The organism is Paenibacillus sp. BJ-4 (assembly GCF_020404765.1).
In the GTDB taxonomy this organism is placed as follows: domain Bacteria; phylum Bacillota; class Bacilli; order Paenibacillales; family Paenibacillaceae; genus Paenibacillus.
Map to the genome: position 1 here is coordinate 57,672 of NZ_JAIVEM010000005.1, position 57,671 is coordinate 115,342.

The window sequence follows — 57,671 nt, forward strand, 5'->3', positions numbered from 1 at the left end:
ATATTAGTTCCTTTTTACTATTGTATATGGATTAGATAAATGCAATACTTGAATGGTAGCTGGCCAGCTTAAATATTATGCCCATAGGAGGCTCGGTTGTTGTGAAAAAAAGAATCGCAGTAATTTTATTGTTTATGTTTGCAATGTTCTCCACATTCAGCTCTGTAAGTGCAGCCGATGGAACCGTTCCGCTGTATAGATACTATAACGGTACAGATCACTTTTATACCACTAATTTTGATGAGCTTGGCAACGGTAGAAGTGGTTATGGTCTTGAAGGCATCCAAGGTTACATTTTCCCACAACAGCAACCAGACACATTACCGCTATATAGATACTATAACGGTACAGATCACTTCTATACCACTAATTTTGACGAGCTTGGCAACGGTAGAAGTGGTTATAGCCTTGAAGGCATTCAAGGTTACATTTTCCAGCAACAGCAACCAGACACATTACCGCTATATAGATACTATAACGGTACAGATCACTTCTATACCACTGATTTTAATGAGCTTGGTAATGGAGGGTCCGGTTATTCTTCTGAAGGTATAGCAGGGTATATTCCAAATTGAAACGCTACCTTAGGAATCGAAAGTTCAACGAGTGGTGGCAGATAAACTGCAGATTGAGAGTAAGGTGAAGCATAACATTTCAGCCAATACCGCTGATTTATTGGGTTATCCATGACCAATAAATCAGCGGTATTTTTTTGAACGATTTTTAAATTTCAACTGGATAATTTCATGCTTTACTGTTCGCCTAGGAATTTTGCACGTAAACTTTAGCCAGCTACGAACAGAACTTAAAGTTGTTCGATAAGTATTTACAAGAACAGCATCAGATTGAAGACTGAAGAAAGATCAGTCTGGACACATTCAACAGTACATTAAATATTTGTAGGAATGTGGGGAATATACAGTAGTCAATAAGGTGGAGACTAAGGAGAAGAACTACCTGGAGAATCAATTCAAACTTTAAGAAGAATGTTTCCACAACCACAATTGCAAACTATATTCGGAATATAAAGTGTGTTCTACGAATGTTAATGCTATGCTCTGGTTGCTCGTAGGGCGCTCCATGGCGAGATCTACCAGGGCATAGTTGAGTTAGTTTCATTAATCCAAAAAAACAAATAAGATAAAAAAAATTTTTGTAAATGTAAGTAATTTTGTGACTTTTCATGATTGGCACCTTTAAAAAAGAACGCCAATTGACAGACCGTCTACATAGTAAGTAGAAAAGGATTACTAGCCAACATTGCAAAGTAAACTAAAAAACCAGTCAAAACACAAAAGTGTTGGGACTGGTTTTTCGTTATTATGAAAAATCTCTTTAGTTTGATATAAACAATGCGTCGATCCTTGTCGATATAATATCTACTATAGAGATTAAGGAGCGAATGTATGAAATTTAACATCCGTGCAAAATTGTTATTGGGTTTTCTTGCGGTTATTGCTTTATTGATCATCATTAGTTTAGTATCTATCTCAAAAATGAAGAACTTGGGTGACACTTCGATGGAGATCGATAGCCATTGGATGCCAAGTGTGACTATCCTGGGGACGCTAAATGGCGATATATCTGATGTAGAACGGCTTTCCTTAAATATTATTGTAGAACGCGACCCGGCGGAAGTGGAGAAGGTTCAGGCGGAGTACGATAAGGTTTTGAGTAAGATTGATAGCGAACGGAAAACATATGAAAAATTAATTTCCTCCCCTAAAGAACGTGAAATGTACGAGGACTTCTCCAAAAAATATACAGATTATCTGAATAAGTTGCCTGGGGTGATTGCCGCAGGGAAAGCGAACGATTATGTTCAATCCAGCATTTTACACAAAGAGTCCTATGTGCTATGGTACAGTGCAAACGATATGATTAGTCAGCTTATTAAGCTGAATGCAGATGGCTCAAAACAGACCACGAAAGAAGCCGTTGACAACTTTATCTCAGGCAGACAATTGGTCATTATTTTGAGTATTGCGGCTATTGTATTGGCACTGATTATGGCGATTATTATTGCCCAAATTATTTCTAAACCCATTTTGCGAATCAGTCGTGCTGCTGAAAGCATTGCATCTGGTGATCTTACAGGTGAGACGATCATCGTGAAGGGTAAAGATGAGATTAGCACGTTGGCACATTCCTTTAATACAATGGCTGAAAACCTTCGCCAACTGATTCAATCTGTTAGTAAGACGACTGAAATGGTTACCACATCTTCAGAGGAATTGACGGCCAGTGCAGAGCAAAATAGCCAAGCTTCTGCACAAATAACCGAAACGGTACAAGAAGTAGCTACAGGAACGGGCCAACAGGTGGATATGGTGACCAAATCGTCCCAGGCGATTGAGGAAATGTCCATCGGGGTAGAACAAATTGCCATCCGCGCGCAAAATGTATTTGCATCAGCTCAGGATGCGGCTCACAAATCAGCTGAAGGTAATCAGATGATTCAGCAGGCTGTTACACAGATGAATGCTGTGAATGACTCCATGGATAGCTTGGCTGGTCTTATGGCTGGGTTGGGAGAACGCTCAGATGAAATCGGCAAGATTATTGATGTAATTACCAATATTTCGAGTCAGACCAACCTGCTTGCTTTGAACGCCGCCATTGAAGCGGCTCGTGCAGGAGAGCATGGGCGAGGATTTGCTGTAGTTGCAGGTGAAGTACGCAAGCTGGCTGAACAATCGGCTTATTCTGCTCAACAAATTACGGAGCTTGTGGGCTTGATTCAAAAGGATACTGCACATGCGATTGAGGCGGTAGCTGCCAATGGGCAGGATGTGATGACAGGTCGGGAAGTCGTACAAAATGCAGGTGCATCCTTTGAAATGATTCAAGAAACCGTTAATAAAGTGGCAAGCGAAATTGAAGAGGTATCTGCTGGCTCGGAGCAAATGTCGGCAAGTACCGATGAGATTGTTGGTTTTGTCAAGCAAATTTCGGCCATTGCCGAGGAAGCCGCAGCTGGTACACAGCATGTGTCGGCTGCAACTCAGGAGCAGCTGGCCTCGATGGAGGAAATTGCTTCCTCTGCAAGAAACCTGTCTACAATGGCAGAGGATCTGCAAGGGCAAATTGGCAAATTCAAAGTATAATTCGATTGCTATTATATACAATTGTTTATTTTAGGACCGCTCTATTGTAGAGCGGTTTTTTTCTGCACCCATCCCTCTTTCCTTTATATGGTGATTGTGTTCACTCGATGTTATAATGATAAACGAAGGAATTTATATTTTAATTAATTTTGGAGCAACAAAATACGGTGCTTCAAAAGTTTATATAGCTGTAATCGGTTGACGGAAAAATTCATTGATTTTTATGATCAAGTAAATTAGTGTTTTTTTCTTTATTTTAAAGTAAAGGCGGGGTGAAAACATGTGGAATAGCCTAACTTGGGTGGTCATCGGCGTATTGGTGGTGGCGTTGGGATGGATTGTTATGGCATGGCGTGGTCGTAGCCGCAAAAAACAAGTGAATGAACAGCGTGACAGCAATGTTGTTGAATTTCGCCCTCGTAAGCATGCCCGACAGCCCCGCGTTGGGAACGTATCCAAGTTTAAGGTATTCTCTTCCTCTGGCTCCAACACGACGACAGATGCAACGGGTATACAGGCCCAACCGGGGTTTGGACTGTCTGATCCTATACAGCACAGGGGTAAGCAAAAATGTTCCTTTTGTAGAAAAGAAGACAAATTAACCTTTTATGCCGATGATAATGGCTCCCTCTACGGAGCATGCAAGGAGTGTAGGATTAAGGCAGAAAGACAGGATATGTTGCCACTTTAGTCTATACAGGCGTGGAGAACGAGGACATAGGTAAAATCCCCGACCGTAGTTAACGGTGGGGATTTTTTGGATTGCGTCTGCCTCTTAGCGAAGCTGTCTGTCGATTAATTCCTCCAGCGCATCCGCAATATGATCTGGTCCATAGGATAGCTCTTCCCGGCTTAAGCTCAACCAGGCGTGACGCTCGTCCATATCAAAGGCAGTCTCCAGCCAGCCGGATAATCCTCTGCCTCTACGGTCTACTTCGACAAGCACATGTACGCCTTCGGGTTCCAGCTGCATAATCAGCTCCAGCTCTTCGATATCGCGTGCATATTCCGATCCAGGTGCAAATTCAAATTCCTGCACGTAAGGAACAGCACGTCCCAGCTTGGGATGACGTTCGCAGGTGGAGGAACGGAATCGGAAGCCCAACAGGTGAACCGCCTCAAATACCGTACTCATATAGGGATGCGGCTCGATTTTGAGTGAGTCACGATCAGTCGGGTCCAAAGCCATGTCGATATCTAATGCCGTTTCCAGCCACACACGCTGATTGGCATGAGTGACAGGGGTTTCCAGTGGAAGCTGGAAGGAAAAAGGAATTTCAAGCTCCTGCCCTTGGCTTAAATGAAATCCGTCAGACACCTCGGTCCGTGCGATACAGCAAGTGGTAATCGTTTTTTTATCATCGTGCTCTACGATATATTCGGTTTTGAGCTCGATGTCGATTTTGCCGATTTCCTGATCAATTTTACCGCCTTTGATACGTATGATGCCACTGAGCTCTTCCCCTGGCATGTATACGGTTTGATCTACCAATGTATCGACCTTGGCTGATCCGATTCCTGCACTTGCTAAGATTTTGTTGAAAAAACTCATAAATATGCCTCCCCGATAATCCATAGTCATGTTACAAACGACAAACTATAAGCTTGTGCAGCTTTACCGGATATACGGGCCAATGACTCCATTCGTTCCAAAAAAATGCAAGGAAAAAGTCACTGGTGATCACGTGGCTGGTTGTTGCTTGCCGAGCCTTTTTTCTTGCTAATCGCAGTTCACTTTATGAGGCGGTATAAAGCATTTGCGACAACGCGGCTCATAAGCCTCAGAGTCACCAATCATGACGATGGGCCCTACTGTAGAAGGCTTTCCATTTACCATCCGTTGGGTAAATACCGCCTCTGAGCTGCCGCATACGGCACAAAAAGAAGTCAGCTTTTCGATGTCATCCGCCATGGCAAGCAGGCCCCCAACATAGCCGAACTCCTTGCCCCGGTAATCCAGATTCAAACCATCCGCAATGACGTGTTTGCCACAATAAGCTAACTCCTGTATGAGAGCCATAATATGACGGCTGAAAAACTGGACTTCATCAAAGGCAACCACGTCGGCATCCTTCGTTTCTTCCAATATACGCTGAACGAGCTCGTCTGTGAGTTTTCTTGGAATAGAGATAGCGGGCAGTCGGTATCCGATGCGGCTCACAATTTCGTCCGTGGCATAGCGATTATCTTCAGCGGGTTTGTAAGCGACCACCTTACGGTGCCCGTATTGGATTAGTTTTTGACAGCGGCGAATTAATTCGCCGGATTTTTCACTAAACATGGGGCCTGTAATAATCGTAATTCGTCCTGTAGGCAACGCGAATTCCCCTCTCTGTAACATGCGCATAAACGCTGTGAATCATCATTTTCCGAAAGAAAAGGCCATTATAGATTACCATAATGAGTAGCATACAGACCAGAGAAAATATATTGTTTTTCGACATGTTTGTGGATATTTGTTTGTGAATGTAAATGTGGTCGTCATTGCTCTGCTGCCACGGGCATGATATGGTGAAGTGTAGTGGAAAGAAGGAAGAGGGGACAGGCATGAACCAAAAAGATGCGGATTATAGTGCCAGAAAAAGAACATTACTGGAGCAAGGGCTGATAAGCCCGCAAGCACAGGAGTTGATCTCTGAGCTGGAGACAGAGCTGGAGCTACTACGCAAGCAAAATGAATCATTTCGCAATGCGTTGCGAGCCAAATCAGTTCAAAACCCAAGGATGTCTACCAAATTACGGGATGCGCTGTACGAATAGGCTGTTGAATATTATATGAGAGACTGCTTGGATGAGCTGGCCGGATGGTCTGTAGTGTATGCATACACGCTATATTTTGTGCAAAGAAATAAAGAGAGTACAATAAGATATATAATCAATGTTTAATGGAGGAGAAGCATGACTATACATTGTGATGTGGCTATTTTAGGCGGGGGAACCGGGGGATATGTGGCGGCTATTCGCGCAGCCCAGCTAGGCAAGGAAGTCGTTATTATCGAAAAGGACAAGCTTGGCGGAACCTGTCTGCACCGTGGTTGTATTCCGAGCAAGGCCTTGCTGCGCAGCGCGGAAGTATATGCAACGATTAAGGAAAGCGCGCAATATGGTATCGAGACGTCAGGTGCACAGCTCGTGTTTCCTAAAGTACAAGAGCGTAAGGAAGCCGTTGTAGAGCAACTGCATCAGGGCGTTCAATTTTTGATGCGCAAAAATAAAATCACGGTACTGAGCGGCAAGGGACGCGTGATTGGACCGTCTATATTCTCTCCCAAAAGCGGGGCAGTTGCTGTGGAGCTGGAGGATGGTGAAATGGAAACCATCGTGCCTGCTCAGCTCATTATTGCAACGGGATCACGCCCGCGCGTGCTGCCTGGATTAGAGCCGGATGGCGAATTTATTCTGAGTAGTGACGAAGCGTTAACGATGGAAGCATTGCCGGCATCCTTAATCATCGTAGGTGGAGGTGTCATTGGGGTGGAATGGGCTTCCATGCTGAACGATTTTGGCGTGGAGGTTACAGTAGTTGAGGCAGCCAATCGGCTTATTCCAACCGAGGATGAGGATATTTCGCGTGAAATGCAGCGCCTGTTAATCAAGCGTGGGGTGAAGGTGCTGACGGGCTCGCAGGTACTAGCTGAAACGTATGACAAGGATGAGGAAGGCATACAGATTGACGTGAAAAAAGGGGAAGAAACCGAAACCCTCAGCGCCTCCAAGCTGCTCATTTCGGTGGGACGTCAGGCGAATGTGGAAAATATCGGTCTGGAAAATACGGATATCCGGGTAGAGCGTGGCTTCATCTCGGTTAATGAGCATTTGCAGACTAATGAACCGCATATCTATGCAATCGGGGATTGCATCGGGGGCTTGCAATTGGCGCACGCAGCGAGCCATGAAGGTTTGCAGGCGGTTCATCACCTGGCAGGGGAAGAGTTTCACAGTGTACCGAGCCATCTGATTCCGCGTTGTATCTATACACGTCCTGAGGCAGCGAGTGTCGGCTTGACGGAGCAAGAAGCACGTGAGCGTGGACATCAGGTGAAAACAGGAAAGTTCCCTTTTCAAGCCATCGGGAAGTCGCTCGTGTACGGTAGTCGGGACGGTTTCGTCAAAGTAGTCGCCGACAAGGAAACGAATGATATTCTCGGCGTACATATGATCGGTACGCATGTGACGGATCTTATTAGCGAGGCGGCCCTTGCACAGTTGCTGGATGCTACGCCTTGGGAAGTCGGACAGCTTATTCACCCACATCCGACGTTGTCAGAGATTTTAGGAGAAGCGATGCTGGCGGTGGATGGACAGGCAATCGGCATATAACCATTCAAATAAATCGTGCTTTTCTTTTTGGGGAGAAAAGGATTATAATGAGGTTAGCCAAAGTTTAGTACCAGGTTTTAAGACAAGATGGTACTAGGTGCTGGAAGTAGGATGTTTTGATACTTAAGGAGGTGCCTCAATGAGTTCAAAAGGCGCTGTAGACGCTGGCTTCAGACATGAACAGCTGGGACTTACCAACGGACAAGTTATTGACATGTACAGATATATGCTGCTTGCAAGAAGATTTGATGAGCGCAACATGCTGCTGCAACGAGCAGGTAAAATTAATTTTCACGTTTCCGGTATTGGTCAGGAGGCGGCACAAGTAGGGGCAGCTTTCGGACTGGATCGGGAGAAGGATTATTTTCTTCCGTATTACCGGGATTATGGATTCGTGCTTGCTGTGGGGATGACACCGCGCGAGTTGATGCTGTCGGCATTTGCCAAGGCAGATGATCCGAATAGTGGCGGACGTCAGATGCCGGGTCACTTTGGCAGTAAACGGCTGCGGATTGTGACAGGGTCCAGTCCGGTGACGACGCAGGTTCCGCATGCAGTGGGTGTAGCGCTGGCTGCCAAAATGCAGAAGAAGGATTTTGTATCGTTTGTTACGTTCGGGGAAGGCTCCAGCAATCAGGGGGATTTTCACGAAGGTTGTAACTTTGCAGGTGTACAAAAGCTGCCGGTCATCATTATGTGTGAGAACAATCAATATGCGATATCGGTTCCGATTCATAAGCAGCTGGCGGGCAAGGTGAGCGATCGTGCTTTGGGCTACGGATTCCCTGGAATTCGGGTCGATGGTAATGATGCGTTGGCCGTATATGCAGCTGTGAAGGAAGCGCGCGAACGCGCTGTTCGCGGTGATGGCCCTACGTTGATTGAAGCGATGATGTACCGTCTGTCTCCTCACTCTACCTCGGATAATGATCTGGCTTACCGGACCAAGGAAGAAGTGGATGAGAACTGGACCAAGGACGGCGTAGCTCGGATGAAAAATTACTTGATCGAATGCGGTATTTGGGATGAGGCCAAGGACGCTGATTTGTCCGCTGAGCTGCTGCTCGAAGTCAAGGAAGCGATTGAATATGCAGATCATGCTCCTTTTCCGAAGCCTGAAGATACGCTGCTGCATGTGTATGCCGACAGCGATGGGGAGGGCCGGTAACTATGGCGATTATGGAATATATTGATGCGATTCGCCTGGCTATGAAAGAAGAAATGGAGCAGGATGAAACGGTTTTTGTACTAGGTGAGGATGTCGGTGTGAAGGGTGGCGTCTTCACGACCACCAAGGGCCTTATGGAACAATTCGGTGAGCAGCGTGTCATGGATACGCCACTGGCAGAGTCGGCCATTGCCGGAGTTGCGATTGGTGCAGCCATGTACGGAATGAAGCCGATTGCCGAAATGCAATACTCAGACTTCATGCTTCCGGCGACGAACCAGATTATTAGTGAAGCGGCTAAAATCCGCTATCGCTCTAACAACGATTGGAACTGTCCTGTTGTAATCCGCGCGCCAATCGGCGGGGGTATCTTTGGAGGCTTGTATCACTCGCAGTGTCCGGAATCTATCTTTTTTGGTACACCGGGTCTGAAAATTGTAGCGCCTTATACACCTTATGATGCTAAAGGATTGCTGAAGGCCGCCATTCGTGACCCTGATCCAGTGCTGTTTTTTGAAAACAAAAAATCTTACAAGCTGATTAAGGGTGAAGTGCCTGAGGATGATTATATCGTCCCGATTGGCAAGGCCAATCTATTGCGTGAGGGTGACGATATTACGGTCATCGGGTACAGCCAGCCGCTGCATTTTGTTATGCAGGCCGCTGAGGAACTGGAGAAAGAAGAGGGCATTACTGCACACGTTGTGGATTTGCGCACACTCCAGCCGCTGGACCGCCAGGCTATTATTGATGCTGCACGTCATACCGGTAAGGTACTTATCGTGCATGAGGACAACAAAACGGGCGGCATCGGGGCTGAGGTATCGGCCATTATTAATGAGGAATGTTTATTTGAGCTGGATGCCCCGATTGAGCGTCTGTGCGCTCCGGATGTGCCTGCTATGCCGATCAGTCCACCAATGGAGAAATTTTATATGTTGAACAAGGACAAAGTGAAGGAAGCCATGCGTCGTCTTGCATTGTTTTAAAATGGAGCAGATTGGACGAAAGCATTCCAAAAGTGTAGCGAGGGCAGCGGTAAAACGCGCCCTCCTATGATGTTAAGGAGTTGAAAAAATGCCAGATCAAACACAATGGAACGACGTGACCATGCCTCAATTGGCAGAATCGTTGGTATCGGCGACCATCGCCAAATGGCTGAAAAAACCTGGTGATACGGTGGAGCAGTTTGAACCGATTTGCGAGGTCATTACAGATAAAGTAAACGCGGAAATCCCATCCACATTGGACGGAATTATGGGTGATCTGCTAGCAGAAGAAGGTCAGACGGTAGCGGTAGGTGAGTTGATTTGCCGTATCCAGACCCAATCGTCTGCACCTGCTACATCAGCGACTTCGACTGCACCAGCAGCCCCGAGCAATGCGTATGCACAATCTCAGCAGGGAGCCGCTTCGGATCAATCCATGCGGGGACGGTTTTCCCCAGCGGTACAAACGCTGGCTGCTAAACACAATGTGGACTTAAGTCGAGTACCAGGCACCGGCATGGGGGGACGAATTACTCGCAAGGATGTCCTGAATTATGTGCAGCAGGGCGGTTCCGCACGGGCTGGAGTATCGGAACAGCCTACCGGAACAGCGCAGGGGCAAGGCTCGCCTTTTACTGGTATCCAGCCTTCTGCCGCTCAGCATAGTACACCCATTCAAAATATGGACCCAGCTATTCCGGTGCGCAACAGCGGCATTCATTTAACGGAAGCTCCAAAGGTTCCTATGATCGAGGTTGAGGGTAACAGCAATAACAGATCAGAATATTTTATAGATGTGACGCCTATTCGGAGTGCGATTGCCCGCAATATGCGGCAAAGTGTTTCAGAAATTCCACATGCCTGGACGACGATTGAGGTGGATGTGACCAATCTGGTGATGCTCCGCAACAAGATCAAAAACGAGTTCAAACAAAAAGAAGGGATCAACATTACGTACCTCGCTTTCCTCATGAAAGCAGTCGTGAATGCCATCAAGGAATATCCGATCATGAACTCGGTGTGGGCAGTGGATAAAATTATCATCAAAAGAGATATCAATATTTCGCTGGCTGTCGGTACGGAGGATTCAGTCCTCACCCCTGTCATAAAAAAGGCGGATCAGAAAAACATTGCCGGACTGGCTCGTGAAATTGACGAGTTGGCTCGTAAAACACGGGAAGGAACGCTCAAACTGGACGATATGCAGGGCGGAACGTTCACGGTGAACAACACAGGCTCCTTTGGCTCAATTTTGTCTTATCCGGTGATCAACTATCCGCAGGCTGCGATTCTCACCTTTGAATCCATTGTCAAAAGACCGGTGGTCATTGATGATATGATTGCGGTTCGTTCGATGGCTAATCTGTGCTTATCGCTGGATCATCGCATCTTGGACGGTGTGATTTGCGGACGATTCCTGCAACGAGTCAAAGAAAACCTGGAAGGCTACACCTTGGATACGAAGCTGTACTAATTTCCAGAACAGTTGGGGCATCCGATCAGTTGGGTAAATGGACGGAGAGGAAGTGACAGGCCGTGGACAGACGACCGCTTGAAGTAACCTATATTGATAGGATGGAATATGCTCATGCATGGGATGTTCAGAAGGAAATTGTAGGCAAGCTGGATGCTGGGGAAGCAAGGGAGACACTTATGCTTCTCCAACACCCGCCAACCTACACGATTGGCTCTCAGCGGCATCCTGAGCATTTGCTGCTTACACCCGAGCAGCTGGAGGCTCAGGGAATTAGCGTCTTTCAGATTGACCGCGGAGGAGACATTACATATCATGGGCCGGGGCAGCTTGTCGGATACCCTTTGCTTATGCTCGGTAATCAGGAAGCGCTGAATCTGCACGGTTACCTTCGGAGTTTGGAAGAAGTAATCATTCGATTGCTGGCAGCTCATGGGATAGAGGGGAATCGTAAGCCTGAATACACAGGGGTATGGGTCGGGAATCTTAAAATTGCGGCCATTGGTGTGAAATTTAACAAGTGCAAGCACCGGCGGGGCTTTGTAACCAGTCATGGCTTTGCCTTTAACATCAAATCAGGGATTCAGCATGAGGGGTTTAAAGGTATTGTCCCGTGTGGCATACAGGAATACGGCGTGACTTCATTGGAGGACTGTACACAGCAGACTTTTTCGGTGGAGCAGATTGCGAAGGAAATTGTACCGCACTTCGAACAGCAATTTTCGTTTGCTGCGGAATGGCAAGCGCATCCCTAACTTATAAAGGTAAGGCGGGCTATAACGTGATTTACACGAAAGCCCGCCTGTTTGCTTTCACAGCAGCTTGTCCACTCACAGCCTTTACGGAGCCGTGAAACGGCTGTATAGGTTGAATGTAGTTGGCCATTATAACGGCATAATAAATGGTTCAATGACCATAAATAGTGTAGAGCCAATCATAGCGGCAAGCATAACGTAGACGAAAAAACGAACCCATTTTTTGTTCGACATGTGTAACTCCTTTAGTAAAGGTTTAAGTCATAAATAAGACCATCTATTCGTATTGTAGCGTAATCGGGAAAGAGAGGAAAGTTTAATGAAAGCTAAAGCAGTGAGAGACCGAATCGTACAGGAATTTATGGAACTCGTACAGGTGGATAGCGAAACGAAGTATGAGCAGGAAATAGCACGTGTTTTGAAAGGAAAATTCAATGCGCTTGGGCTGGAGGTAACGGAAGACGATTCCCGTGAAAGAACAGGACATGGCTCAGGCAACCTGATTGTCACCTGGAAAGCAGAAGGTGTGGAGAAAGCGCCTAAATTGTTTTTTACCTGCCACATGGATACCGTTACCCCGGGCAAAGGCATTAAGCCACAGCTGGGTGAAGATGGCTGGATTCGTAGTGACGGTTCAACGATTCTGGGATCGGACGACAAGGCGGGAATTGCTGCATTGTTTGAGGCAATTCGCGTCGTGCGCGAGCAGAATATTCCCCATGGTCAAATTCAGTTCGTCATTACCGCTGGAGAGGAATCCGGTTTGATGGGTGCGCGAGCGATGAAGCCGGAAGTGCTGGATTCGGACTTTGGGTATGCATTGGATTCCAATGGGGAAGTAGGTTCCATTTGTATAGCTGCACCTACGCAGGCACGTATTGAAATGAAGATTACAGGGAAATCCGCTCATGCAGGTGTGAATCCTGAAGATGGCATTAGTGCCATTCAAGTCGCATCCAAGGCGATTTCCAATATGAAACTGGGCCGAATTGATAAAGAAACCACTGCAAACATCGGGAGCTTCGAGGGCGGTGGGGCAACGAATGTTGTATGCGATTTTGTACTTATTCGTGCAGAGGCGCGCAGTATTGTGCAGGAGAAGGTTAATCATCAAATCCAGCATATGCGTGAAGCATTGGAAACTACAGCGCGTGATTTTGGCGCACAGGGTGAGTTCCGCAGCGAGGTCATCTATCCGGCATTCAGCTTTACGGAGCATGATGAGGTTGTACAGGTGGCGCAGCGTGCAATTCAAGGACTGGGATTGGCAACGTCGACCTTCCATTCCGGTGGTGGCTCAGATGCCAATGTATTCAACGGACTGGGCATTCCAACGGTGAATTTGGCTGTGGGTTACCAGAACATTCATACAACAGAGGAAAAAATCAAGGCTGATGACCTGGTAAAGGTTGCTGAAGTAGTTGTAGCTCTCATTCAGGAGACTACGAAATAAAACTTGTATCTTATACACAAAGAGGTTCAGACTAAAGACAGGAATATCGTTCCTTTGTCTTTAGACCTGAACCTTTTTTGGAACGGTCAGTGAAGCAATGGTGGCTGAGGGACCGTGTTCCTTTTGCCATTGACGCAAGAGGGCTTGAATCTGCCAGGCTTTACCGACGATATGGAGGGTAGTTTCAGTACGGTAGCTTTTCATCTCAGCATCTCCTTATCACAGGAAGTTTGTTATACCACCAGCATATGTCCGAAGTGGACAAGTTAGACTATCGTTGGCGATAATGAATAACGAAAGATAGATGATGAAGAAGGAGACATATCTGATGAACGACCAAGTAAATCATCAAACGAACGATTTGCATCGCAAGCCCTATTCGAATCCTGCATTAGAGGAAAAAACGGTGTCCACGCAGCCGATTTTTGAAGGAAAGGTCATTACGTTACAGGTGGACACGGTAGAGCTGCCCGACGGCTCCACTGGAAAGCGTGAAATCGTGAAGCATCCGGGTGCGGTGGCTGTATTGGCGCTGCATCAAGGGAAGATGCTGGTCGTGGATCAGTACAGACAGGCTATGGGGCGCTGTGAGATGGAAATCCCAGCAGGTAAGCTGGAACGAGGCGAAGATCCGATGGAAGCGGCGAGACGTGAGCTGAGAGAAGAGACAGGTTACAAAGCCAAGTCGTTAAAGCTACTGCATTCCTTTTATACTTCCCCCGGCTTTGCGGATGAAATCATTTATCTATATGTGGCCGATGATCTGGAGTTAGGGGAAATGGAGCCAGATGAGGATGAATTTCTGGAGCTGTTTGAGGTGACGCTAGAAGAAGCACAGGCGTTCATTCGAGAAGGACGGATTAGTGACGCGAAAACGATTTTGGCTGTCTATGCATGGCAGCTCCAACAACATACAGGGAGCTTTTAAGAAATATGAACGGAAATAAGGTAGAACTTACAGATTATTTCGCTGACCTCCATATTCATATTGGCAGAACAGAGAAGGGAGATCCGGTCAAAATCAGTGGCAGCCGCAATCTCACCTTCGCTAATATCGCCAAGGAAGCCTCAGCTCGCAAGGGGATCGGACTGATCGGGATCATTGACTGCCACGCACCGAATGTTCAGGAAGATATTCGAACCTATTTGCATACGGGGGAAATGACGGAAATCAGCGGCGGCGGCATTGCATACCGTGATACGGTGGTTCTTCTAGGCACGGAGCTGGAAATTCGAGCCGAAGGACGTCCTGAAGCGCACGTACTGGCCTATTTTCCTAATCTGGCGGTGATGGAGGATTTTACGCAATGGATGGCCCGACATATGAAAAATGTCAATCTCAGCTCACAACGTATCTACGCACCACCACGCGAATTGCAGCAGCAAATATACGGGCGTGGAGGTATTATGGTGTCTGCGCATGTGTTTACCCCTCATAAGGGCATTTACGGCAGCTCTGCGGCCCGAATGGAAGAACTGCTCGATATGGAGCTCATCAGTGGAGTGGAGCTGGGGCTAAGCGCAGATTCATCCATGGCTGGAATGATCTCGGAGCTGGATCGTTTCAGTTTTCTTACCAATTCCGATGCCCATTCACTTGGAAAAATTGGACGGGAATACAACAAATTATCGCTCACGCAGCCGTGCTTTGATGAATTCAGAATGGCTTTGGAGCGGCGAGAAGGACGAAAGGTGTGTGCCAACTACGGATTAAACCCCAAGCTGGGCAAATACCACCGTTCTTACTGTCCAAGCTGCGGTACGATTATTGACGAGCAACAGATGGTGGACGAACGTTGTCCTGATTGTGGTCACCCCAAGCTGGTGCGGGGCGTACTGGATCGAATATGGAGCATTGCCGACCGTGAACAGCCTGTGATTCCCTCACATCGTCCGCCGTACATTTATCAGATTCCGCTGGAATTTATCCCTGGTCTGGGCAAAGCCAAGCTGAACCATCTGCTGACCGCGTTTGGAACGGAAATGAATATCTTGCATAAGGTCGATCAGGGAGAACTGGCGGCAGTTGTTGGGGACGAATTGGCGGAGCAAATCATACTGTCCCGTGAGGGACGGCTCTCTCTCGTGTCCGGCGGTGGCGGAACATACGGCAAAATAGCCAAGTCCTAGTTAAGTCATGTCCTGATAAAGTCATATCAGCATCTGCTTGTTCATAACCATAATATAACCTTAAAAATAATTATCCCGCCGCTGGCTTGGCACATCTTTTGTGAATCTTCACTGTCTCCAATCTTGGCCAACAGCCGTCGGATTCCAGTTGTTTTTTGGACAAACAAGCAGATGAAAGGGGCAGGACGCCGATGCAATGGTTTCGTCATACGTTAAAGGATCAGACGCCGTATTATGTTTTTTTGGCTGTGCTGTTTCTGGTGGGAGTTGTTTTTGGTGCACTGATGGTAAATGCACTCTCGCTGGAGCAGCTACAGGATTTGTCGCGCTACCTGAAGGACTTTTTTGCGACGGTCAATCAAAATGAGCAGGGCTTTGCTGATCCGCAGGCGGCCTCAACCTTTTGGGATAGCGTGTCCTTGCATTTGAAATGGGTCGGGTTAATTTGGGTGTGCGGCCTTTCAGTCATCGGTCTTCCCGGTATTCTCGTGCTGAACTTTCTCAAGGGTGTGCTTATCGGATTTTCAGTGGGCTATTTGGTAGGGCAATATTCGTGGAAAGGGCTGTTATTTTCTCTCGTCTCGGTAGCTCCTCATAACCTGCTCGTGATTCCGGTGCTGCTTGTGTGTAGTGTAGCTGCGATGACCTTTTCCATTCATATGATCAAAACTAAAATACTTGCTACCCGTCCGTCTGACGGAATGTTGCGTCCTTTGCTGTCTTACGCAGGACTGACGGCTGTAATGATGCTGCTTCTCGTCGGCAGCGCGTCCTTTGAAACTTGGATCACCCCGGTTATGATGCAATGGGTCACTCCCATGCTGACGGCTTCCCTACCGTCTTGACCTGTTTCAAAATGTTTGACTTTATTTGTATACACCCCCTATAATAATAGGAGTGAAAAAAGTGCAGTAGGCAGTAGCTTTACAGGGGGAGGGAGACACATGGAAGCACGGATCGATAAAATTAAGCAGCAGCTGCAATCCCAGGGCTACAAACTAACGCCTCAGCGGGAAGCCACCGTTAGAGTTTTACTTGAGAACGAAGATGATCATCTGAGTGCGGAAGATGTATTTATGCTCGTCAAAGAGAAAGCTCCCGAAATCGGTCTGGCAACCGTATACCGTACCCTAGAACTGCTAAGTGAACTGCATGTCGTGGAGAAAATTAATTTTGGTGATGGCGTGGCACGTTATGATTTGCGTGGCGATACGACCAAACATCACCATCACCATTTGATATGTGTGCAGTGCGGCAGTGTAGATGAAATACTGGAAGATTGGCTTGGGCCTTTGGAAGAGCGGCTGGAACGGGAATATAATTTTACCGTAGTAGACCATCGTTTGGACTTCCACGGTATTTGTTATCGTTGTAAGGCGAAGAACGATACGACCGCTCAAAAGTCTTTGGGCAAAACCAAGAAAAACAAATCTCAGGATTAATAAGCTGACAACCCAAGCTCTCACCGACGAAGACGCGTTCGGGAGAGTTTTTTTGGTTTGGGATGAGCTACACGGGACCAAGCGGTATAAAAAGGAATAGCTTGTCATATCCTTCCCTAGAGAGCCTGAATAGGTTCTATATTCTGGGAAAAGGCGGCTGATCCACATGGTAATATCCTTGCGAAAAGGACTAAAATGGCTGCGGTTGGTCATATTGTTTGGGGCTTTGGCATGTATGTTCTTTTATAGCCTCAGATTGTTTACGGATTGGATATCACCTGTAGATCATTACCGGATACCAGAAGGACATGCAGTTAAGGTATTTGGCGGACAGGAATTGTCTGAGGGAACTGAGCATCAAATGGTGTTGTTGGAGCGTTTACGTTTCTTTTACTGGTATGGGGAATAGCTATGAATAAGCTGTAGGTAGGACAAGGAGACTTTTAGTATTCATGAAAATATATATTCAACCTTTCGTTCGATATATGGAAGAGGAAAAGGGCTTGTCGCGCAGCACATTGGAAGCGTATCATCGGGACGTACAGCAGTTTGCCGAGTTCGCAGAAACCTGTGGCCTTGAGCAGCCGGACAACGTCCAGCGGTCACATTTGGTGCTGTATTTGGGACGTTTGAAGGAACAGGGGAAAGCAGCGACGACGATCTCTCGCAGCGTTGCCTCCATTCGCTCCTTTTTTCATTTTCTGATTCGGGAGGGGATAGCAGGCCATGATCCATCTGTGCTGCTAGAGTTGCCGAAAGCGACCAAAAAGAAGCCCTCGGTGCTTACGCAGGATGAGATAGATCGTTTGCTGTCAGCACCCGATGTGACTGCCCCGCAGGGGGGACGGGATAAGGCGATGCTGGAGTTGCTGTATGCAACAGGCATCCGCGTATCCGAGCTGATTGCTCTGAACGTGCGTGATGTACGCACCGATCTGCGCTTTGTTCACTGTGGCGGCGAGGCGGGCAAGGAACGCGTAGTACCGATTAGCCGTGAGGCCTCAAAGTGGGCGCAGGCCTACATAGATGAGCAGCGTCCATTGTTGCTGCAATCCGTGCAGGACGAACAAGTTCAAACGGAGCAGGAAGCCTTGTTCTTGAATGTATCTGGACAGCGTCTAAGTAGACAGGGCTTTTGGAAAATAATTAAGAAGTACGGTCAGGAGGCAGGCATAAGCGAGGATATTACGCCGCATACGCTGCGGCATTCCTTTGCGGTACATATGCTGGAGGGCGGAGCTGATTTGCGCTCTGTACAGGAAATGCTGGGCCATGCCGATCTGTCCACGACGCAGGTATATGCACAGACGGCCAGACGGAATATGAAGGAAGTATATGAAAAGCATCACCCGCACGGCAGCAACCGCACTTCTCATGAAAGCAAGGAACATCGGTAAAGATTCGGTAACGATGCTTTGCTGTCATTAGAAAAGTGTAACGATCAGATCACTATAACTTAACGAGATTGTACAAGTCAGGAGAGATATTGATGTCAACATCCAACCAAGCTATGATTCAGGAAGCAGCAGAGTATATTTATTCCAAGAGCGGAATTCGTCCGGAAATTGGTCTTATTCTAGGATCGGGACTCGGGATTCTGGCCGATTTGATTCAGGATGGAATTAGCATTCCCTATCAGGACATTCCCCATTTTCCCGTATCGACGGTAGAAGGGCATGAGGGAGAATTACTGCTAGGTACGATTGAAGGTCGCGCTGTAGTCATGATGAAGGGGCGCTTTCACATGTATGAAGGCTATGGCCCGCAGCTTACAGCATTCCCTGTTCGGGTCATGAAGCAACTGGGTATTCAAAGTCTGCTGGTGACGAATGCAGCAGGTGGCGTAAATACATCTTACCAGGCAGGCGATCTGATGGTCATTTCGGATCATCTTAATCTGACAGGACAGAATCCGCTGATTGGACCGAATGATGCGGGTCTGGGCGTTCGTTTCCCTGACATGTCGGAGGCGTACAGCCGTCGTTTGCGTGAAATTGCCAAACAAACAGCTGCCCAGCAGGGCTTCAGCCTGCAGGAAGGTGTATATGCCGGTTTGCTGGGACCTAACTATGAGACGCCTGCTGAAATCGTCATGCTGCGCACACTGGGCGCAGACGCGGTCGGTATGTCGACTGTGTCTGAGGTTATTGTAGCCCGCCATGCGGGTATTGAGGTGCTTGGGTTCTCCTGTATCACAAACATGGCCGCAGGCATTCTGGATCAGCCTTTGTCCCATGATGAAGTGATGGAGACGGCGGAAAAGGTACGAGAGCAATTTTTGAAGCTTGTGCTGGCGATTATTCCACAAATGTAGATAAAGTTATGCCGCTGAGTTAAAGTGGTGGCATGTAAGCAAAGAACCCCATATCCGAGTGCCCACTGTTGGCCTAGGATATGGGGTTCTTTTTTGCGTCAAATGGTCTGAGTGCGGGGGATATCTTCTAATGAAGCGGGGATGTGCTCAATGCTGTCGAATTTGTTTTTTCGGCTACAGCCATTCTATGCCGCTCCTGCACCTTGATGACAATCACCATAAAAATGATCCAGTAGATGGATAGTGAGTTCAGAAAACGACTGTCCGTTATATTGTTTAATACGATGAACAGGAAAAAGACCACTGCTGTCAGCCATGTATACATATCTGCTTTGCCAATTCTGAATTTAAGTAAGGTGATTGTAACGAGTGTGATCGTGGCAAGGAGTCCTGTGAGGCCCACGTCGATCCACAAATCCCGGAAGCCGCTATGGCTACTTGTCAGATCAAACCGGATTCCGCCCGCATAGATGCTGGGCCGGGCTGCCCAGTAGGAGCCGTAACCATGACCAAACCAATAATGGCTCTGAATAGCACCAGAAATCCCCTGCCATATTTCTGTCCTTCCGGTCAAGGTTGTTGTTTTGCCGAACTCCGACGCAATCGCATCTCCAAAGGTAAAGGCGAGTACCGAGCTTAAAAGTGCAATCAGACAGGAAGTACTGATGAAAAAACCACGTAACGCGACGCTTCGAATTCTTTTGAACAGCAATATAAACAGGATGAATGCGAACAGCGAAGATGTCAGCACCAACGAGGTGGTAGATTGGCATTTAATGAGCAATAGGGCATTGAGTAAAATAAAGCCAACATGCAATGCTTTGCGTTTCCCCCTGAAAAAGTAAATAACATGTGAAACAAAACTTAACAGAGACAGGGTTCCGAGAGTGTTTTTGTGACCGGATATCCCTTTCCACAGCCCAGTATGTTCTACGCCTCCATGAATGGCAAAGGAGGGTACGAGTATAACGGCCAGTAGATTAAGTACGCTCAAAATACTTAACGAAACGACGAGTAGACGAATGCAGTCCTGTGCTGTGTAGTGAGTCACGAAATAAAGGCCGAAGCTAGAGACGGCAAGGAACTTAAGCACCATCAGCATGGACGAGGTCTGCTCCTGTTCAGCCCACAAGCAGGAGGCGGCAATGTACATGATGAGCAAAGTCAGCAACGGATTGTCGGCTAAAGTTACGATCACCGTTTTAAGCGAAGGCAGTAGCATGATGTAGCTGAATAACAGAATAAGCAGGGAAATCGTGATAACTCTGGGAGATAGGCCCTGACAGGCAAAAGGAATTGAAAAAGCCAATAAACCGGCCACTGTGAGTATGTGCTTCACGTCTTCACCGCCTAGATACGTTATGTATCTATATTATACAAATTGTATCTTCTTGTACAATAATAAAATATTTGTTTTTCATTTTTTCAAGCCTAGAGCAAGCTCTTTTGTGCATATACTCAGTCCATGCTAAGAAGATGTTTTATAAAATGGGGGTGTTCGGGTGGCGGATCTTTTTACAGACCGTTTGAAGCTGAATTTGAGTGGTACAGGCGGAGAGTTGACACCGCAGCAATTGAACGACAACTTTAAAACCATTGAAAAAGAATTCATCCAACGTAGTGTAAACGCAAGCTGGTTTGGAGCCGTTGGTGACGGTGTTCAGGATGACACGGCAGCCTTGCAGGAATTGATTAATAAGACCCCCGATTATTCCATTCTTCAAATTCCCAGTGGACGATACAAAATAACCTCAACTCTTCACATTCGCAAGCAGGGCGTTCGTATTTTTGGCATCCATAAGGGCAGATACCGACAAGGTAAGGGAGTTACGTCCATTGAATTTTATGGTACGGGCCCTTGTTTTCAGATTGGAGACGAGAGTCTTCCGTCATTTAGCGGTTTTCAAAATGTACAGTTTCATGACCTGTTGATCCGCTATGAAGGTACCGCCAGAGGCGCATTAAATAATCCGTTTTCACAGTCGGTGAAGCGCGGATATTATGGCAAAGGTACTGTAGGCATTCAGGATTGGAGGGGCGGCGGAGTTATTCTGGATAACGTATTGATTGAGCATTTTGAAACGGCTTTTTGGGGTTATGAAAGCGATGTGGATTTATTTAATTGCACGGAGATTAATTACAATAAGACAGGGATTCACTTGCAGAATAGAAGCTCACAGTTTACAAGCATTGCGCTGTTTACATTGGGAAACGATACGGCGCTGGATCTGAATAGCTCCAACGGTGCCAGGTTTATGGCCAGTCAGCATATCAAAGACGGAAGCTCAACGGATATCCCTATCCTAATTAATGATTTTATGAATGCTGAATTTATCGGCTGCTGGTTTGAGGGACTAAGTAGAGAGCATAAGGTGACGGTGCCTTCTTTTATTCAGGTTGGTGCAACCAAGGAAACGAAAAACGTTGCCCTGCGCGACTCTATTTTGGCAATAGCGGACAAATACGATGACAGCCGATCTGTGTGTAACTATTTTGTGGATGTGATCATTGGCAAAAAAGTTTTGGTGGACGAGGTGGGCGGTTATCCCCGTAATCTAAAGCAACTTATTTCGTTTTCTGGCAGCTCATCCACACAGCAGGTGACACTCCGTTCGCATTTGGATTTTAGCTACAGCAATAATCGTTATGATGAGAACAACGGGACAGGGCAGGCTTTGCTGCTGGTGGAGAAATATTCGGATAATGGAATTGAGCATTTGTATGAAACCTTCGTCAAAGCCTATCTGGGAGCAAGGCAATCTCTCTCTGCAGGTAGCTGGCAGAAGGTAAACTTCGATCAGGTTAATTATGATGACCTGACTGAATTTGATGCAGCAAGTAGTCGTTGGCAGGCCAAGCGGGCTGGGAAATACAGAATACAAGTTTACATTTCGACCGATCCCCAGGTGGATGGCAATCGCACACGGCTCGCACTTTATTTGAATGATGAACAGGATACCGGAGGCTCGGCCTATGCCTATCTTGATGACAGGATTATGGGTGGAATGAACTATAGTGCTTTGAGTGGAGCGATTGAATTGAAGCTGGAGGCAAATTCTTTTATTGATATACGGGTGTTCAGTCAGAATCAAACAGATATTTTGCCAGGGGGAGGAATTACGTATCTCACCGTTAGCCGAATTTAAACGATGATTATACAGATCATAGATGTTCTGTATATAAAGTCTGGAAATTGCGCACCATGCTGACTCAGCTTGGTGCTATTTGATGTTTTCAGCCATATGGAATATTTTTCATCCATTCTGACGACAATGGTTAGCAGCACGCGAATAGGCCGGAGGGATAAGTATACGGGCTCCGGTGCTTTCCGCCAATATGTTGAGGAGGGAACCGATTGTGAAGAAAAAAGTGGTGGCGTTTATTCTGGCTTGTCTCGTGGCCTTGACTGCTGTCCCCGTCGGCGGTTGGGCCGAAGAAAGTAAACCTGAAAGCAAACCCAAAGAGGGCTCAGCGGCGGAACTGGCTCCTGAGGCTCACTCGGCAATCCTGATGGATGCAGATACGGGTACAGTTATTTATGAAAAAAACAGTCGTGAAAAGCTTCCTCCAGCAAGCATCACCAAAATCATGACGATGTTGCTAACGATGGAAGCTATTGATAACGGCAAGCTCAAGCTAACCGATAAAGTGCGGGCCAGTGAATATGCATCTTCAATGGGCGGATCACAAATTTTCCTGGAGCCGGGAGAAGAAATGACGGTCGACGAGATGTTGAAGGGAATTGCGATGGCTTCCGGGAACGATGCTTCCGTGGCCATGGCTGAGAAAATTGCAGGATCTGAGCAGGCTTTTGTCGAGATGATGAATGCCAAGGTGCAGCAGCTTGGACTCAAGGATACTCATTTTGCCAATTGCAACGGTTTACCAGTAAAAAATCACTATTCTTCTGCGCATGATATTGCGGTTATGAGCCGGGAGCTGTTGAAATATCCGCAGATTACGAAGTATACAGGAGCATATCAGGACTACTTGCGCAAATCCTCGGTCAAACCCTTTTGGCTGGTGAATACCAATAAGCTTGTGCGCTTCTATACCGGAGCAGACGGGCTGAAAACAGGCTATACGTCGGAAGCGAAGTTTTGTCTTTCCGCTACCGCGAAGCGTGATGGCTTGCGCGTCGTAGCCGTCGTGCTAGGTGAACCGAATACCAAGATACGCAACAATGAAGTGTCATCGATGTTCGACTACGCCTTTTCTCAATATACAATGAAATCTATCTACAAGCCGGGTGACTTGCTGGGAAGCGTAAAAGTTGAAAAAGGTGTATTGCCGGAATTAAAAATTCAGGCAGATCGCTCCTACAGTGTGCTGGTGAAAAAAGGCGGAACCCAACAAACATTGCGTCATGAGCTGCAACTGGCCCCAAGCCTTAAAGCTCCGGTCCGCGCAGGTGATCCGGTCGGCAAGCTGGTTGTCTATCAAGATGGTCACCGGCTGAAGGAATTTAACATCACTTCGCCAGTAGCAATCGAGAAGGCCGGATGGTGGAAATTGTTAAAACGTACCATGTCGAACCTATTTTCTTTGTAGATTTTACGGGGTTTTCTTCTAGTTTTGTCGGAGGGCAGGAATCGTCTGCGATTGCGTAGAAATCCTTGTCCAAGACGGGGAGGAGAGTGAGTAAGCATGAACCTGCAAATTGAAATGGAGCATCACCGGGGGGTACTGATTGTAAGACTGTCCGGTGAGCTTGATCACCATACTTCGGACATGGTCCGCATGCAAATGGATGAGGCGATTCAACGTCGGCAATGCGAGCATATCGTACTCAGCTTGAAGAATCTTCAGTTTATGGACAGCTCCGGACTTGGCGTTATTCTGGGGCGGTATAAGCTGATCAAGCAAAAGGGCGGGAAAATGGCAGTTTGTGATGTTAATCCGCCAGTATATCGACTACTGGAGATGTCGGGGTTGTTTAAGATTATGCCTATCTATGACAACGAGGGAAATGCGCTCACGGAACTGGAGGTCGTATCATGAGAGAAGGCACGGGAAACAATTTCATGAGCTTGCAGTTTGCCGCCAAATCCGAGAATGAAGCTTTTGCCCGCGTGGCTGTTGCAGCCTTTATTTCCAGGCTTGACCCTACAATGGATGAGTTGAGTGACTTGAAAACCGTGGTGTCTGAAGCGGTGACAAACAGTATTATTCACGGGTATGACAGTGATCCGTCAGGTGTCGTAACGATTAAAGTCGGCATTGAAGCGGACGTGATTACGCTGGTTGTTGAAGACGCAGGACGGGGAATCGAGGATCTGGAGCTGGCCAAGCAGCCTTTGTATACATCCAAACCTGAGCTGGAACGCTCGGGTATGGGATTTACCATTATGGAAAACTTCATGGATGAGTTTGAGGCAGTCAGTGAGCCGGGCGGAGGCACGTCGGTCCGGATGAAGAAAAGGATTGAATCCAAGAAAGCTTTATACAATTAGGGGTTGATCCTATGGAAGCAGGAGGAAAAAAAACTTCACATAGCTATTTGGAGGATGCGGAAGTCAAGCGGCTCATTGCGCTAAGTCAATCTGGTGATAATGATGCCCGTGAGACGTTGGTCAATAGTAATATCCGGCTCGTTTGGTCTGTCGTGCAGCGCTTTATGAACCGGGGATATGAACCTGACGATCTTTTTCAAATTGGTTGCATTGGTTTGTTAAAATCGGTGGATAAATTTGATCTCAGCTATGAAGTCAAATTTTCAACCTATGCGGTACCGATGATTATTGGTGAGATTCAACGTTTTCTTCGTGATGACGGGACACTCAAGGTTAGCCGTTCCCTGAAGGAGACGGCCAATAAGGTTCGCAAAATGAAGGACGAGCTTTCCAAACGGCTTAACCGCCTGCCTACGGTTAAGGAAGTTGCCGATGAGCTGGGAGTCACGCCAGAGGATGTTGTTTTTGCGCAGGAGGCGAATAAGCCGCCTACCTCTATTCACGAAACGGTGTTCGAAAATGACGGCGACCCTATCACGCTCATGGACCAGATTGCTGACGAATCACAGGAACGATGGTTCGACAAGCTGGCACTAAATGAGGCCATCGGCGGACTTTCCGAGCGGGAACGGTTAATTGTATACCTGCGTTATTACCGCGATCAGACCCAGTCGGAGGTTGCAAGTCGGCTTGGTATTTCCCAGGTGCAGGTATCTCGGCTGGAAAAAAAGATTTTGCAGCTGATTCGCGATCAGATTGCCCAATAATAGCAGTCAGGATTTTGCGAAATCCTTTTGCTTACGTGAATCTAAAGAGTATTCCAAAGCCATTCTAATGGCGTGGGATACTCTTTTTTGCGTGGGAAAAAGGATGAGACGAAGAATAGGTTTCCTTGCTTCGTTCCATAATAATCGGTAATTACGAGGATAAGGAGGGGATCGGATGACTCATAATCCGGCTCCTACAGTGGCTCCTATAGTTTACTTGCGGCTCCGCAGCCGTGTACGCATGATACAAGGACAGGACTTGCATTTGGGAGATGTAGCCCACCTGCTGGCCGATCCTGAATGGGAAAACGAGCTGCTTAAACTTGTTCTCAAGCGGCCGCAGAAGCAGGACGGCAATTTGATACTGGTAGACATGCTGCAGATCATTTCCAAAATTAGAGAACATATTCCGGGCGTCGTAGTTGAATCTCTTGGCAAGCCGCATGTGCTTGTGGAACTCGTGGAGAAGCCCCGCAAGCCATCCAAAATACTGTTTGTTTTGGTATGGGTGCTTCTGTTTTTTGGCTCTGCATTAACGATTATGAATTTTCACGCTGACGTCAGCATGATGGAGGTACAGGTTCGGATTGTAGAGATGATTACGGGACATAAGGATGAGCATCCGTATCTGTTTCAAATTGCATACTCGATCGGCATCGGTTTTGGCATGATCATATTCTTCAATCACTTGTTCCAAAAAAAATGGAACGAGGAGCCGACGCCGCTAGAGGTAGAAATGTATCTGTATCAGGAAAATGTGGATCAGTACGTTGTGGCGGAGGAGTATGAAAAGATGGCCCGCCTGCATTCAAAGGATAAGCAGCCATGACATTTGTACAGGGTACGCTGCAGATTATTTTGGGCATTGCTGGAGGTCTGGCAGTAGGTAGTGGCGTAATCGCGTTTTTTATTGTGCTGGACATCATGCCACGATTGGCACAGCTCACCCGTACGTATAAGAAATCACGTGCATACGAAAAGGCGATGGTCTTAGGTTCCGTGGTGGGAACGGTGGCTGATTTTTGGGATATTTACTTGCCACTCCCTAAAATACTCACATGGATACCGGGTTTATTCTGTGGATTGTTTATTGGTTTGCTCGCTGCAGCCTTAACAGAAGTATTAAATCTCCTGCCCATACTTGCCAAGAGGCTCCATATGTCCGTGTATATGTTTGGCCTGCTAATGGCGATGGTCCTTGGTAAGGTAACGGGTTCCTTATTTGACTGGTTTGTATACAACCGATAACAACGAAAGCAGAGGGGGCAAACGCTATGGATCATAGAGCAGATCAAGAACATCAGGAGCATCAACAGGCAGGCGGAGCGATAGGAAGAGATACTAATACGGACGATGAAGGGTTAAGCTCGTGGAAGCAAAAGCAGGAGCAGGAAGCGGAACACCTTAAGCATAAAAAAGAAAGTGAGCGTTCTGATAACGTAGAGGAGTCTGTTCGTTACTGGCAGGTTGAGGATGATATATCGCCAAGGATAAAGGATAATCGCGAAACACTCAAAATGGTATTGGGTCTGGGAGAGACCTTTGATGTGGTGTTCAGGGAAATGACTACAGGTGGGCGTCATATTGGATATTTGTTCCTGAATACTTTTGCCAAGGATCAGATTATGCTTGAGGTGCTAAAGCGGCTCACCTATCTGACGCCGGATGATCTGTCTTCAGATGGATTGCAGGCATATTTTGAATATTATATCCCACATATTCAAGTGGAAAAGACGGACAAAATGTCGGTTGTTATCAACAAGGTACTAGCTGGCTATAGCGCCTTTTTTATGGAAGGCGAGCGCTTTTCCGTCATTCTGGATACCCGGAATTACCCGGTGCGCAGTCCGGAGGAGCCTTCGTTGGAGCGTGTCGTTCGTGGTTCCCGTGATGGATTTACCGAAACGATGCTTACGAATGTTGGGCTGGTGCGCCGTCGTTTGCGGGACCCCGGACTTAAATTTGAAGCTATGCAGGTTGGACGTCGAACCCGGACGGACGTTTGCTTGGGCTACATTGATGATATCGTGGATAAAGTCATGGTGGATAATGTACGCGACAAAATTAAAAACGTCAATCTAGACGGAATTCCACTGGCGGATAAGCAATTAGAGGAGACGATTATCAATAAAGGCTGGAATCCATATCCATTGGTGCGATATTCGGAGCGACCAGATGTCGTGGCTTCGCATATTATGGAAGGAAGACTCGTTATTTTCGTCGATACCTCACCCAGTGTAATGATCTTGCCAACCACTTTTTTTGACTTGTGTCAGCATGCGGAAGAAAATCGGCAGACGGCATTTATGGGAAGCTATTTGCGTTGGGTACGCTTTATAGGGATCTTCGCCTCGATGTTTCTGCTTCCGATGTGGCTGCTTATGGTCATCAATCCCGAACTAAAACCGGCATTTCTCGATTTTATCGGTCCTCAAAAGCAAGCTCACCTACCACTGATCGCCCAGTTTATCATCGTGGAGCTAGGGGTCGATCTCATGCGTATGGCGGCAGTTCATACCCCTACACCGCTGGCTTCCGCTATGGGCTTGATCGCTGCCATTCTGGTCGGAGATATAGCAGTCAAGACGGGGCTGTTTGTCAACGAGGTTGTGCTGTACATGGCTTTAGCTGCTATCGGAATGTTCGCAACACCGAGCTATGAGTTAGGATTGGCCAATAGACTGATTCGGCTATTTCTACTGATCGCTGTAGCTATTTTCCATGTTCCGGGCTTTGTCATAGGCACGACGGTGATCATTTTGATGCTGACGCTGCATCGGTCATACAACTCTTCTTACTTGTGGCCGTTTATTCCTTTTAATGCTAAGGCGTTAGCTTCCATTTTGTTCCGTATGCCTGTACTCGATGCGCCTAACCGCCCGTCATTTAACAAAACGAGGGACAATACGCGTATGCCCCATACGGATGCCAATACAGATTCGGACTCAGGCAATGGACAGGAACATTAATCTAAATGATCTGCATAAAAATCCATTGTTCTTGATGTTTTTTTTGCTATACTGGTGTAAACATTCGATGGAATATGACTAGCTTGTTCCAGAAAGAGAGGCGCCAGAACATGTATTTGCATGGAAGCAGTAAAATTAACAGCAATGGACATTTGGAGATTGGCGGATGTGATACAACGCTTTTGAAGGAGCGTTTTGGAACACCGCTATATATTGTAGATGAACAGTTAGTACGCCGGCGTTGCCGGGAGTTTATAGAAGCTTTTTATGAAACCGGGTTGAAGTTTCAAGTTGCTTATGCAAGCAAAGCATTTTGCGTAATGGCGATGTGCGCTTTGGCAGCAGAAGAAGGGATGTCGCTCGACGTTGTTTCCAGTGGAGAGCTGTTCACCGCGCTGCAAGCAGGATTTCCGGCAGAGAGAATCCATTTTCACGGCAACAACAAAACACCGGAAGAAATTGAAATGGCGCTGGATGCGCAAATTGGCTGCTTCGTGGTCGATAGCGAGATGGAGCTTCATTTGCTGCAGGCCCTTGCCTCCGAGCGGAAACAGCAGGTAAATATTTTATTGCGGGTTACACCTGGGGTTGAAGCGCACACGCACGAATATATGGCCACAGGCCAGGAGGATTCTAAATTCGGTTTTGATATTGCGAATGGTACAGCGCGCCAAGCGGTGGAGAAGGCTATCGGGCTGGATCATCTGAATCTGCTAGGGGTGCATTCCCATATCGGCTCGCAAATTTTTGAAGTGAACGGCTTCCAAATGGCTGCCGAACGGGTTGCCGCTTTTTCCAGAGAAATCAAGGAACAGCTTCAGTTTTCTTTCAAAGTCATTAATCTGGGTGGGGGATTTGGCATTCGATACACAGAAGAGGACACACCGCTGAAAATCTCCACTTATGTACAGGCTATCGGCGAAGCGGTTAAAATCCATTTTTCCGGGCTCTATGATGAGCTTCCAGAAATTTGGATTGAGCCGGGTCGCAGTATTGTGGGCGATTCGGGCACAACCTTATACACGGTAGGAAGCATCAAAGATATCCCGGAGGTACGGAAATATGTCTCGGTAGACGGCGGGATGACGGATAATCCGCGTCCGGCGTTATATCAGGCCAAGTATGAAGCGATGCTGGCGAATCGGGCGCAGGATGCGAACGAAGAGACCGTATCGATTGCGGGCAAATGCTGTGAGAGCGGCGATATGCTGATTTGGGATGTGGAGCTGCCTCGCCCGATTAGTGGGGATTTGCTCGCTGTTGCCTCAACCGGAGCCTACAATTACTCCATGGCAAGTAATTATAACCGGATACGCCGCCCGGCGGTGGTATTCGTTAACAATGGCGAAGCCGAACTGGTGGTGCGTCGGGAAACTTACGAGGATATCGTACGAAACGATGTTGTACCGCAGCGCTTGGTTCGTGAGTCAGCCAGTTCAGCGGTTCATCCGGGCGCCAAAATTACCGTTTCGTCCTGATTTTTGATATGTGTGAGTAAGCAGACCATTGAGCCGGGGATATTATACCGGTACAGTGGTCTTTTTTTTGGACAAGGCTTTGCTAAGCTGAGCAATTCATAGTAAACTGAAACTTGATGTTATTTAGCTTTCAAAACAGGTTGAAAAGGAGATACAAACAATGAAAAAAGGTAGAATAGATCTTGAAAACGGCGGTATCGTCGAAATTGATTTTTTCCCGGAAGAAGCTCCCAATACGGTTGCTAACTTTGAAAAGCTGGCTAACAGCGGCTTTTACAACGGTCTAAGCTTCCACCGTGTCATTCCGGGCTTTGTTGCTCAAGGCGGTTGTCCAATCGGCAACGGTACAGGCGGCCCTGGATACACCATTAACTGTGAAACAGCTACGAATACAACAAAGCATGCCAAAGGCGTTCTGTCCATGGCACATGCAGGCCGCAACACAGGTGGCAGCCAATTTTTCATCTGCTACGCTCCACAACCGCATTTGGATGGAGTACATACTGTATTTGGTAAAGTGACCAAAGGTATGGAATTTATTGATGCTGTAAAACAAGGCGACAAAATGAAAGAGGTTAAAGTATTTGACGCATAAAATGCCGTTAAATACCTGATTTCTTGTATAGCGTTACAAGTAGGCCGTTCTGTCTTTGGACAGGACGGCTTTTTGTTGTCTTTTGTTTGACGGTTTACTGATTTTCACAATTACGCAGTTATTAAAGTGAGTAAGATCACATTCGAAAAGTAAGCGTTATGATAGCCTTCTCATGAGAATGCATTTTTTTAATTTTTTATGAGTATTTAAGCTCAGTCAAGGTGCAAAAGAAGGGGGCTTATCACATTGTCCATTTTAACGCGTACAAACCGACTCGGATTTTTTGAAATCCGGCTGGAATCCATTGGTGGACTCGGTGCTAATCTGGCTGGAAAAATGCTAGCCGAAACCGGGGTGCTTGGTTTGGGGTTGAATGCTTCAAATTTCTCGTCCTACGGTTCAGAAAAGAAAGGAACTCCGGTTAAAAGCTTTGTCCGCTTCTGTGATCCAGGAGTTGACATCCGTGATCACAGTCCGATCGAACAACCGCATGTGGTAGGCATTTTCCATGAAACGTTATACAAAACGGTAAATGTGATCAGCGGGCTTCCGGCCGATGGGATCGTTGTGGTCAATTCTACGCGTCCGGCAGAAGAAATACGGGCAGATTTGGGACTGGTATCCGGTACGCTGGCGGTAGTGGATGCGATGGGCATCGCACTGGAGGAGCGAACCAAGCTGAATACGTCTATGCTTGGCGCTTTGTTCCGTGTCTGTGATTTTTTGGACCCGGAAGCGATGAGATCGGTTATTCGCAGTACTTTTGAAAAGAAAAATCCGCAACTGGTAGAGCCTAATCTGCGCACGTTCAACCGTGGTTTTGACGAAATGGAGCTGCACGTATATCCAGTTACCAGTGACGCGCAGGATCGGGTTTTTGAACGACCGCAGCCTTTGCTGGGTTATGAAACGCAAACATCGGGGGGCATTATTGCCACACAGGGGAACAGTATGACGAGGGATGTTAGTGGTTCGCGTCAAGGTTATGTGCCTGAATATGAAGCTGATAAATGTACTCATTGTGCCAAATGTGATTCGATTTGCCCGGATTACTGTTTTGTATGGGAAGAGCAAGCAGACAAACGCGGCAGAATGATGCCATTTTTGCAAGGAATTGATTACCAGTACTGCAAAGGATGTCTGAAATGCGTTGATATTTGCCCTTCGGGAGCATTAAGCTCGCGGCGCGAGCAATGGGGATGGGCGGAACAGCATCGAGTTGCTCACCAATTTCCGGTATATGAAGGAGGTCGTATGTAATGGCGAAACTGGAGGAGGAGCTCAAACAAACAGGCGCCGCACAAGTGACGACGTTCGAATCCGGTAATGAAATGGCAGCTACAGCGGCTGCACAAATCAATTATCATATGATGGGATATTTTCCAATCACTCCGTCGACTGAGGTGGCGCAGTATCTGGATCAGATGAGAACGAGAGGTCAGCATAACATCAAGCTGGTCGCAGCGGATGGAGAACACGGATCGGCAGGGATATGCTATGGTGCCGCAGCAGCGGGTGCAAGAGTGGTAAACGCCACCAGCTCACAGGGCTTTCTGTACATGCTGGAGCAGCTGCCTGTTCAGTCCGGTACCCGTTTCCCTATGGTTATGAATCTGGTGACACGTGCCGTCAGTGGCCCGCTGGATATCCGGGGGGATCATTCGGATCTGTACTACGGTCTGAATACGGGCTGGGTGATTTTGATGGCAAGCACGCCGCAGGCTGTATATGATATGAATATCATGGCGCTGAAAATTGCGGAGCACAGCGATGTCCGATTGCCAGTGATGGTTGCTTATGACGGTTTTTATACGTCACATCAAAAGCGGAGAGTGCAATATTTTGCCGATGCGGAGACGGTCCGGGATTTTGTGGGTCCGAATCCCAACCTGAATTATGCGAATATTTTGGATTTTGAACATCCGGTTACGGTAGGCGCCCATATGAATGGTGATGATCTGACGAACAATCACTTTCAGCAGTCTGAGGCATTAAGACGTTCTGAAGGAGTATATGAGCAGGTTGCGGCAGAATATGCCTCATTATCCGGTCGGGAATATCCGATTTTGGATCTTTATCATATGGAAGATGCTGAGGTTGCGGTATTCCTGTTGAATTCGGCGGCTGAATCGGCCAAGGACGTAGTGGATCAGCTCCGCGAGCGGGGCATTAAGGCCGGAGTCGTTCGTCCGAATATCATCCGGCCATTCCCGGCCGCGCAGCTGCGTGAGGCACTGCGCCATGTCAAGGCGCTGGTGGTGGGTGAGCGTGCGGATTCGTACGGCGCTGACGGCGGTAATTTGACGCACGAAATCAAGGCGGCTCTGCAGGAGGACCCGCTGAATCAGACGCTTGTGTTATGCCGTATCTTTGGCTTGGGCGGTAAGGATTTTTATGCGGAAGACGCAGAGGCTTTCTTCCAACTGGCGGTCGAGGCGGCAGAGGCCGGCCGTGCGGAGAAGCCATTTGATTATTACGGCATTCATCCGGGTTCACCGGATAAGGTGATGCCGCAGGTCATGCAGCCGCCACGGGGTGATGCGTACCGCACGGGACTGATTCAGGTCACGCCGGACGAGGCGACCGGAAAGCTCAAGGTCAAGGTACCACCGCTGCGTTCGCTGACGACCAAACCACGTCGTCTTACACCGGGTCACGGGGCTTGTCCGGGCTGCGGAGCACTATCAGCGCTTGAACTGTTCTTCAAAGGAATTGAAGGCGATATTGTTGTATTGTTCCAGACAGGCTGCGTCTATGTGGTCACAACAGGTTATCCTTATACATCACACAAGCAACCGATGATCCACAACCTGTTTCAAAATGGGGCAGCTACACTTTCGGGAGCACTGGAAGCTTACTTGGAGATGAAGCGCCGCAATGAGATTGAGATGTCGGATGATCCGACCTTTATTATGATCAGTGGCGATGGCGGGATGGATATTGGCATGGGCTCCGCGATTGGTGCGGCTCTGCGCAATCATAAGCTGATCATGCTGGAATATGATAACGAGGGATACATGAACACAGGCTCTCAGCAATCGTATTCGACTCCGGTCGGTCATATGACCAGTACGTCGGGTGTAGGGAAGATGCAAAAAGGCAAGCAAGGGCATCACAAGGACACTGTGCAAATCATGGCCGCCTGCAATATTCCATATGCCTTCACGGCGGCTGAAAGCCACCCGCAGGATATGCTGCGTAAAGCGGCCAAGGCGCAATGGTATGCGAATAATGTGGGAACGGCCTATGGCAAAATCCTGTGTGCCTGCCCGTTGAACTGGAAATCGGAAGACCGGCTGGGCACCAGCATTGTAGGGGCCGCTGTCGAGTCGTGCTTCTTCCCATTGTACGAAATTGAGCAAGGCAGTACGACGATTACGTACAATCCGGAAGACAAGGGAAAACGGATTCCAGCCGCAGAGTGGCTGAAATTAATGGGGAAAACGAAGCATTTACTTAAAGAGGAAGCTACGCTGGCTACCTTTGAAGCGGAGATTGAACGCCGCTGGACCATATTGAAAAAGAAACATGAAATTTCAGAGCTATAAATCCGGTTCATTGCATAATCCATTTTAAATATTGTTAGAAGATGTATGGATACCGATTCCAAAAAGATTCTTTGCGCTTGTTGCGTGAAGAATCTTTTTTGTCGTTTATGGGATGAAGCATAAAAAATCAGGTAATGATTTCCGATATAGGAGTGGAGGCCTATATGAAAAGGAATAAATAACAGTCTTCTTCTGAATTTTTAGATGCAATGAGGTGCAGGTATGATTAAGCTGAATACAGTTGAAATAATCGAAATTATAAAGAAGCAAATCCCCAAGGTCATGAACATTAAGCCCGTGGAGCTGAAATTTACAGATGACTTTGGGCGGGCATCACTGGCGGGGACGGAACATAAATTTACGCTGACTAATCAGCATTATTCCGCCAAGGTGATGGATTGCGTGTTGGAAACGCAGGTGCGTCCGATATTAATGTGTGAAATTATTTATTTTCTAAAATGTGAGTTTATTGACGGGCATGTTGAGGTACGTTTGGATTATGACGCAAGCTCTGAAGGTGGCCACGGACCTACGGCTTCGGCGGTTATTACCTTTGACCATGTTACACAGCTTGGCCTGGAAGAACTGGCTGATCTGATTGATCTGGCGCTTCATATGAATGATAAAACCTGGTTTGAAGAACTCTCCAGCCAATATGTTAAAACAAAAGCAGGAGCGTCTATCCGATAACTTGCTTTTTTTAGAAGTCGGTGCTAATATACGTAACAAGTTTAATGTTAATTCAATTGAATAAGAGCAAGATCCTTCGGGGCGGGGTGAAATTCCCCACCGACGGTGATGACGTGCTTGTGGATTGCTTTTGTGATAACAGCACGACTTAGTCCGTGACCCGGATGCTGAACGATCAGCAGAAGGTGGACCTGGTGCAATTCCGGGACCGACAGTATAGTCTGGATGGGAGAAGGATACGGAGCGCATGTGCATGACGTGACATGTGCCGATTTTTAGCATACGTAAAGGTACGTACGGCTTATTTCGTTGTAGGGCAGCATCGGGCGACGGCTTTTTAAGCTTTCTTTTCCGTAGTTGTTCAAAACGCATTGGGTTGTATCGTAGTCATGCTTTCTATTGGCATACGTATTATTCGTGAGATTTCAGCATGCATATGGATTGCGCTTGTATACTGTAAATTTGACTCTCATCACCCCCATGACGGATAGATTCCGTACTGGGGGTTTTTTGCGCTTACGACTGATGAATTAGGGATAAACTGAAACGAGATGGGAAGGAGTGAAGGTATGTTTACCGGGTTGGTCGAGGAAGTGGGACGCATTCAAACGATTTCCAAAAGCGGAGAAGCGATGGTACTGGGCATTGAGGGCTCCGTCGTCTTAGGCGATTTGAAAATAGGAGATAGTGTTTCCGTGAATGGTGTTTGTCTGACGGCGATACAGATCGGGGTTAAGGATTTTAAGGTTGATGTCATGCCGGAAACCTTTCGCAGCAGCAATCTGAGAGAACTCAAGTCCGGTAGCCGAGTCAATCTGGAACGGGCGATGGCGGCGAATGGAAGGTTCGGAGGACATATTGTACAGGGACATGTAGACGGGACGGGTACGATTCGCCGGGTGACATCTGACCAGAATGCGGTTGTGTTCGAAGTTGCGCCTTCTAATCAAGCATTATTTAAATATATTCTTCTCAAAGGTTCGATCACCATTGATGGCATCAGCCTCACAGTCGCGCAGCGTACAGGAGATACCTTTGCCGTATCCATTATCCCCCATACCTTATCCGAGACAGCCTTACAAGCCAAACGTGAGGGAGACACCGTCAATATTGAATGCGACATATTGGGCAAATATGTGGAACAGCTTTTGAATTACAGAGGCTCAGCGGCGACGGAGGGAGCAGAAAAAGCTCCTATAAGTCTGGACTACTTGGCGAAGCACGGCTTTGCCTGATATGGAATGGTAAATCGGTTGCGGAGCACTTAAGCACAAGAAATAAGGAGGACAGTGCTATGGATATAGGAAGTCAAACAAGTGCAACGACTGAAGTAGTGGAGCACGATGGGGTGGAGCTGGACGAAGAGATTCGTCTGGATTCCATCGAAGAAGCGCTGGAGGATTTGAAGAACGGTAAAGTCGTTATCGTAGTGGATGATGAACAGCGCGAAAATGAAGGTGATTTTATTGCTTTGGCTGAAAAGGCAACTCCCGAGGTCATTAATTTCATGATCACTGTAGGTCGCGGGTTGGTCTGCGTGCCGATTACACAGCAAAGAGCCGAGGCGTTGGAATTGCAACCAATGGTGAAGCAGAATACAGATTTCCACGGCACAGCCTTTACCGTGTCGGTTGATCATATGAAGACAACAACAGGTATTTCGGCAGCCGAGCGTTCCTTGACCGTACGCGCCTTGGCCGATGAAACAGTCGTAGCAGGCGATTTCCGCAAGCCTGGTCACATGTTTCCGCTGATTGCGCGTGATGGCGGTGTTTTGCAGCGTGCAGGCCATACAGAAGCAGCAGTCGATCTGGCCCGACTCAGCGGCTTCAAGCCCGCCGGAGTCATTTGCGAAATTATAAAGGAAGATGGCTCAATGGCCCGTCTGCCAGATTTGGTGGTGATCGCCAAGCAGTATGAGCTGAAGCTGATCAGTATTCAGGATTTAATTGACTACCGTCGTCGTTTATTGTTGTAAATAATTTAAAAAAGAGAGGTTGATAAGCATGGCACGTTTTCTGGAAGGTAATCTTGTATCGGATGGTTTAAAATATGGTATTGTGGTAGGAAGATTTAATGAATTTATTACGAGCAAGCTGTTAAGTGGTGCAATTGACGCACTCCAACGACACGGGGTACAGGAAGATGAGATTGATGTGGCCTGGGTTCCTGGTGCTTTTGAAATTTCATTGATCGCACAAAAAATGGCTGCTAGCGGCAAATATGATGCTGTTATTACACTGGGCACCGTGATCCGTGGTTCTACTTCACATTATGATATTGTCTGCAACGAAGTGGCCAAGGGAGTGGCAGCAATCAATCTGAAAACGGGCGTACCCGTTATTTTCGGCGTTGTGACTACGGAAAATATTGAGCAAGCTATTGAGCGTGCAGGAACGAAGGCTGGTAATAAGGGTTGGGATTCTGCACTGGCTGCAATTGAAATGGCGAACTTGGGCAAGCAATTTTAATGATATGAGCCACTGAATAAGAACGGCATAATTTCTAAGCGAAAAGGGATTGGATTGTTAAGCAAGGCGATGGCGTATATACTACAGAAAGAGGGATTGATAACGTAGAGCATAAGTGCTATGGGGAAAGGTATTGTTGAATGATGATTGGAGTAAGGCAGGGGGAAGCACATTGACAGTCGTAAATTACAAGCTGGAAACATTCGAAGGTCCGCTGGATCTGCTTTTGCATCTGATTGATAAAGCCGAGATCGACATTCAGGATATCCCGATTAGTGATATTACAGATCAGTATATGGCTTTTTTGCACAGTATGCAGGAGCTGGAACTGGACATTACGAGCGAGTTTCTGGTGATGGCGGCGACACTCTTATCGATTAAGAGTAAATTGCTGCTTCCCAAACCACCTGTGATGGAATATGACGATTTGGACTTTTATGAAGAAGAGGATTATGATCCGCGCGAGGAACTGGTTCGCAAGCTGGTGGAGTACCGTAAATATAAAGGGATTGCTCGCCATCTGAGTGAACGTGAATGGGAACGGAGTCTGATTTACGGTAAAGAGCCGGAAGATCTGAGTACATTCCTGCCCGCCGAACCCGTAAATCCTGTGCACGGGCTACATACGAGCGATTTGGTCGCAGCCTTTCAGCGTGCATTGCGTAAAGCAGAGCGACGTACGACGGTAACCCGTGTCCACCGGGATGAAATTTCAGTCAAGGACCGAATCCGACAGGTTGTCGGGGTGTTAGAGGGACTGGGGACAGGGGGGCGGTTTTTGTTCTCCAAGCTGATGCATGAGGATATGTATCGGCATGAAGTGGTAGTAACCTTTTTGGCTATTCTCGAACTGATGAAAATGAAGCAAATTTTCTGTTATCAGGAGAAGATTTTCGATGATATTGTAATGGAGTGGAGAGGGGATTTACGGGTTAATGGACTATCTGAAGCTGAAATCAATTATTGAGGGACTGTTGTTTCTCGCGGGAGAGGAAGGATTGTCCGCCAAGCAGATCGCCGACATTGTAGAGCAGCAGCAAGAGCTGGTTGAAAAAAGTCTGGAGGATATGAAGCAGGACATGGAGCAGGGAGGAAGAGGTCTACAACTTGTCCGTATCGCCGGGAATTATCAACTTGCAACATTACCTGAGCATGCACCCTATTTTGAAAAGCTCGCCTACTCTCCGGCACGTGCCTCACTGTCTCAAGCGGCTTTAGAAACACTGGCCATTGTGGCCTATCGCCAGCCCATTACAAGAGTCGAAATCGAAGATATTCGGGGCGTCAAATCCGAGCGGGCCATACATACACTGGTCAACAAGGAGCTTATTGAGGAAAAAGGTCGCGCTGAAGCCATTGGTCGGCCGATATTGTACGGAACGACGAAATCATTTTTGGATTATTTCGGTCTAGGCTCTCTCGCAGATCTACCCCAACCGGAGATATTCGAGGATTCGGACAATTTGGAGGAAGAAACACAATTATTATTCGAGCGTCTGGAGAGCAGTCAGCCTGCAGCAAACGATCCAAATCTTGAAGCCTGATAAAGAAGGAAACAGCCAGTTCTCGTCTAGGGGACTGGCTGTTTGGTATTTAGGATGCATGATTTTCTGGCGAAGAGCCATACTATTTTTACCATGGTATATCCATAGAAAAAGGTAGGGAGGACTCGCCAGTGTGGAAATGGATCGGTATCGCCATCATCGTCATCATATTACTTGTGCTGGCTGTTTTGCTCTCTCGTATCCGGTGGAAGCTGGATATTGCCAAGCATGACAATGATGATCGGGCGCATCTGGAGATCAGATTTCTGTACGGGTTAATCAAAATCAATTATGATATTCCAGCTATTCTGATAGCAAGCTTGCAAAAAGGGCTTCTTTATCGGCTTGACCGCAACAAAAACATACATAAAACCGATGCTTCCGTGGATAGTGGAAATATTAATGCAGATAAAATTAAGCAATTTATACACGATGTACGAGTTTTACTCAAAGGAACGAAAGCCCTGCACCGATGGTTGCGGCATACGTTAGCCCATGTGACGATATCCAAAATGGAATGGTCCACCAATATCAGTCTTGCTGACGCTGCCTATACGGCTACCTCAACGGGTGTTCTATGGGGCTTGAAAACGACGCTGATCGGTTATGCATCCAGCTCTGTACGCATGAACTGTACGCCTAAGCTGTTTGTTGTACCCTATTGGGCGGATCGCCTGCGTTTTACCACCACATTGACCTGTGAAGGAAATATATCGCTCGGATATTTATCTTTTTCCATGCTCATATTAGCTTATCGTATATGGCGCGTTCCGGGTGGACCGGAGGCTTGGAGACGAGTTTTTTCCAAGAAACCCATTCAGCATGAGGGATGAGCGATACATATTTTCTTAGTGCTCTGCGCACAATAGCGAAAGAAAAGGCAGTCTACGCTTGAGATAAGCAGAGGAGGAATAATCATGTCAGATCACCCGATTCAAGGGCTTATGCAAACCGCGATGGAAAACATCAAAGCCATGGTAGACGTGAATACGATTGTCGGAGAAGCAGTGGAAACACCCGATGGTTCCGTTATTTTACCAATCAGTAAGGTGGGTTTTGGCTTCGCAGCCGGTGGAAGTGACTTTAATGTAGATGAAGAGGCGCTCCATACTTCCTCAGCAGCGGGAAATCATAGCGGGAAGGAAGGACATCCGTTTGGTGGCGGTAGTGGTGGCGGTGTATCTATTCAACCGATTGCATTTCTGGTTGTTGGCAAACAGGGAGCACAAATCGTTCCTTTGGACAATCAAACACATCTGATTGAGAAGATAATCGATTCCACCCCCTACCTTATTGATAAGGTACAGTCCATTTTCCAAAATGCAGGCAACGATCAGCAAAATCCAAAGGTAACTGTAGATGTCACTACAAATCAAGATCATAGTAACTCTGGTCCGGCTTACTTGTAAAGATTATTGAACTAAGATGTTTTTCAGGAGGGTATCCCGAAGCCGAGTAAGGGCTAAGGAATACCTTCCTTTTGTTTGCATTTGCTTCTATCCGCGAATATACCGCCTTCCGCCAATGACTGCATGAACACGCCGACCATGTTCCTGTTGATAAGAAGTAGACAGCGATCGTTCGACTTCACGGTTTCCTTCAGGAGCAAACTGGGATAAATAGATGAAGTCCGGATAAATCACTTCATCCGTCATATAAGCAGATATTGTAGCCTCTGGCCGACGATGCTGATTGAGGGAATCAATAATGCCTTTTGCTGGCAAGATACCGATCCCATGCCCATAAAACAAGTCTTCCTTCAGCTTAACGACATTTTCTCCTTTCCACTCCAATGTTTCGGGTGACACATCCGGATTGTTGAAATACATGATATCGCCCGGAGACGCTTTATGGCTTCCTTGCTCCTGTATGAGCTTGAGATCACTGTCATAGTGCCAGTCATATAACAGCATATCTGCAAAAATCCGGTTAAATTCACTTTCCAGAATGGAATCCAGTACTGCTTTGTACAGTACAATCACCATAGCTGTTGCACATTCAAAGGCATATTGATGACCATTTATAAAGATATCTCTGATCCCCTGCGCCGGAGTAACACCTGCTTTGATCTGAAATCCACCTTTTGTCGTCAAATCCCATAATTGCGGATTACGACGCGCGGTCGCAAAAGTGGCAAAGGATACGCCGCTTCGATGTAATGCTTCTGCGGACTCTACAATCCGGGATCTTAAGATCGTTTCAAACTGTAGGCGCTGCATGCTGTACCCCCATCCAATTAAACATTTAGCTACTTTAGGATCTTGCAAATCCTCAACTATATATATGTGATCAGGAGTGTAAGTTGCATGATTAGGCATATCTTGTTAAGGAATTTTCTGTTATAAAGGTGGACATACTTTGAACAGCTTGGACATAGAATGGTACAAGACTTGCTCAAAACCGGAGGAATCCAAATGTTTAAAAAGAAGCAACACATCCACGCGGACCAAAACCAACTTTTATCTAAAGCACGCGCCTTTGTTTTGCCGCTGGCACTGCTGCTTATTGTGTCATTGCCGCTCGTTTTGCTGAATCCACAGCCCGTTCAGGGAGCGATGAAGACAGAAATGACCCCGCCTGCATTAAAGACGCATGCACAGGCCTCCTCTTTAATTGATGTCACATCAGGAAGAATCATATATGCTGCCGAGGGTGACCGGGAGCTGCGTATTGCCAGTCTGACCAAAATTATGACTGCTATCGTGGCTATTGAGCATGGGCGCTTACAGGATCGGGTAAAGGTTAGTCCGACGGCGTATGCCAAAGAAGGTTCATCGCTTTTTCTGCGAATGGGTGAAGAAATGACACTGGAGAATATGTTGTACGGTCTGATGCTCCGTTCCGGTAATGATGCCGCTTCTGCCATTGCCGAGCATGTGGGTGGGACAGAAGAGGGATTCGTTCATTTGATGAATGAAAAGGCGGTTCAACTTGGGCTAACTCATACGCATTTTGCTAATCCTCATGGACTGGATGTCGAAGGGCATTATTCCTCTGCGAATGATATGGCCCGGCTAACCGCCTATGCGCTGCATAATCCGACCTTTGCCCGTATCGTTAAGACAGAATTGAAGAAAGCACCGAATCCCAACGATTCTTGGGATTACTCTTGGCATAACAAAAATAAAATGCTGCGGCTCTATGAAGGGGCTGACGGAGTAAAAACTGGCTTTACCAAGAAAGCCTTCCGCTGTCTCGTCAGTTCGGCCACGCGAGGTGGTCGTCAGCTTGCGGCTGTTACCTTGAATGACGGGGATGATTGGAATGACCATGCCCGTATGCTAGATTACGGGTTCCGATATTATCCACTCATTCCAATTACGGACAAGCAACAACCGATTGATGGCTATCCGCTATTAACGGGCGCGAGCTTTGCTTATCCTCTGCACGACGGTGAGAAGACTCAGCTGCACAAAAGATTAGTGCTGTATAAAAAGTCCCGTTCTGCGAGCAGAGCGGACGTATCCTTTGGTTTGCGGGGACGTGTCGAGTTTCTGCTGGAAGGCAAACTGATCGGTTCCGTTCCTGTATATGAGAAAGGTAGCAAGTTGCCGAACCCAAGTACGATACAGCTACAACAGGAGGTTCCGACTGATCAAGCTCCTGTGAGCAGCACTCAGCAACCCAGCTGGACGAGCGGATGGAGTGCGATTATAAGAAATCTGTTTGGAGTATAGGGGCAAGCCGGCTTGCTGCTATGAACCGACATGTGTCACATCATTGGCGAAAGGGAGGGATCAATCATGATTCATCTCATATGGGTGGCTTTGATTTGTATCGGATTTGTATTTGCTGCAGCACAGGGAAATATTGAAGTGGTGACCAAGGCTGCTTTTGATGGGGCGGCCACGGGTGTTACGGTGTGCTTTGGACTGATCAGCGTGCTGGTGTTTTGGATGGGTATGATGAGGCTAGCCGAAGACGGCGGGCTCTTGCAGAAAATATCCAAGCTGCTCGCCCCTTTCGTTGCTTTTTTGTTCCCGGATGTTCCGCGTAATCATCCGGCTATGGGCTACATTTTGTCCAATATGAGCGCCAATCTGCTGGGCCTGGGAAATGCAGCGACTCCAATGGGCATTAAGGCAATGCAGGAGCTGCAAACGCTCAACCCGGATAAGCAGACCGCTACTCCTGCTATGTGTACGTTACTGGCGTTAAATACAGCCAGTATTACGTTGATTCCCACGACATTGATCGCGATTCGGCTGAATTATCATTCCGCACATCCGGCGGAAATCGTCGGCACGACACTGGTGGCGACCGCGATAGCGACCTTTGCTGCGATTGCGGCAGATCGTTGGTACCGTAGTCGAGAACTACGGCGTCCCCCTGCGAAACCGCCGTCTCAGACACCATTGAGCCCACAGCCTCCTCAAACCACGGCAACACCTGCGTCCTCTTTGACAGCACCGCCTGTATCTTCACCTGCAACTCCACGGACGGGAATCACCGCTGCCAAGGGCAGGGATACCACTTGGAAAGGATGAGGGAGGCATGCTTCATTTTATTAATCTCGTATCGACTTGGGCCATTCCGGTTATTCTCGCTTTTATTCCTTTATATGCATATGCCAAGAAGGTACCCGTCTACGATTCCTTTGTGGATGGAGCCAAAGACGGCTTCTCCACCGCAATCAGTATCATTCCTCATCTTGTAGGCATGATGGTAGCGATAAGTATTTTTCGAGCGTCCGGCGCTCTGGATTATTTAATATCCTGGGTCACACCATGGATTAAAGGCTGGGGCGTCCCCGGTGAGGTACTGCCTTTAGGTCTGCTCCGCCCATTGACGGGTACCGGTTCGCTTGCGTTCACGACTGATCTGATTCGTACCTATGGCCCGGACTCTATGATCGGTCGGATCGCTTCCACAATTCAGGGCAGCACGGACACGACTTTGTATGTACTGACTGTATATTTTGGTGCGGTAGGTATCCGCAATGGGCGATATGCTTTGAAGGTAGGACTATTTTCCGACGTGGTTGGTTTTGTGGCAGCCATTGCCATTTGCCTGCTTGTATTTTGATTCCTCTATCGTTTTTTGAACGGGGGTTGTGATTTTGTTCGTAGATGGGTATCATTAGCATGAGGTGAATTAGCGAACATGGAAAGATTGCAGAAAATATTAGCTCAGGCCGGGGTAGCGTCCAGACGGAAATGTGAGGAGCTTATTCAGGCGGGCAGCGTGGAAGTGAACGGGGTTATCGTAACAGAGCTGGGAACGAAGGCGGACCCTGATCAGGATATAATTACGGTAAAGGGTAGACCGATTAAAACCGAGAAAAAAATCTATCTGATGATGAACAAACCTAAAGGGGTTATTACGAGTGCCTCCGATCCGGAAGGCCGAAAAATTGTGTCTGACTACCTGAAAGGTGTTAAGGAACGTGTATATCCGGTAGGTCGTCTGGATTACGATACGGAAGGACTGCTGTTACTTACCAATGACGGCGAGTTTGCTAATTTGCTTACCCATCCCAAGCATCATGTGCCCAAGACATATGTAGCTACTGTCAAAGGCGTTCCGCATGGTACTGAGCTGGACAAGCTGAAAAAAGGGATCGTGCTGGAAGATGGCATTACTGCACCGGCCGAGGTCGAATATAAAGATGTAGACCCGGATGGTAAGGAGTCAGTAATCCAAATTACCATTTATGAAGGCAGAAATCGTCAGGTAAGACGGATGTTTGAGGCTATTTCACACCCGGTTATCAGACTCAAACGGATTGCCTTCGGTGATCTTTTGCTGCAAAACTTGAAGCGTGGTCTGACCAGACCCCTCACCAAGGACGAAATCAACCGTCTCATTCAACTTGCCAAATCAGACAACACGAAAAAGAAACGGACAGGACGGGGGTCATAACCCCGGCCTTTTTGGTGTAAAGAGACTGTTGAACAAGAGTAAAGTTTGACCGCGCACGGGAAAATAGTAAAATAGAGAGAATGCTTTTTTTAGCGAAGGGGCTGGGAATATGTCAGAACATAGCAACCGCATATTAATTGTAGATGATGAAGAACGCATTCGCCGCCTTTTGCGGATGTATCTGGAAAAAGAAGGTTATGAAATTGATGAAGCCGAGGATGGAGAGATGGCTCTCCAAAAAGCGACTGCAAGCGATTACAGTATTATTTTGCTTGATGTAATGCTTCCGGGCATGGATGGGATTGAAGTATGTACACGCCTGCGTCAGACCAAGGCAACGCCTGTGATTATGCTGACCGCCAAAGGCGAAGAGGTAAACCGTGTACAGGGCTTTGAAGTTGGGGCTGATGATTATGTGGTTAAGCCTTTTAGTCCACGGGAAGTCATTTATCGGGTTAAGGCGATTTTGCGCCGTTCTTCGGAAACTGCCTTTCTAACCAAGGAGACGGTACCAAGCAATAGCATTGTTTTTCCCCATCTTATTATTGAGCATGATGCACACCGGGTAAGTGCAGGCGGAATTGAGATCAGTCTCACACCTAAGGAATACGAGCTGTTGCACTATTTGGCAGTGTCGCCGGATAAGGTCTTCTCGCGCGAAGAGCTGCTGAAAGATGTATGGAATTATGAATTTTTTGGTGATCTGCGTACCGTCGATACGCATGTGAAGCGGCTTCGTGAAAAACTGAATAAGGTATCCCCAGAGGCAGCGGCTATGATTACAACGGTTTGGGGTGTGGGCTATAAACTGGAGGTTCCAAAATAACGTGAACTTTTGGAGATCGCTGGTAGGCAAGCTGTGGATCACCATCATTTGCCTTGTAGGCTCTGTGCTTATTTTTCTGGGACTTTTTTTGTTGCCGTATATCAACAGGAATTTTGCGGCGTACGAATCGACGGAAATCAAGCATTTGTTCACTTATACATGTATTGTCGGATTTTTATTAACGACCTTTTTTGCTTTATTTCTTTTTACTAAAATCACACAGCCTATGCAGCTGTTGATTCAGGCGGCGAATGCCATTCGTGAGGGAAAGTATGATACGCGGCTTTCACTGGTGACCAGTGATGAGATCGGGGAGCTGGCGAAAACTTTTAATCACATGTCTACGGAACTGGAAGCGACGATCCGCAGTCTGAATGAGGAGAAAAACCATCTATCCAGTGTGCTGCGAAGCATGTCTGACGCTGTAATTACTTTTGACAGAAGCGGGCAAATTATTTTGACGAATCCGCCTGCTCAAAATCTGCTGGATAGCTGGAAAGAGCTGGAATGGCAAGAACATGATCAGGAGGAGTTCGGGGCATCTGTGCCAGACCCGTTGCTGCCACTGTTTCATACGGTTATGGACAAAGGAGAGGACGTCGGAGACCATATTCATGTAAAGAAGGGCTCCTGGTCGGTACAGATGGCGCCTCTGTACACAGATAATGTAATTCGCGGCGCGGTAGCTGTGCTCAGGGATATCACGGAAGAAGTGAAGCTGGAGAAGATGAGAAGCGACTTTGTCGCCAATGTATCTCATGAAATCCGTACACCATTATCCATGATGCAGGGCTACAGTGAAGCGTTGCTTGATGGTATGGCTGGTTCACCGGAGGAATCGGAGGAGCTGGTTCAAGTCATCCATGATGAATCACTGCGCATGGGAAGGCTGGTTAAGGATCTGCTTGATCTGGCTCGAATGGAGGCAGGTCATACAGACATGCATCGTCAGGAAGTGAATGTGAACGAACTGATTGAGCGTGTTCACCGTAAATTTACGGTACGCTCGAAGGAACGGGGGCTGACTCTTGATTATCATGAGCATGACCAGCAGTTGCTATTGTCTGATGCGGATGAGGATCGGCTGGAGCAGGTACTGACCAATTTGCTGGATAACGCGTTCAGGCATACGCCCGAAGGGAAAAAGGTTACCATTGGGGCGGATCGAATTTTGGGAGAACGGCATGAGCTTGTGCGCATCCGGATTAAGGATGAAGGTGTGGGTATCGCCAGCGAGGACCTACCTTATATTTTTGACCGTTTTTACAAGGCTGACAAGGCCAGAGTGCGAGGCGAGGACAAGGGCACAGGCCTGGGACTGGCTATTGTCAAAAATATTGTAGAGGCTCACGGAGGCTCTGTCTCGGCTGCCAGTGTTTTGGGAGAAGGGACAGAGTTCACGATTCTGCTGCCGATTCCAAAAAAACAAAGTCAGGCTTTGTCACAGACTAAGTCGATTTAGCTAAAATAACCAGTTCGAAAGCATCCTCGGAAGAGGGTGCTTTTTGTTGAAAAATCAACATTTATCTTGTTCAACGTGGAACATCAGCATCAGGATAGATGTTTGATATAGGTATAGGAAAAAGACGCCTGATTACCCAGGCGCCTCACTTTTAAAGAGAAAGTAAATGGACTTTCTTTAGCATTGTCTATTATTAATCCAGCACTACTTCTTGAGCAGTATTCAGTTCCGGCAACCCAACCAGTTGAACCAGCACGTCTTTTGGCACAGCTTTGTCAACCGTCAGGATCATGATCGCTTCACCACCAACAATTTTACGTCCTACTTGCATGGAGGCGATATTGACGCCGTTTTCGCCAAGCAGGGTACCGACACGGCCGATAATGCCCGGTTTATCATTGTGGGAAATGAGCAGGAAATAAGCCTCCGGTGCCACATCTACCGGGAATTGGTTCAACCGAACAATCCGTTCGCCATAACCTGCGAGCAGGGTGCCAGCTACGCGTTGCTCTTCGCCGCTTTGTGTTTTAAGCGTAACGGTGATCAGGTTTGTAAAGCCCTTAGTAGCTGGAGCCTGAGATACGACAAGATGGATGTCACGTGTTTTGACAAGATGGACAGAGTTTACAATGTTCACATCACTGCCCAGGTGACGGCTAAGTACACCTTTCAAAATATAACGTGTCAATGGCTGTGTATCTACAGTGGACAAATCGCCAGCGTAATCCACCTGGATTTCACGTACAGCCTGATTCGTCACCTGAGCGGCAAAGCTACCCAGCTTCTCGCCAAGCGAGAAATACGGCTGCAATTGCGTCATCACATTGGATGGTACTGGAGGCATATTGACCGCATTTTTAAACGGCTCATCACGCAAAATGTGTAACACCTGCTCGGATACGTCAATGGCTACGTTCTCTTGAGCTTCGACTGTCGATGCACCCAGATGCGGTGTAACGATAATTTTCGGATGGCTCAGGAAAGGATGGTCCTGTGCTGGCGGCTCCGACTCGAATACGTCAAAGGCTGCACCGGCAACAATTCCTTCATCGATGGCCTCAACGAGAGCCATCTCATCGATAACACCGCCACGGGCGCAGTTAATGATACGCATTCCCTTTTTCATCACTTCAAACTGCGGGCGTGCAATCATATGCTTTGTTTCCGGTGTTAAAGGTGTGTGTACGGTCATGAAATCTGCGTTACGAATGATTTCGTCCACGCTGGCCAGCTTAATGCCCAGCTTCTCGGCACGTTCTTCCGTCAGAAACGGATCATAGCCGAGGATGTTCATACCAAATGCTTTGGCGCGTTTGGCTACTTCGCTGCCGATGCGTCCCATACCGAGGACACCAAGCGTTTTGTTGCGCAGCTCGACACCAAGGAATGTTTTGCGATCCCATGTACCGCCGACAGTTTTGGCATACGCCTGTGGAATATGGCGTGCCAGAGCCATCATCATGGCAAAAGTATGCTCACAAGTCGTAATTGTATTGCCGTCAGGAGCGTTAATAACGATAATTCCGCGTTGCGTTGCCGCCTCAAGGTCGATGTTGTCCACTCCGACACCAGCGCGTCCGACAACCTTGAGGTTTTTACCTGCGGTCATGATGCGTTCAGTTACCCGGGTTTGGCTACGGACGAGCAATGCGTCATAATCACCAATAATTTGAACCAATTCATCCTCGCTGAGACCTGTGTTCTTGTCCACCGTGACATCGTCTGCATCCATCAGCTGCTGAATGCCCAGGTCACTGATTGGATCGGATACTAACACTTTAAACATTTGGTTTCCTCCTCAAAGTTAACTTCTTTTATGGACAGGATGTACTTCAAACCGAAATACATTCCATAAAGAACATAAAAAAACTTGAAATGCTTCAAAAAGTACAGGAGAGCGCGGTAAAACACTTGTCTGATAACGCATTGACGCAGAAAAGGGATAAAATAGCATTGCGCACCAAGCTGGCGGACAAAAGCTGATGAACAGAAGCCCTGCGCGGAGCCGCTTTGCGGTTTTCGGGCATCAAAAAAACTCCCGAATCACATACTATCTCCATAGTAAGGGACGAGAGTTATCGTGGTACCACCCTAATTCGCAGCCATTTCGCAACGGACTGCCTTCAGCGGTCATAAAATGACCGAAAGGATAACGGTTTTCTGCCGATTGCATCTAATGCCGGAAAATAAATTTCCTAGCCTCGGTGCAATAACTCAGGAGCGCTAAAGAACATTACTCCGCCATCGGCTTCCACCCAAGCACCGATTCTCTGAGGACGAAATCAATATCTTTTCTCCATCATGGTTGTTGTCGTTAATAATTTTTTCATAATGTATCACGGCTTACACGGCCATGTCAATAGGAGATACGACATGTGTGGATAGCTGAGTAGATTATAGTTATAGTATGCGGAATAATTAAGATTTAGGTCTTCTTGAATCCGCCCGACTTTTTGGCTATGATGCTAAAGAAGACTATGCAGAGGACTAACTAATCATGAAAAAGCTCAAAGTGAAATGGAAAAGAGCGCAAATTCACGAATTGAATGACCGCTTGCTGCTTTACAATTTGTATCTAACCCAGGGACTGACCCTGCTGGTCGGTGTAATCTGGATTATTTTTCAGAAAAGAAATGTGTTGGAACTGTTTGCATTGCCAAACAGTTTACATGTTTTATGGTGGGGTCTGGGATTGGCTGCCGCTATGCTTCTGGTGGATCTGGTGCTATCCCGAATTATGCCTGAGGATGCCATGGATGACGGCGGTATTAACCAATTACTGTTTCAAAATCGTCCGATTTGGCATATTATTTGTATAGCTGCCGTCGTTTCGATCTGTGAGGAACTTTTGTTCAGAGGTGCAATTCAGTACAGTTTTGGCCCTTATTGGACAAGTATTTTGTTTGCAGTCATCCATATCCGATACTTGCGGCATTGGATTCCAACCGGCTGGGTGTTCCTTAGCAGTTACGGTTTGGGCTACATCTACGTACAGACTGGCAGCCTATGGGCGCCGATCATTTGTCATTTTGTGATTGACCTGATATCAGGTTTAGCGTTACGGTTTCGGAGGTATGAAGAATGAATCAGGAGCTCAGCAGAGTGCAGACCTATGGTAGTCGTCGATATGGTCGCAAAGGTAAGGAGGAGGACAGGTCCAAATCAAAACCAGTCCGTTCCCGTGCTTCACGGCCCGTGCCTGAATTGACCCACGTTGCCGCTGCACCAGAAGTTGCTGTGATGATGGAGGATGACGCTCCTGTTAGTGAGTACCGTACGCGGGCAGAAATGTTTCCGTCCCGTCGCCTCCGGGTAAGCAAGTGGTTTTTGAATTTTTTGAGTACGCTGTTTGTACTCATTACAGCAGCGCTACTATGGTGGGGCATCAAGGGTGCACCGCCCATCAGTAAATTGCTCTGGTGATAAAAGGGTGCATGAAAAAGGCCATCACCTCCGCACAGGGTTTTGCGGGGATGAGGCCTTTTTAGCCGTCATCTATCGTTGATCATCAAACGTAGACTAAGTCATGTTAGCTGGCGGGAACCTCAATGCTACGAGGGTCAACGAACTGGTAACCCTTTTGCTCAAGGCGGGTTAATAGGCTATCCAGTGACTCAGCTGTCCATGGGAGTTCATGCATCAAAATATTGCTGCCTGGATGTAGCTGCTCCGTTACATTTTTGAGAATTGCCTCCGTTTTATTAAGCTGACTTTTCTTCATAGTCCAGTCCAGTGAACCGACGGACCAGGTCATGTACAGAAGCCCGTTTTCCTTGGCAACCTTGCGGCCTACGTCCCCGCCTGCACCATGAGGAGGGCGGAAAAACACCGGTGCTTGGCCCGTTGTATCCTTGACAATCTTTTGCACGGTTTCAATCTGTTTTTTGACCTCAGCCTCCGGTTTATTCTTTAGCACGATGTGATCCCAGCTATGGTTGCCAATAGGCTGTCCACGGTCATGGATAAGCTTGAGCAACTCAGGATGCTCCTTCACACGGTAACCATTTACGAAGAAAATAGCTTTGGCCTTGTGCTTGTCGAGTGTATCAATGATTTTATTAATCATCGACGCTTCCTTGGGACCATCGTCAAAGGTAAGCAAAATCACCTTTTTTTCTGCTTCTTTTTGGTTGGGAACCACATTATATGCTTTGTCCAAATGATATGTTTTATCGGTGGCAACCACCGTAGCTGACTCTCCCGTCTTGCTGCTGTCAACGACGGGCTTGTTTTGTTGTGCCGTTGTTTTACCTGCTGAGTTAAGATCATCACGGTTCGTTTGATTATGGTTGATTGTCTCGGAAGAAACGGTTTTCAGTTCTTTGGCGTTGGTACTTGTGTCAGACGCAGCCGGAGTCTGGCTGGTGCCGGTAGCCGCCGATTCCGGCTTGTTCGCCGTACAAGCACTAAGCAGCAGACATGCAGTCAATAAAATGGCTGCTGTTTTTGTACCCATTAATGCATCTCACCTTCCTGTATTTATGCCGTATGAGTTTGTCTTTCCTGACGAACACTAAGCTCGATTCTACCACAAAGGGAGGTTCTAATTGTGAAAACATCTTCATTTTTCCTGGGAATCGTTTTGGGCGCTGTCGCAAGCACTCTGATCTCCCGTAACCGCAACATGTTGGGCTTATCCATGGACATGGATGGAAAAAAGAGCGGCAATTTGGTGCAAAAAGCCCGCACCAAAATGATGGACGCAGCATTTCCCGGAATGGGCGATATTACGTTGAATAAACAAGACACCCATAAGGATCATGATCAACATTCCAAAACAGTTCATACGGCCCAAAACAAAGAAGAAAATATGAAGTTGATTAAAGACTTTATCAGCAGCAGTCCCGATGTTAAACGTGAGGTCGAGCAAATACTGAAGGAAACTCATACAGCCGTACCGGGATTATAACCCTGTAACCTCTATCTCGAATCATTTTGCGGCTTTTTTGTGAAAGCCGTTCAAATGATTCTTTTTTTTCTCATTTTTATTTCGTGCATTTACGATTATAAAATGATAACATGATTACATAGAACCATTTTCATCACAGGCATCATAATTGCATCATAATCTGTTAATAACACTCGGCTGCCAGGAGGAGGGTCCAGTATGAAAATAGAAAGATTAAGTCAGGACAAGATACGGATTTTCCTTACCTTTGACGATTTGAGCGAACGCGGTATCCAAAAGGACGATATGTGGCAAGAAATTCCAAGAGTCCATGAGCTGTTCACCGAAATGATGGATCAGGCTTACAGCGAGCTGGGCTTCGATGCCACGGGACCGTTAGCTGTTGAAGTCTTTGCGCTTCCTGCTCAGGGAATGGTTGTTATCGTCACTCGGGGGAAATACGATCACCAGCAGTATGGCTCGGGTCCCGATGAGGAGCTTCCAGAGGAAGTCTACGAAATGGAAGTCACGTTAGAACACAGTGATTCCATCGTTTACGCGTTTAGTGATTTCGAAGTACTCATAGAAGCGGCTCACATGCTCCGCAGCAACACTACGGAAGCAGGTAAGTTGTATCATTATAGAGGAAAATGGATTCTACATTTGGAGCCAGAAGAGGTAGAGGAGTCCAAGCTTGCGGCCTTGATCGCGGTTCTTGCCGAATTCGGGGAAGGCTCATCGATAACACCAGCAATGCTGGAGGAGTACGGCAAGCTAATCATTCCTGAACAGGCCGTTGCAGTCATCTGCACTCATTTTGACAGCCGTTCTTAATCGGGCTTTAGAAAGTGATATTGAGGTAAATTTGTCGGCTCTGCGCTGAATGCAGGGCCGACTCATTTTTATGGGGGGATGATCGGTGCTTCTGTTTTCGGTTTTAGCGGCAGCTACAGCGCCGGGTCTCGCCTTATTGATGTATTTTTACTTGAAGGACAGATATGATTCGGAGCCATTGCACATGGTTGTAAAAGTGTTTCTACTCGGCTTTTTGGTGGTGCTTCCTGTCATGATTTTTCAGCGCGGGCTGCTGCTTTGGCTAGGGGATAACACCTTAATCCAGGTGTTCGGCATTTCGGCCGGAGTGGAAGAGTTTTTTAAATGGTTTTTGTTGTATCATATTATATATAATCATACTGAGTTCGATGAACCTTATGACGGCATCTTGTATGCTACTGCGGTCTCGCTCGGATTTGCAACGGTAGAAAATCTATTGTATGCCTGGGCAGGGCACGCCTCTGTGAGTATGATGTTGATGAGATCGCTGCTACCAGTGTCCGGTCATGCGATGTTTGGAGTAATGATGGGCTACTACATGGGCAAAGCCAAGTTTTCAGAGGGGTGGAAGAGCAAATACATGCTGCTTCTGTCACTGGTGCTTCCATGGTTTTGGCACGGAGTATATGATCTGATTTTAACGAAGTTCAAGCATGACTGGGTTTGGTTTATCATTCCTCTAATGGCATTTTTGTGGTATGGAGGCATGGCGAAAATCACTCGAGCTAACAACCGTTCTCCTTTTAGATTATTGAAGCGGGAAGAAAAGGTTAATATGTAACAAAAAGGGACACACTGATCTGACAAACCTGTCAGAGAAAGAGGTGTCTTTTTTGCGTATAAAAGTGAGAATTCATTGTAAAAGATGCGGGGAACGCTTTGTGCTTAGAGGACGCATAGAGCAAGGGCAAATTCAGACCGGCTTTAAGCGTTGCATATGCGATCATTGCGAGTTTATTGTTGAACTCATGGAAAAGCATGCATAAGAGAGCTTTCTTCTTGTCACACTATCGGTAGTGTACTTGAAGAAAGGAGACTCCCAATATGTATAAGCGACTTAGTTCCGTATTGTTCCCGATTGTTGCCCTGATCATGATAGGAGCATTTGTGTGGGGTTATCGGGAAAGCCAGATGAGAAAAGAGGTATCTCTTCAGGCAAGAAGCATGTCGATTAAAGCGGAAAATCAATATCAGCGTGCGTTTCATGATTTGTCGTTTCATATGGATCAACTGCATTCCCAACTTGGTAACGCGGTTGCTGTCCATAATACTTCACACGCGATGCACCGCAAATGTTTGATGAACGTGTGGAGAATTACAAGTGAGGCGCAAAATGAGGTTAATCAGTTGCCACTCAATGTGATGCCATTTAATCATGCGAAGGATTTGCTGTCACATGTATCTGCATTTTCGTATCAGACTGCCGTACGTGATCTGGATCACGAGCCTTTGAATGAGAAAGAAATATCCAATCTAAAAACGTTATATAAAAATTCTAGAGAAATTTCGAAAAACATGCACGAAGTTCGGCAAAAAGTCATTAGCAAAAACTTGCGATGGACGGATGTGGAAGCTGCGCCAGGCTCCCAAACGGGTCCAAAGGATAACACCATTGTTGATGGCTTCAAGACGGTGGACAAAAAGGTGGAGGGCTACAAGGAGCTGGATTGGGGACCTTCTGTAGCCAGTATCTATGATAAGCGCTCAGTGAAAAAATTGAATCTCCCGGTCGTGGATGCGGCGCAAATTAAGCGGAATGCTGCCCAGTTTACAGGAAAACCGGAAAGCCAGATTCGTGTACAAGAAAACGGTAAAGGCACAGAGTGGGCGTCATATACAGCCACCCTGTTAAACAAGCAGAAGCCTGTGGCAAGCATGGATTTTACGAAAAAGGGCGGTAAGCTTATTTCCTATCAAGATATGAGAGCTGTAGGTCCTAAAAAAGCAACCCGCAATGAAGCGGTTCGCTATGCAAGTGAATTCCTTGAACAAAAGGGTTACACAGGAATGAAGCCTGTTGCTTATGATGAAAGCGGAAATTTGGCTAACATTACATTTGCAAGCCTGCAAGAAGACGTGATTGTCTATCCAGAAAAAATCACGGTCAGATCGGGACTTGATAACGGAGAAGTGATTGGATTTCAAGCCAGTGACTATGTACATGAGCACACTGACTTCCGTCGCATCCCGAAGGCTAAACTGAGTTTGGAGGCTGCACGAGCGAAGTTGAATCCTGAGTTTCGTGAAACTTATCACCGTAAAGCATTAATTGAAAATGAACTGTCAAAAGAAGTTCTGTGTTATGAATTTGGCGGTAAAATTAATGGCTCCATTTATCGGATTTACATTAATGCCGATACGGGGATGGAAGAAACGATTGAGCAAGTGAAAGATTCGGATGATCCTCAGGCTACTGCAGGCAATATATAATTAGTGCTGTTGTGTGAAGAACTGAATCATTAATCGCTCTAAACCTCCTTGAATTAAGGGGGTTTTTTGCACTTTAGTCATGGTTTAAACAAATAAAATGCTTAAAATAGGAATAAAGTCGTGGTATTATAGACCTTAATCAGAATGTTTAATGGACAAGGACGGTGAATGGTTTGTTTCCTAAAATTAATGATGTGTTATACATACAAGTGGCTGGTAACGATCACAAGGATGAACTTTTTGAATTCAAGTCGCGTATTGCGGAAGAGGAGTCACAGAATTTTCTGATTGAAATCCCTATATCACAAACGAGTGGACACTTGAAAAAGCTGTTTTTGGGGGAAGAGCTATCGATATTTTTTATGAGTGAGGGCGGAATTAAAAACTATTTTAACACCCATGTCACGGGCTTTAAAGAAGATGTGCTGCGGATGGTTCGCATTCAAAAGCCAGACCCAGATAGCATCAGTAAAATTCAGCGTCGAAACTATCTCCGGGTTAAGGCCAAACTGGAAATTGCAGTAAAATATGGTATAAATGAATCAAGGTTTGTAGCAGAAACGCACGATGTAGGAGGCGGGGGCGTTTCTTTTCAGACACAGGGAGCCCACCATCTAGAAGAAGGAGAATCCTTGTCCTGCTGGATTTTGGTTCCGTATAAAAACGGCACGTTGGAGCATGTTTCGTTCCAGTCTGAAGTTGTACGTATTCAGGAAATGGAAAATGGCCGCAGGCTCATCATGATGAAATATGAGAAAATTGCTGATCAGGAGCGCCAAAAACTGATTAAATATTGCTTCGAGAAACAGTTGGAATTTCGGGAAAGAGCCTAATCCACCGAGGGTCTTCTTTTTCAGTAAACCTGCCGTTCATTTTGCATCGTCTATAAATGTGTGGTATAATTTTCACGTCGCAGGCAATGCCTGCTTTTTTCTTGAGGTTAGGTTAGGAGGAATTCCCCGTTGGCAAGGCAGCATGTATCTTCAAATAATAAAATAAATGTAGCTATCGATGGACCTGCTGGTGCAGGGAAAAGTACAGTGGCCCGCTTGGTGGCGAAAGCACTTTCTTATGTATATGTGGACACCGGAGCCATGTACCGGGCAGCAACGTGGTACATGATGTGCAAGGAAATTCCGGCGGAAAATGTAGAAAAAGTGCTTCAACATGTACCTGAGCTGGTGATTGAATTAGTACCGGACCCCACAGGCCAAAAGGTTTATTGTAACGGGGAAGATGTAACTACAGTAATCCGCTCTATGGAAGTGACCAGCAAGGTATCACAGTTTTCGAGTATCGCGGGTTTACGCACACGTTTGACTGAAAACCAGCGTGAAATGGCTGCGCGTAAGGGCGTCGTTATGGACGGGCGGGACATTGGAACAACTGTGCTTCCCGATGCGGAAGTTAAGATATTCATGACTGCAAGTGTTCAGGAACGTGCCTCTCGGCGTTTTAAAGAATTGAACGGAGCTGATGATATCACTCTGGAGCAGCTCGAACGTGACATTGCGGCACGTGACAAGTTTGACGAGGAGAGGGATGTATCCCCACTTCGTTGCAGTGAGGACGCCATCGTGCTGGATACGACCCATATGGGTATTCAGGATGTCGTGGATACGATCGTATCTTATTGTGTGGCGGAGAAAGATGGGGAGATCAGCCAATGATATATACGGTATGCGCCAGTATTTTGCGTCTCATTTACCGCATTTTGTTTAGACTTGAGGCGGTAGGCAGGGAAAATGTCCCTGCTGAGGGCGGAGTATTGTTGTGCTCTAATCATATTAGTAATCTTGACCCTCCTACAGTTGGTATTTTGCTGAAGCGAAAGGTTCACTTTATGGCAAAAGCCGAGCTGTTTAATATTCCCGTACTGGGTCCACTGATCGACAAGCTGGGAGCTTTTCCAGTCAAACGCGGTGGTGTGAGTAAGGAATCAATCAAGCTGGCATTGAACATTTTGCGTGATGGCAAGGTGATGGGGATCTTCCCCGAAGGCTCCAGGGGAGCTGGAGGGATTGGTAAAAAGGGTGCTGCCAGCTTTGCGCTGCGCAGTGGAGCGGCTGCCGTTCCGGTCGCCATTGTTGGTGATTACAAGCTTTTCTGTAAAACAAAAGTGATATACGGCAAGCCTGTCAATTTGGATGCTTACCAAAAGGGTGCCGATATCGAGGGAGACCCGCTTGAACTTGCGACAGAAGCAATTATGTCACGTATCCGTACGATGAAGGAAACAGGCAAGCCTACGAATAACTGAAAGGCTTGCATGAATTATGTCTAAGCTCGGAAAACTAGGACAAAAGTTTATTTGATGTTTTGAACTCTGCCATGCGCAGGTTTAAATAAATGGTTTTTTTGAATTGAGGAGGGTATTGACATGTCGGAAGAAATTAAAAATCAAGAAGCTGCTGAAGCGGCAAATCAAGACGAGCTCGATCAAATCGTCTCCCTGAAAAAAGGTGACACCGTTAAGGGTACGATCGTGAAATTGGAAGATAACCAAGCGGTAGTAAGCATTGGATATAAATACGATGGAGTTATTCCAATTCGCGAATTGTCTTCTGGTTTGGATAACACAGAAGAAGCAGTACAAGTAGGTCAAGAAGTCGAAGCTAGAATCATTAGCATCGATGATGCCAAAGAAAAGCTTGTTCTGTCCAAACGTGCAATCGACAGTGAAAATGCTTGGGAAAAGCTGG

General features: G+C 46.9%; 61 protein-coding genes and 1 riboswitch (1 of these 62 only partly in view). Of the genes, 53 read left to right on the forward strand and 8 right to left on the reverse strand.

Going from position 1 to position 57,671, the window contains the following annotated elements; translation table 11 throughout:
• Positions 1-101 precede the first annotated feature (101 nt).
• The 3 genes from LCF57_RS00765 to LCF57_RS00775 all read left to right on the forward strand — a co-directional run bounded on the left by LCF57_RS00765 (position 102) and on the right by LCF57_RS00775 (position 3,798).
• Positions 102-575, forward strand: coding sequence for a hypothetical protein (locus LCF57_RS00765; RefSeq protein ID WP_225999013.1), 474 nt, complete (start codon positions 102-104; stop codon positions 573-575).
• Between the two features lie 831 nt (positions 576-1,406).
• Complete coding sequence (locus tag LCF57_RS00770) at positions 1,407-3,107, forward strand: methyl-accepting chemotaxis protein (RefSeq protein WP_225999014.1); 1,701 nt, start codon at positions 1,407-1,409, stop codon at positions 3,105-3,107.
• 280 nt (positions 3,108-3,387) lie between these two features.
• Complete coding sequence (locus tag LCF57_RS00775; RefSeq protein WP_225999015.1) at positions 3,388-3,798, forward strand: hypothetical protein; 411 nt, start codon at positions 3,388-3,390, stop codon at positions 3,796-3,798.
• Between the two features lie 84 nt (positions 3,799-3,882).
• Here the strand turns inward: LCF57_RS00775 and LCF57_RS00780 are convergent, their stop codons facing one another.
• On the reverse strand, positions 3,883-4,659 hold the full coding sequence (locus LCF57_RS00780) for a sporulation protein (RefSeq protein WP_225999016.1): 777 nt from the start codon (positions 4,657-4,659) through the stop codon (positions 3,883-3,885).
• Positions 4,660-4,827: 168 nt separating this feature from the next.
• Positions 4,828-5,424, reverse strand: coding sequence for a thymidine kinase (locus LCF57_RS00785; RefSeq protein ID WP_025721083.1), 597 nt, complete (start codon positions 5,422-5,424; stop codon positions 4,828-4,830).
• 230 nt (positions 5,425-5,654) lie between these two features.
• Here LCF57_RS00785 and LCF57_RS00790 point away from each other — a divergent pair, with 230 nt between their 5' ends.
• The 6 genes from LCF57_RS00790 to lipB all read left to right on the forward strand — a co-directional run bounded on the left by LCF57_RS00790 (position 5,655) and on the right by lipB (position 11,813).
• Positions 5,655-5,867, forward strand: a complete 213-nt coding sequence (locus LCF57_RS00790) for a hypothetical protein (RefSeq protein WP_225999017.1) — start codon at positions 5,655-5,657, stop codon at positions 5,865-5,867.
• 138 nt (positions 5,868-6,005) lie between these two features.
• On the forward strand, positions 6,006-7,427 hold the full coding sequence (gene lpdA / locus LCF57_RS00795) for a dihydrolipoyl dehydrogenase (protein ID WP_225999018.1): 1,422 nt from the start codon (positions 6,006-6,008) through the stop codon (positions 7,425-7,427).
• A gap of 139 nt (positions 7,428-7,566) precedes the next feature.
• Positions 7,567-8,595: a thiamine pyrophosphate-dependent dehydrogenase E1 component subunit alpha gene (locus LCF57_RS00800; RefSeq protein ID WP_225999019.1), complete on the forward strand. Its 1,029-nt coding sequence runs from the start codon at positions 7,567-7,569 to the stop codon at positions 8,593-8,595.
• A 2-nt stretch (positions 8,596-8,597) separates the two neighbouring features.
• Positions 8,598-9,584: an alpha-ketoacid dehydrogenase subunit beta gene (locus LCF57_RS00805; protein WP_225999020.1), complete on the forward strand. Its 987-nt coding sequence runs from the start codon at positions 8,598-8,600 to the stop codon at positions 9,582-9,584.
• Positions 9,585-9,672: 88 nt separating this feature from the next.
• A complete protein-coding gene (locus LCF57_RS00810; protein WP_225999021.1) occupies positions 9,673-11,058 on the forward strand; it encodes a dihydrolipoamide acetyltransferase family protein in 1,386 nt (461 codons plus the stop codon).
• A gap of 62 nt (positions 11,059-11,120) precedes the next feature.
• Positions 11,121-11,813, forward strand: coding sequence for a lipoyl(octanoyl) transferase LipB (lipB, locus tag LCF57_RS00815; RefSeq protein WP_152382058.1), 693 nt, complete (start codon positions 11,121-11,123; stop codon positions 11,811-11,813).
• Positions 11,814-11,942: 129 nt separating this feature from the next.
• Here the strand turns inward: lipB and prli42 are convergent, their stop codons facing one another.
• Complete coding sequence (gene prli42, locus LCF57_RS00820; protein ID WP_016822268.1) at positions 11,943-12,047, reverse strand: stressosome-associated protein Prli42; 105 nt, start codon at positions 12,045-12,047, stop codon at positions 11,943-11,945.
• An 85-nt stretch (positions 12,048-12,132) separates the two neighbouring features.
• Here prli42 and LCF57_RS00825 point away from each other — a divergent pair, with 85 nt between their 5' ends.
• Positions 12,133-13,266: a tripeptidase T gene (locus LCF57_RS00825; protein ID WP_225999022.1), complete on the forward strand. Its 1,134-nt coding sequence runs from the start codon at positions 12,133-12,135 to the stop codon at positions 13,264-13,266.
• 60 nt (positions 13,267-13,326) lie between these two features.
• Here LCF57_RS00825 and mciZ read toward each other — a convergent pair whose 3' ends face one another.
• A complete protein-coding gene (gene mciZ, locus LCF57_RS00830; protein ID WP_007430898.1) occupies positions 13,327-13,470 on the reverse strand; it encodes a Z-ring formation inhibitor MciZ in 144 nt (47 codons plus the stop codon).
• A 124-nt stretch (positions 13,471-13,594) separates the two neighbouring features.
• Between mciZ and LCF57_RS00835 the strand changes: the two genes are divergently transcribed.
• The 7 genes from LCF57_RS00835 to LCF57_RS00865 all read left to right on the forward strand — a co-directional run bounded on the left by LCF57_RS00835 (position 13,595) and on the right by LCF57_RS00865 (position 19,152).
• Positions 13,595-14,194 (forward strand): NUDIX hydrolase, encoded by a 600-nt coding sequence (locus LCF57_RS00835; protein ID WP_225999023.1) that lies wholly within the window; start codon positions 13,595-13,597, stop codon positions 14,192-14,194.
• Between the two features lie 5 nt (positions 14,195-14,199).
• Complete coding sequence (locus LCF57_RS00840) at positions 14,200-15,396, forward strand: endonuclease Q family protein (RefSeq protein ID WP_225999024.1); 1,197 nt, start codon at positions 14,200-14,202, stop codon at positions 15,394-15,396.
• Positions 15,397-15,587: 191 nt separating this feature from the next.
• Positions 15,588-16,241, forward strand: a complete 654-nt coding sequence (gene spoIIM, locus LCF57_RS00845; RefSeq protein WP_225999025.1) for a stage II sporulation protein M — start codon at positions 15,588-15,590, stop codon at positions 16,239-16,241.
• A 99-nt stretch (positions 16,242-16,340) separates the two neighbouring features.
• A complete protein-coding gene (locus LCF57_RS00850) occupies positions 16,341-16,838 on the forward strand; it encodes a Fur family transcriptional regulator (RefSeq protein ID WP_225999026.1) in 498 nt (165 codons plus the stop codon).
• Positions 16,839-17,004: 166 nt separating this feature from the next.
• Positions 17,005-17,247 (forward strand): YqzK family protein, encoded by a 243-nt coding sequence (locus tag LCF57_RS00855; RefSeq protein ID WP_225999027.1) that lies wholly within the window; start codon positions 17,005-17,007, stop codon positions 17,245-17,247.
• 43 nt (positions 17,248-17,290) lie between these two features.
• Positions 17,291-18,235, forward strand: coding sequence for a site-specific tyrosine recombinase XerD (xerD, locus tag LCF57_RS00860; protein WP_225999028.1), 945 nt, complete (start codon positions 17,291-17,293; stop codon positions 18,233-18,235).
• Between the two features lie 92 nt (positions 18,236-18,327).
• Positions 18,328-19,152, forward strand: a complete 825-nt coding sequence (locus LCF57_RS00865) for a purine-nucleoside phosphorylase (RefSeq protein ID WP_225999029.1) — start codon at positions 18,328-18,330, stop codon at positions 19,150-19,152.
• A gap of 127 nt (positions 19,153-19,279) precedes the next feature.
• Here the strand turns inward: LCF57_RS00865 and LCF57_RS00870 are convergent, their stop codons facing one another.
• Entirely contained in the window at positions 19,280-20,491 is a 1,212-nt protein-coding gene (locus LCF57_RS00870) for an O-antigen ligase family protein (RefSeq protein ID WP_225999030.1), read from the reverse strand.
• A 163-nt stretch (positions 20,492-20,654) separates the two neighbouring features.
• Here LCF57_RS00870 and LCF57_RS00875 point away from each other — a divergent pair, with 163 nt between their 5' ends.
• The 20 genes from LCF57_RS00875 to ytfJ all read left to right on the forward strand — a co-directional run bounded on the left by LCF57_RS00875 (position 20,655) and on the right by ytfJ (position 40,076).
• Positions 20,655-22,298, forward strand: a complete 1,644-nt coding sequence (locus LCF57_RS00875; protein ID WP_225999031.1) for a glycoside hydrolase family 55 protein — start codon at positions 20,655-20,657, stop codon at positions 22,296-22,298.
• Positions 22,299-22,509: 211 nt separating this feature from the next.
• Complete coding sequence (locus LCF57_RS00880) at positions 22,510-23,703, forward strand: D-alanyl-D-alanine carboxypeptidase family protein (protein ID WP_225999032.1); 1,194 nt, start codon at positions 22,510-22,512, stop codon at positions 23,701-23,703.
• A gap of 96 nt (positions 23,704-23,799) precedes the next feature.
• The gene (spoIIAA, locus tag LCF57_RS00885) at positions 23,800-24,153 is read left to right on the forward strand and encodes an anti-sigma F factor antagonist (RefSeq protein ID WP_010345711.1); all 354 of its coding nucleotides are present in this window, start codon (positions 23,800-23,802) and stop codon (positions 24,151-24,153) included.
• Positions 24,150-24,605 (forward strand): anti-sigma F factor, encoded by a 456-nt coding sequence (gene spoIIAB / locus LCF57_RS00890; protein ID WP_013310781.1) that lies wholly within the window; start codon positions 24,150-24,152, stop codon positions 24,603-24,605. Before spoIIAA ends, spoIIAB begins: the two co-directional genes overlap by 4 nt.
• Positions 24,606-24,616: 11 nt before the next feature.
• Positions 24,617-25,372 carry an RNA polymerase sporulation sigma factor SigF gene (sigF, locus tag LCF57_RS00895; RefSeq protein WP_025721051.1) on the forward strand — a complete coding sequence of 252 codons (756 nt, stop codon included), beginning with the start codon at positions 24,617-24,619 and terminating at the stop codon, positions 25,370-25,372.
• Positions 25,373-25,547: 175 nt separating this feature from the next.
• Positions 25,548-26,201 (forward strand): stage V sporulation protein AA, encoded by a 654-nt coding sequence (locus tag LCF57_RS00900; protein ID WP_225999033.1) that lies wholly within the window; start codon positions 25,548-25,550, stop codon positions 26,199-26,201.
• Complete coding sequence (locus LCF57_RS00905) at positions 26,198-26,620, forward strand: stage V sporulation protein AB (RefSeq protein WP_225999034.1); 423 nt, start codon at positions 26,198-26,200, stop codon at positions 26,618-26,620. The genes LCF57_RS00900 and LCF57_RS00905 overlap by 4 nt, the downstream gene beginning before the upstream one ends.
• Positions 26,621-26,646: 26 nt before the next feature.
• Positions 26,647-28,341, forward strand: coding sequence for a spore germination protein (locus LCF57_RS00910; protein ID WP_225999035.1), 1,695 nt, complete (start codon positions 26,647-26,649; stop codon positions 28,339-28,341).
• A 110-nt stretch (positions 28,342-28,451) separates the two neighbouring features.
• A complete protein-coding gene (lysA, locus tag LCF57_RS00915) occupies positions 28,452-29,819 on the forward strand; it encodes a diaminopimelate decarboxylase (RefSeq protein WP_225999036.1) in 1,368 nt (455 codons plus the stop codon).
• Positions 29,820-29,979: 160 nt separating this feature from the next.
• Entirely contained in the window at positions 29,980-30,414 is a 435-nt protein-coding gene (locus LCF57_RS00920; protein ID WP_225999037.1) for a peptidylprolyl isomerase, read from the forward strand.
• A gap of 246 nt (positions 30,415-30,660) precedes the next feature.
• On the forward strand, positions 30,661-31,674 hold the full coding sequence (locus LCF57_RS00925) for a 2-oxoacid:acceptor oxidoreductase family protein (RefSeq protein WP_225999038.1): 1,014 nt from the start codon (positions 30,661-30,663) through the stop codon (positions 31,672-31,674).
• Complete coding sequence (locus LCF57_RS00930; protein WP_225999039.1) at positions 31,674-33,962, forward strand: thiamine pyrophosphate-dependent enzyme; 2,289 nt, start codon at positions 31,674-31,676, stop codon at positions 33,960-33,962. Before LCF57_RS00925 ends, LCF57_RS00930 begins: the two co-directional genes overlap by 1 nt.
• 222 nt (positions 33,963-34,184) lie before the next feature.
• Positions 34,185-34,652, forward strand: a complete 468-nt coding sequence (locus LCF57_RS00935) for an IDEAL domain-containing protein (protein WP_225999040.1) — start codon at positions 34,185-34,187, stop codon at positions 34,650-34,652.
• Between the two features lie 68 nt (positions 34,653-34,720).
• Positions 34,721-34,893, forward strand: a riboswitch (FMN riboswitch).
• A gap of 328 nt (positions 34,894-35,221) precedes the next feature.
• Positions 35,222-35,887: a riboflavin synthase gene (gene ribE / locus LCF57_RS00940; RefSeq protein ID WP_225999177.1), complete on the forward strand. Its 666-nt coding sequence runs from the start codon at positions 35,222-35,224 to the stop codon at positions 35,885-35,887.
• Between the two features lie 59 nt (positions 35,888-35,946).
• Positions 35,947-36,630 carry a 3,4-dihydroxy-2-butanone-4-phosphate synthase gene (gene ribB, locus LCF57_RS00945; RefSeq protein ID WP_318840567.1) on the forward strand — a complete coding sequence of 228 codons (684 nt, stop codon included), beginning with the start codon at positions 35,947-35,949 and terminating at the stop codon, positions 36,628-36,630.
• Positions 36,631-36,658: 28 nt separating this feature from the next.
• Positions 36,659-37,123: a 6,7-dimethyl-8-ribityllumazine synthase gene (gene ribE, locus LCF57_RS00950; protein WP_007430874.1), complete on the forward strand. Its 465-nt coding sequence runs from the start codon at positions 36,659-36,661 to the stop codon at positions 37,121-37,123.
• 172 nt (positions 37,124-37,295) lie between these two features.
• Entirely contained in the window at positions 37,296-38,090 is a 795-nt protein-coding gene (locus LCF57_RS00955) for a segregation and condensation protein A (RefSeq protein WP_225999041.1), read from the forward strand.
• Positions 38,059-38,667, forward strand: a complete 609-nt coding sequence (gene scpB / locus LCF57_RS00960) for an SMC-Scp complex subunit ScpB (protein ID WP_225999042.1) — start codon at positions 38,059-38,061, stop codon at positions 38,665-38,667. Before LCF57_RS00955 ends, scpB begins: the two co-directional genes overlap by 32 nt.
• A gap of 131 nt (positions 38,668-38,798) precedes the next feature.
• A complete protein-coding gene (locus LCF57_RS00965) occupies positions 38,799-39,500 on the forward strand; it encodes a DUF2953 domain-containing protein (protein WP_225999043.1) in 702 nt (233 codons plus the stop codon).
• 84 nt (positions 39,501-39,584) lie between these two features.
• The gene (gene ytfJ, locus LCF57_RS00970; protein WP_225999044.1) at positions 39,585-40,076 is read left to right on the forward strand and encodes a GerW family sporulation protein; all 492 of its coding nucleotides are present in this window, start codon (positions 39,585-39,587) and stop codon (positions 40,074-40,076) included.
• Between the two features lie 87 nt (positions 40,077-40,163).
• Here the strand turns inward: ytfJ and LCF57_RS00975 are convergent, their stop codons facing one another.
• Complete coding sequence (locus LCF57_RS00975; protein ID WP_225999045.1) at positions 40,164-40,886, reverse strand: protein-glutamine gamma-glutamyltransferase; 723 nt, start codon at positions 40,884-40,886, stop codon at positions 40,164-40,166.
• Between the two features lie 195 nt (positions 40,887-41,081).
• Between LCF57_RS00975 and LCF57_RS00980 the strand changes: the two genes are divergently transcribed.
• The 6 genes from LCF57_RS00980 (at position 41,082) to LCF57_RS01005 (ending at position 46,817) form a co-directional block, all read left to right on the forward strand.
• Positions 41,082-42,344: a D-alanyl-D-alanine carboxypeptidase family protein gene (locus LCF57_RS00980; protein WP_225999046.1), complete on the forward strand. Its 1,263-nt coding sequence runs from the start codon at positions 41,082-41,084 to the stop codon at positions 42,342-42,344.
• Positions 42,345-42,410: 66 nt separating this feature from the next.
• The gene (locus LCF57_RS00985; RefSeq protein ID WP_225999047.1) at positions 42,411-43,154 is read left to right on the forward strand and encodes a nucleoside recognition domain-containing protein; all 744 of its coding nucleotides are present in this window, start codon (positions 42,411-42,413) and stop codon (positions 43,152-43,154) included.
• A gap of 7 nt (positions 43,155-43,161) precedes the next feature.
• Complete coding sequence (locus tag LCF57_RS00990) at positions 43,162-43,692, forward strand: spore maturation protein (RefSeq protein ID WP_225999048.1); 531 nt, start codon at positions 43,162-43,164, stop codon at positions 43,690-43,692.
• Positions 43,693-43,770: 78 nt separating this feature from the next.
• A complete protein-coding gene (locus tag LCF57_RS00995) occupies positions 43,771-44,529 on the forward strand; it encodes a pseudouridine synthase (protein WP_025721016.1) in 759 nt (252 codons plus the stop codon).
• Positions 44,530-44,638: 109 nt separating this feature from the next.
• Positions 44,639-45,355 carry a response regulator transcription factor gene (locus LCF57_RS01000; protein WP_225999049.1) on the forward strand — a complete coding sequence of 239 codons (717 nt, stop codon included), beginning with the start codon at positions 44,639-44,641 and terminating at the stop codon, positions 45,353-45,355.
• A gap of 1 nt (position 45,356) precedes the next feature.
• On the forward strand, positions 45,357-46,817 hold the full coding sequence (locus LCF57_RS01005) for an ATP-binding protein (RefSeq protein ID WP_225999050.1): 1,461 nt from the start codon (positions 45,357-45,359) through the stop codon (positions 46,815-46,817).
• A 193-nt stretch (positions 46,818-47,010) separates the two neighbouring features.
• On the opposite strand, the gene serA is transcribed toward LCF57_RS01005, so the two are convergent.
• Positions 47,011-48,603 (reverse strand): phosphoglycerate dehydrogenase, encoded by a 1,593-nt coding sequence (serA, locus tag LCF57_RS01010; RefSeq protein ID WP_225999051.1) that lies wholly within the window; start codon positions 48,601-48,603, stop codon positions 47,011-47,013.
• Positions 48,604-49,314: 711 nt separating this feature from the next.
• On the opposite strand from serA, the gene LCF57_RS01015 reads away from it, so the two are divergent.
• The gene (locus LCF57_RS01015; RefSeq protein ID WP_225999052.1) at positions 49,315-49,902 is read left to right on the forward strand and encodes a type II CAAX endopeptidase family protein; all 588 of its coding nucleotides are present in this window, start codon (positions 49,315-49,317) and stop codon (positions 49,900-49,902) included.
• Positions 49,899-50,240 (forward strand): hypothetical protein, encoded by a 342-nt coding sequence (locus tag LCF57_RS01020; RefSeq protein ID WP_225999053.1) that lies wholly within the window; start codon positions 49,899-49,901, stop codon positions 50,238-50,240. The genes LCF57_RS01015 and LCF57_RS01020 overlap by 4 nt, the downstream gene beginning before the upstream one ends.
• 106 nt (positions 50,241-50,346) lie before the next feature.
• Here LCF57_RS01020 and LCF57_RS01025 read toward each other — a convergent pair whose 3' ends face one another.
• Positions 50,347-51,273, reverse strand: coding sequence for a polysaccharide deacetylase family protein (locus LCF57_RS01025; RefSeq protein WP_225999054.1), 927 nt, complete (start codon positions 51,271-51,273; stop codon positions 50,347-50,349).
• A 93-nt stretch (positions 51,274-51,366) separates the two neighbouring features.
• Between LCF57_RS01025 and LCF57_RS01030 the strand changes: the two genes are divergently transcribed.
• The 8 genes from LCF57_RS01030 to rpsA all read left to right on the forward strand — a co-directional run.
• Positions 51,367-51,726: a hypothetical protein gene (locus LCF57_RS01030; protein ID WP_225999055.1), complete on the forward strand. Its 360-nt coding sequence runs from the start codon at positions 51,367-51,369 to the stop codon at positions 51,724-51,726.
• 198 nt (positions 51,727-51,924) lie between these two features.
• Entirely contained in the window at positions 51,925-52,539 is a 615-nt protein-coding gene (locus tag LCF57_RS01035; RefSeq protein ID WP_225999056.1) for a genetic competence negative regulator, read from the forward strand.
• Positions 52,540-52,624: 85 nt separating this feature from the next.
• Complete coding sequence (gene prsW / locus LCF57_RS01040; RefSeq protein ID WP_225999057.1) at positions 52,625-53,320, forward strand: glutamic-type intramembrane protease PrsW; 696 nt, start codon at positions 52,625-52,627, stop codon at positions 53,318-53,320.
• Between the two features lie 263 nt (positions 53,321-53,583).
• On the forward strand, positions 53,584-54,969 hold the full coding sequence (gene ypeB / locus LCF57_RS01045; RefSeq protein WP_225999058.1) for a germination protein YpeB: 1,386 nt from the start codon (positions 53,584-53,586) through the stop codon (positions 54,967-54,969).
• 173 nt (positions 54,970-55,142) lie between these two features.
• Positions 55,143-55,802 carry a flagellar brake protein gene (locus LCF57_RS01050; protein ID WP_225999059.1) on the forward strand — a complete coding sequence of 220 codons (660 nt, stop codon included), beginning with the start codon at positions 55,143-55,145 and terminating at the stop codon, positions 55,800-55,802.
• 129 nt (positions 55,803-55,931) lie between these two features.
• Entirely contained in the window at positions 55,932-56,639 is a 708-nt protein-coding gene (gene cmk, locus LCF57_RS01055; RefSeq protein ID WP_225999060.1) for a (d)CMP kinase, read from the forward strand.
• Complete coding sequence (locus LCF57_RS01060) at positions 56,636-57,229, forward strand: lysophospholipid acyltransferase family protein (protein WP_225999061.1); 594 nt, start codon at positions 56,636-56,638, stop codon at positions 57,227-57,229. The genes cmk and LCF57_RS01060 overlap by 4 nt, the downstream gene beginning before the upstream one ends.
• Before the next feature lie 120 nt (positions 57,230-57,349).
• A protein-coding gene (rpsA, locus tag LCF57_RS01065; RefSeq protein ID WP_225999062.1) for a 30S ribosomal protein S1 crosses the window boundary here: on the forward strand, positions 57,350-57,671 show its 5' end (the start). Its footprint extends 905 nt past the window's final position; the window shows 322 of its 1,227 coding nt (coding positions 1-322); the start codon lies at positions 57,350-57,352; its stop codon lies off the right edge, out of view.

Excerpts from the sequence above, each read along its gene's own strand:
- LCF57_RS00770 (WP_225999014.1), top strand. The coding sequence starts at position 1,407 with ATGAAATTTAACATCCGTGCAAAATTGTTATTGGGTTTTCTTGCGGTT.
- LCF57_RS00775 (WP_225999015.1), top strand. The coding sequence starts at position 3,388 with ATGTGGAATAGCCTAACTTGGGTGGTCATCGGCGTATTGGTGGTGGCG.
- LCF57_RS00780 (WP_225999016.1), bottom strand. The coding sequence starts at position 4,659 with ATGAGTTTTTTCAACAAAATCTTAGCAAGTGCAGGAATCGGATCAGCC.
- LCF57_RS00790 (WP_225999017.1), top strand. The coding sequence starts at position 5,655 with ATGAACCAAAAAGATGCGGATTATAGTGCCAGAAAAAGAACATTACTG.
- lpdA (WP_225999018.1), top strand. The coding sequence starts at position 6,006 with ATGACTATACATTGTGATGTGGCTATTTTAGGCGGGGGAACCGGGGGA.
- LCF57_RS00800 (WP_225999019.1), top strand. The coding sequence starts at position 7,567 with ATGAGTTCAAAAGGCGCTGTAGACGCTGGCTTCAGACATGAACAGCTG.
- LCF57_RS00805 (WP_225999020.1), top strand. The coding sequence starts at position 8,598 with ATGGCGATTATGGAATATATTGATGCGATTCGCCTGGCTATGAAAGAA.
- LCF57_RS00810 (WP_225999021.1), top strand. The coding sequence starts at position 9,673 with ATGCCAGATCAAACACAATGGAACGACGTGACCATGCCTCAATTGGCA.
- prli42 (WP_016822268.1), bottom strand. The coding sequence starts at position 12,047 with ATGTCGAACAAAAAATGGGTTCGTTTTTTCGTCTACGTTATGCTTGCC.
- LCF57_RS00825 (WP_225999022.1), top strand. The coding sequence starts at position 12,133 with ATGAAAGCTAAAGCAGTGAGAGACCGAATCGTACAGGAATTTATGGAA.
- mciZ (WP_007430898.1), bottom strand. The coding sequence starts at position 13,470 with ATGAAAAGCTACCGTACTGAAACTACCCTCCATATCGTCGGTAAAGCC.
- LCF57_RS00835 (WP_225999023.1), top strand. The coding sequence starts at position 13,595 with ATGAACGACCAAGTAAATCATCAAACGAACGATTTGCATCGCAAGCCC.
- LCF57_RS00840 (WP_225999024.1), top strand. The coding sequence starts at position 14,200 with ATGAACGGAAATAAGGTAGAACTTACAGATTATTTCGCTGACCTCCAT.
- spoIIM (WP_225999025.1), top strand. The coding sequence starts at position 15,588 with ATGCAATGGTTTCGTCATACGTTAAAGGATCAGACGCCGTATTATGTT.
- LCF57_RS00850 (WP_225999026.1), top strand. The coding sequence starts at position 16,341 with ATGGAAGCACGGATCGATAAAATTAAGCAGCAGCTGCAATCCCAGGGC.
- LCF57_RS00855 (WP_225999027.1), top strand. The coding sequence starts at position 17,005 with ATGGTAATATCCTTGCGAAAAGGACTAAAATGGCTGCGGTTGGTCATA.
- xerD (WP_225999028.1), top strand. The coding sequence starts at position 17,291 with ATGAAAATATATATTCAACCTTTCGTTCGATATATGGAAGAGGAAAAG.
- LCF57_RS00865 (WP_225999029.1), top strand. The coding sequence starts at position 18,328 with ATGTCAACATCCAACCAAGCTATGATTCAGGAAGCAGCAGAGTATATT.
- spoIIAA (WP_010345711.1), top strand. The coding sequence starts at position 23,800 with ATGAACCTGCAAATTGAAATGGAGCATCACCGGGGGGTACTGATTGTA.
- spoIIAB (WP_013310781.1), top strand. The coding sequence starts at position 24,150 with ATGAGAGAAGGCACGGGAAACAATTTCATGAGCTTGCAGTTTGCCGCC.
- sigF (WP_025721051.1), top strand. The coding sequence starts at position 24,617 with ATGGAAGCAGGAGGAAAAAAAACTTCACATAGCTATTTGGAGGATGCG.
- LCF57_RS00900 (WP_225999033.1), top strand. The coding sequence starts at position 25,548 with ATGACTCATAATCCGGCTCCTACAGTGGCTCCTATAGTTTACTTGCGG.
- LCF57_RS00905 (WP_225999034.1), top strand. The coding sequence starts at position 26,198 with ATGACATTTGTACAGGGTACGCTGCAGATTATTTTGGGCATTGCTGGA.
- LCF57_RS00910 (WP_225999035.1), top strand. The coding sequence starts at position 26,647 with ATGGATCATAGAGCAGATCAAGAACATCAGGAGCATCAACAGGCAGGC.
- lysA (WP_225999036.1), top strand. The coding sequence starts at position 28,452 with ATGTATTTGCATGGAAGCAGTAAAATTAACAGCAATGGACATTTGGAG.
- LCF57_RS00920 (WP_225999037.1), top strand. The coding sequence starts at position 29,980 with ATGAAAAAAGGTAGAATAGATCTTGAAAACGGCGGTATCGTCGAAATT.
- LCF57_RS00930 (WP_225999039.1), top strand. The coding sequence starts at position 31,674 with ATGGCGAAACTGGAGGAGGAGCTCAAACAAACAGGCGCCGCACAAGTG.
- LCF57_RS00935 (WP_225999040.1), top strand. The coding sequence starts at position 34,185 with ATGATTAAGCTGAATACAGTTGAAATAATCGAAATTATAAAGAAGCAA.
- ribE (WP_225999177.1), top strand. The coding sequence starts at position 35,222 with ATGTTTACCGGGTTGGTCGAGGAAGTGGGACGCATTCAAACGATTTCC.
- ribB (WP_318840567.1), top strand. The coding sequence starts at position 35,947 with ATGGATATAGGAAGTCAAACAAGTGCAACGACTGAAGTAGTGGAGCAC.
- ribE (WP_007430874.1), top strand. The coding sequence starts at position 36,659 with ATGGCACGTTTTCTGGAAGGTAATCTTGTATCGGATGGTTTAAAATAT.
- scpB (WP_225999042.1), top strand. The coding sequence starts at position 38,059 with ATGGACTATCTGAAGCTGAAATCAATTATTGAGGGACTGTTGTTTCTC.
- ytfJ (WP_225999044.1), top strand. The coding sequence starts at position 39,585 with ATGTCAGATCACCCGATTCAAGGGCTTATGCAAACCGCGATGGAAAAC.
- LCF57_RS00975 (WP_225999045.1), bottom strand. The coding sequence starts at position 40,886 with ATGCAGCGCCTACAGTTTGAAACGATCTTAAGATCCCGGATTGTAGAG.
- LCF57_RS00980 (WP_225999046.1), top strand. The coding sequence starts at position 41,082 with ATGTTTAAAAAGAAGCAACACATCCACGCGGACCAAAACCAACTTTTA.
- LCF57_RS00985 (WP_225999047.1), top strand. The coding sequence starts at position 42,411 with ATGATTCATCTCATATGGGTGGCTTTGATTTGTATCGGATTTGTATTT.
- LCF57_RS00990 (WP_225999048.1), top strand. The coding sequence starts at position 43,162 with ATGCTTCATTTTATTAATCTCGTATCGACTTGGGCCATTCCGGTTATT.
- LCF57_RS00995 (WP_025721016.1), top strand. The coding sequence starts at position 43,771 with ATGGAAAGATTGCAGAAAATATTAGCTCAGGCCGGGGTAGCGTCCAGA.
- LCF57_RS01000 (WP_225999049.1), top strand. The coding sequence starts at position 44,639 with ATGTCAGAACATAGCAACCGCATATTAATTGTAGATGATGAAGAACGC.
- serA (WP_225999051.1), bottom strand. The coding sequence starts at position 48,603 with ATGTTTAAAGTGTTAGTATCCGATCCAATCAGTGACCTGGGCATTCAG.
- LCF57_RS01015 (WP_225999052.1), top strand. The coding sequence starts at position 49,315 with ATGAAAAAGCTCAAAGTGAAATGGAAAAGAGCGCAAATTCACGAATTG.
- LCF57_RS01020 (WP_225999053.1), top strand. The coding sequence starts at position 49,899 with ATGAATCAGGAGCTCAGCAGAGTGCAGACCTATGGTAGTCGTCGATAT.
- LCF57_RS01025 (WP_225999054.1), bottom strand. The coding sequence starts at position 51,273 with ATGGGTACAAAAACAGCAGCCATTTTATTGACTGCATGTCTGCTGCTT.
- LCF57_RS01035 (WP_225999056.1), top strand. The coding sequence starts at position 51,925 with ATGAAAATAGAAAGATTAAGTCAGGACAAGATACGGATTTTCCTTACC.
- ypeB (WP_225999058.1), top strand. The coding sequence starts at position 53,584 with ATGTATAAGCGACTTAGTTCCGTATTGTTCCCGATTGTTGCCCTGATC.
- LCF57_RS01060 (WP_225999061.1), top strand. The coding sequence starts at position 56,636 with ATGATATATACGGTATGCGCCAGTATTTTGCGTCTCATTTACCGCATT.